At 66.5% G+C, this 56,092-nt stretch carries 56 protein-coding genes, 1 tRNA gene, 4 pseudogenes and 1 other annotated feature (2 of these 62 only partly in view); of the genes and pseudogenes, 32 read left to right on the plus strand and 29 right to left on the minus strand.

Going from position 1 to position 56,092, the window contains the following annotated elements; translation table 11 throughout:
* The 7 genes from MWU52_RS04020 to MWU52_RS04050 form a co-directional block, all read right to left on the minus strand.
* A protein-coding gene (locus MWU52_RS04020; protein WP_246949702.1) for a glycoside hydrolase family 38 C-terminal domain-containing protein crosses the window boundary here: on the minus strand, positions 1-467 show its 5' end (the start). It extends 2,587 nt beyond the left edge of the window; the window shows 467 of its 3,054 coding nt (coding positions 1-467); it begins with the start codon at positions 465-467; the stop codon falls past the left edge of the window.
* Entirely contained in the window at positions 467-2,191 is a 1,725-nt protein-coding gene (locus MWU52_RS04025; protein WP_246949704.1) for an ABC transporter ATP-binding protein, read from the minus strand. The genes MWU52_RS04020 and MWU52_RS04025 overlap by 1 nt, the downstream gene beginning before the upstream one ends.
* Positions 2,192-2,203: 12 nt before the next feature.
* The gene (locus tag MWU52_RS04030; RefSeq protein WP_246949706.1) at positions 2,204-3,139 is read right to left on the minus strand and encodes an ABC transporter permease; all 936 of its coding nucleotides are present in this window, start codon (positions 3,137-3,139) and stop codon (positions 2,204-2,206) included.
* 3 nt (positions 3,140-3,142) lie between these two features.
* A complete protein-coding gene (locus tag MWU52_RS04035; RefSeq protein WP_246949708.1) occupies positions 3,143-4,123 on the minus strand; it encodes an ABC transporter permease in 981 nt (326 codons plus the stop codon).
* Positions 4,124-4,283: 160 nt separating this feature from the next.
* Positions 4,284-6,020, minus strand: a complete 1,737-nt coding sequence (locus MWU52_RS04040; RefSeq protein WP_246949710.1) for an ABC transporter substrate-binding protein — start codon at positions 6,018-6,020, stop codon at positions 4,284-4,286.
* A gap of 40 nt (positions 6,021-6,060) precedes the next feature.
* Positions 6,061-6,741, minus strand: a complete 681-nt coding sequence (locus MWU52_RS04045; RefSeq protein WP_281493902.1) for an MBL fold metallo-hydrolase — start codon at positions 6,739-6,741, stop codon at positions 6,061-6,063.
* A 10-nt stretch (positions 6,742-6,751) separates the two neighbouring features.
* Positions 6,752-7,582 carry a phytanoyl-CoA dioxygenase family protein gene (locus tag MWU52_RS04050; protein ID WP_246949713.1) on the minus strand — a complete coding sequence of 277 codons (831 nt, stop codon included), beginning with the start codon at positions 7,580-7,582 and terminating at the stop codon, positions 6,752-6,754.
* Positions 7,583-7,716: 134 nt separating this feature from the next.
* On the opposite strand from MWU52_RS04050, the gene MWU52_RS04055 reads away from it, so the two are divergent.
* Positions 7,717-8,562, plus strand: coding sequence for an AraC family transcriptional regulator (locus MWU52_RS04055; RefSeq protein WP_246949716.1), 846 nt, complete (start codon positions 7,717-7,719; stop codon positions 8,560-8,562).
* 227 nt (positions 8,563-8,789) lie between these two features.
* Entirely contained in the window at positions 8,790-10,223 is a 1,434-nt protein-coding gene (locus MWU52_RS04060; protein WP_246949719.1) for a phospholipase D-like domain-containing protein, read from the plus strand.
* A gap of 250 nt (positions 10,224-10,473) precedes the next feature.
* Here MWU52_RS04060 and MWU52_RS04065 read toward each other — a convergent pair whose 3' ends face one another.
* A complete protein-coding gene (locus tag MWU52_RS04065) occupies positions 10,474-10,617 on the minus strand; it encodes a hypothetical protein (protein WP_246949720.1) in 144 nt (47 codons plus the stop codon).
* A gap of 331 nt (positions 10,618-10,948) precedes the next feature.
* On the opposite strand from MWU52_RS04065, the gene MWU52_RS04070 reads away from it, so the two are divergent.
* Genes MWU52_RS04070 through MWU52_RS04115 form a run of 10 tightly spaced genes read left to right on the plus strand, consistent with a single transcriptional unit; the run spans position 10,949 to position 21,081 of the window.
* Positions 10,949-11,923 (plus strand): tripartite tricarboxylate transporter substrate-binding protein, encoded by a 975-nt coding sequence (locus MWU52_RS04070; RefSeq protein WP_246949721.1) that lies wholly within the window; start codon positions 10,949-10,951, stop codon positions 11,921-11,923.
* Positions 11,920-12,357 (plus strand): tripartite tricarboxylate transporter TctB family protein, encoded by a 438-nt coding sequence (locus MWU52_RS04075; RefSeq protein ID WP_246949723.1) that lies wholly within the window; start codon positions 11,920-11,922, stop codon positions 12,355-12,357. Before MWU52_RS04070 ends, MWU52_RS04075 begins: the two co-directional genes overlap by 4 nt.
* Before the next feature lie 4 nt (positions 12,358-12,361).
* Positions 12,362-13,876 (plus strand): tripartite tricarboxylate transporter permease, encoded by a 1,515-nt coding sequence (locus MWU52_RS04080; RefSeq protein ID WP_246949725.1) that lies wholly within the window; start codon positions 12,362-12,364, stop codon positions 13,874-13,876.
* Entirely contained in the window at positions 13,873-14,754 is an 882-nt protein-coding gene (locus tag MWU52_RS04085; RefSeq protein ID WP_246949727.1) for an NAD(P)-dependent oxidoreductase, read from the plus strand. Before MWU52_RS04080 ends, MWU52_RS04085 begins: the two co-directional genes overlap by 4 nt.
* Positions 14,747-16,468: a dihydroxy-acid dehydratase gene (locus MWU52_RS04090; RefSeq protein WP_246949729.1), complete on the plus strand. Its 1,722-nt coding sequence runs from the start codon at positions 14,747-14,749 to the stop codon at positions 16,466-16,468. The genes MWU52_RS04085 and MWU52_RS04090 overlap by 8 nt, the downstream gene beginning before the upstream one ends.
* Positions 16,465-17,811, plus strand: coding sequence for a Gfo/Idh/MocA family oxidoreductase (locus tag MWU52_RS04095; protein WP_246949731.1), 1,347 nt, complete (start codon positions 16,465-16,467; stop codon positions 17,809-17,811). Before MWU52_RS04090 ends, MWU52_RS04095 begins: the two co-directional genes overlap by 4 nt.
* Entirely contained in the window at positions 17,808-18,785 is a 978-nt protein-coding gene (locus MWU52_RS04100) for an SMP-30/gluconolactonase/LRE family protein (RefSeq protein ID WP_246949733.1), read from the plus strand. The genes MWU52_RS04095 and MWU52_RS04100 overlap by 4 nt, the downstream gene beginning before the upstream one ends.
* 27 nt (positions 18,786-18,812) lie before the next feature.
* The gene (locus MWU52_RS04105; protein WP_246949735.1) at positions 18,813-19,802 is read left to right on the plus strand and encodes a LysR substrate-binding domain-containing protein; all 990 of its coding nucleotides are present in this window, start codon (positions 18,813-18,815) and stop codon (positions 19,800-19,802) included.
* Complete coding sequence (locus MWU52_RS04110; RefSeq protein WP_246949737.1) at positions 19,799-20,263, plus strand: rhodanese-like domain-containing protein; 465 nt, start codon at positions 19,799-19,801, stop codon at positions 20,261-20,263. Before MWU52_RS04105 ends, MWU52_RS04110 begins: the two co-directional genes overlap by 4 nt.
* Positions 20,260-21,081: a PHB depolymerase family esterase gene (locus MWU52_RS04115; RefSeq protein WP_246949739.1), complete on the plus strand. Its 822-nt coding sequence runs from the start codon at positions 20,260-20,262 to the stop codon at positions 21,079-21,081. The genes MWU52_RS04110 and MWU52_RS04115 overlap by 4 nt, the downstream gene beginning before the upstream one ends.
* A gap of 2 nt (positions 21,082-21,083) precedes the next feature.
* Here the strand turns inward: MWU52_RS04115 and mdoH are convergent, their stop codons facing one another.
* The 7 genes from mdoH to MWU52_RS04150 form a co-directional block, all read right to left on the minus strand.
* Complete coding sequence (mdoH, locus tag MWU52_RS04120) at positions 21,084-22,949, minus strand: glucans biosynthesis glucosyltransferase MdoH (RefSeq protein WP_281493903.1); 1,866 nt, start codon at positions 22,947-22,949, stop codon at positions 21,084-21,086.
* Entirely contained in the window at positions 22,934-24,487 is a 1,554-nt protein-coding gene (locus tag MWU52_RS04125; RefSeq protein ID WP_246949745.1) for a glucan biosynthesis protein G, read from the minus strand. Before MWU52_RS04125 ends, mdoH begins: the two co-directional genes overlap by 16 nt.
* Positions 24,484-25,779, minus strand: a complete 1,296-nt coding sequence (locus MWU52_RS04130; RefSeq protein ID WP_246949748.1) for an OpgC domain-containing protein — start codon at positions 25,777-25,779, stop codon at positions 24,484-24,486. The genes MWU52_RS04125 and MWU52_RS04130 overlap by 4 nt, the downstream gene beginning before the upstream one ends.
* Positions 25,780-25,812: 33 nt before the next feature.
* Positions 25,813-27,177 carry a tetratricopeptide repeat protein gene (locus MWU52_RS04135; RefSeq protein ID WP_246949751.1) on the minus strand — a complete coding sequence of 455 codons (1,365 nt, stop codon included), beginning with the start codon at positions 27,175-27,177 and terminating at the stop codon, positions 25,813-25,815.
* 161 nt (positions 27,178-27,338) lie between these two features.
* Complete coding sequence (locus MWU52_RS04140; protein WP_246949753.1) at positions 27,339-28,523, minus strand: CoA transferase; 1,185 nt, start codon at positions 28,521-28,523, stop codon at positions 27,339-27,341.
* Entirely contained in the window at positions 28,507-30,114 is a 1,608-nt protein-coding gene (locus MWU52_RS04145) for a thiamine pyrophosphate-binding protein (RefSeq protein WP_246949755.1), read from the minus strand. Before MWU52_RS04145 ends, MWU52_RS04140 begins: the two co-directional genes overlap by 17 nt.
* Positions 30,111-31,250: an acyl-CoA dehydrogenase family protein gene (locus MWU52_RS04150; RefSeq protein WP_246949759.1), complete on the minus strand. Its 1,140-nt coding sequence runs from the start codon at positions 31,248-31,250 to the stop codon at positions 30,111-30,113. Before MWU52_RS04150 ends, MWU52_RS04145 begins: the two co-directional genes overlap by 4 nt.
* Positions 31,251-31,335: 85 nt before the next feature.
* Here MWU52_RS04150 and MWU52_RS04155 point away from each other — a divergent pair, with 85 nt between their 5' ends.
* Positions 31,336-32,244, plus strand: coding sequence for a LysR family transcriptional regulator (locus MWU52_RS04155; RefSeq protein WP_246949762.1), 909 nt, complete (start codon positions 31,336-31,338; stop codon positions 32,242-32,244).
* Here MWU52_RS04155 and MWU52_RS04160 read toward each other — a convergent pair.
* Positions 32,157-32,633, minus strand: coding sequence for a DUF302 domain-containing protein (locus MWU52_RS04160; RefSeq protein ID WP_246949763.1), 477 nt, complete (start codon positions 32,631-32,633; stop codon positions 32,157-32,159). The two genes, MWU52_RS04155 and MWU52_RS04160, sit on opposite strands and share 88 nt — an antisense overlap.
* A gap of 153 nt (positions 32,634-32,786) precedes the next feature.
* Here MWU52_RS04160 and MWU52_RS04165 point away from each other — a divergent pair.
* From MWU52_RS04165 to MWU52_RS04185, 5 genes and pseudogenes are all read left to right on the plus strand, one after another.
* A tRNA-Ser gene (locus MWU52_RS04165) sits at positions 32,787-32,876 on the plus strand.
* A gap of 295 nt (positions 32,877-33,171) precedes the next feature.
* Positions 33,172-34,437: pseudogene (locus MWU52_RS04170) on the plus strand (IS3 family transposase).
* Positions 33,453-33,569 (plus strand) — a sequence feature (AL1L pseudoknot). It overlaps the preceding pseudogene by 117 nt.
* 44 nt (positions 34,438-34,481) lie before the next feature.
* Positions 34,482-34,649: pseudogene (locus MWU52_RS04175) on the plus strand (integrase core domain-containing protein); the annotation flags it as partial.
* Positions 34,650-34,678: 29 nt separating this feature from the next.
* A pseudogene (locus MWU52_RS04180) lies at positions 34,679-34,948 on the plus strand (peptidase M15); the annotation flags it as partial.
* Complete coding sequence (locus MWU52_RS04185) at positions 34,945-35,202, plus strand: hypothetical protein (protein WP_246949766.1); 258 nt, start codon at positions 34,945-34,947, stop codon at positions 35,200-35,202. The pseudogene MWU52_RS04180 and the gene MWU52_RS04185, both read left to right, overlap by 4 nt.
* Before the next feature lie 162 nt (positions 35,203-35,364).
* Here MWU52_RS04185 and MWU52_RS04195 read toward each other — a convergent pair whose 3' ends face one another.
* From MWU52_RS04195 to MWU52_RS04220, 6 genes are all read right to left on the minus strand, one after another.
* A complete protein-coding gene (locus tag MWU52_RS04195; RefSeq protein WP_348645488.1) occupies positions 35,365-35,883 on the minus strand; it encodes a GNAT family N-acetyltransferase in 519 nt (172 codons plus the stop codon).
* Between the two features lie 105 nt (positions 35,884-35,988).
* Positions 35,989-36,498: an ATP-binding protein gene (locus tag MWU52_RS04200; RefSeq protein WP_246949771.1), complete on the minus strand. Its 510-nt coding sequence runs from the start codon at positions 36,496-36,498 to the stop codon at positions 35,989-35,991.
* A gap of 93 nt (positions 36,499-36,591) precedes the next feature.
* On the minus strand, positions 36,592-37,278 hold the full coding sequence (locus MWU52_RS04205) for a hypothetical protein (RefSeq protein WP_246949773.1): 687 nt from the start codon (positions 37,276-37,278) through the stop codon (positions 36,592-36,594).
* Complete coding sequence (locus MWU52_RS04210) at positions 37,275-37,679, minus strand: DUF6326 family protein (RefSeq protein WP_246949775.1); 405 nt, start codon at positions 37,677-37,679, stop codon at positions 37,275-37,277. Before MWU52_RS04210 ends, MWU52_RS04205 begins: the two co-directional genes overlap by 4 nt.
* A gap of 45 nt (positions 37,680-37,724) precedes the next feature.
* A complete protein-coding gene (locus tag MWU52_RS04215; RefSeq protein WP_246949778.1) occupies positions 37,725-38,393 on the minus strand; it encodes a DUF2306 domain-containing protein in 669 nt (222 codons plus the stop codon).
* Between the two features lie 34 nt (positions 38,394-38,427).
* Entirely contained in the window at positions 38,428-39,048 is a 621-nt protein-coding gene (locus MWU52_RS04220) for a class I SAM-dependent methyltransferase (protein ID WP_246949780.1), read from the minus strand.
* Between the two features lie 149 nt (positions 39,049-39,197).
* On the opposite strand from MWU52_RS04220, the gene MWU52_RS04225 reads away from it, so the two are divergent.
* The 10 genes and pseudogenes from MWU52_RS04225 to MWU52_RS04270 all read left to right on the plus strand — a co-directional run bounded on the left by MWU52_RS04225 (position 39,198) and on the right by MWU52_RS04270 (position 46,526).
* On the plus strand, positions 39,198-40,112 hold the full coding sequence (locus MWU52_RS04225) for a LysR family transcriptional regulator (protein WP_246949783.1): 915 nt from the start codon (positions 39,198-39,200) through the stop codon (positions 40,110-40,112).
* Positions 40,113-40,295: 183 nt separating this feature from the next.
* Positions 40,296-41,096 (plus strand): MATE family efflux transporter, encoded by an 801-nt coding sequence (locus tag MWU52_RS04230; RefSeq protein WP_246949787.1) that lies wholly within the window; start codon positions 40,296-40,298, stop codon positions 41,094-41,096.
* Positions 41,097-41,684 carry an MATE family efflux transporter gene (locus tag MWU52_RS04235; RefSeq protein ID WP_246949790.1) on the plus strand — a complete coding sequence of 196 codons (588 nt, stop codon included), beginning with the start codon at positions 41,097-41,099 and terminating at the stop codon, positions 41,682-41,684.
* Positions 41,681-42,144, plus strand: a pseudogene (locus tag MWU52_RS04240) (glyoxalase superfamily protein). Before MWU52_RS04235 ends, MWU52_RS04240 begins: the two are co-directional and overlap by 4 nt.
* The gene (locus MWU52_RS04245) at positions 42,134-42,454 is read left to right on the plus strand and encodes an abscisic acid-deficient protein Aba4 family protein (protein WP_246949792.1); all 321 of its coding nucleotides are present in this window, start codon (positions 42,134-42,136) and stop codon (positions 42,452-42,454) included. Before MWU52_RS04240 ends, MWU52_RS04245 begins: the two are co-directional and overlap by 11 nt.
* Before the next feature lie 260 nt (positions 42,455-42,714).
* The gene (locus tag MWU52_RS04250; protein ID WP_246949795.1) at positions 42,715-43,755 is read left to right on the plus strand and encodes an AraC family transcriptional regulator; all 1,041 of its coding nucleotides are present in this window, start codon (positions 42,715-42,717) and stop codon (positions 43,753-43,755) included.
* Between the two features lie 108 nt (positions 43,756-43,863).
* The gene (locus MWU52_RS04255) at positions 43,864-44,151 is read left to right on the plus strand and encodes a DUF1330 domain-containing protein (RefSeq protein ID WP_246949796.1); all 288 of its coding nucleotides are present in this window, start codon (positions 43,864-43,866) and stop codon (positions 44,149-44,151) included.
* A 180-nt stretch (positions 44,152-44,331) separates the two neighbouring features.
* Positions 44,332-45,159: an NmrA family NAD(P)-binding protein gene (locus MWU52_RS04260; RefSeq protein ID WP_246949798.1), complete on the plus strand. Its 828-nt coding sequence runs from the start codon at positions 44,332-44,334 to the stop codon at positions 45,157-45,159.
* Between the two features lie 62 nt (positions 45,160-45,221).
* Entirely contained in the window at positions 45,222-45,731 is a 510-nt protein-coding gene (locus MWU52_RS04265; RefSeq protein WP_246949800.1) for an anthrone oxygenase family protein, read from the plus strand.
* 90 nt (positions 45,732-45,821) lie between these two features.
* A complete protein-coding gene (locus MWU52_RS04270) occupies positions 45,822-46,526 on the plus strand; it encodes a hypothetical protein (RefSeq protein ID WP_246949802.1) in 705 nt (234 codons plus the stop codon).
* Positions 46,527-46,630: 104 nt separating this feature from the next.
* Here the strand turns inward: MWU52_RS04270 and MWU52_RS04275 are convergent, their stop codons facing one another.
* Positions 46,631-47,527, minus strand: coding sequence for a LysR family transcriptional regulator (locus MWU52_RS04275; RefSeq protein ID WP_246949805.1), 897 nt, complete (start codon positions 47,525-47,527; stop codon positions 46,631-46,633).
* A 144-nt stretch (positions 47,528-47,671) separates the two neighbouring features.
* Between MWU52_RS04275 and MWU52_RS04280 the strand changes: the two genes are divergently transcribed.
* Positions 47,672-48,673: an NAD(P)-dependent alcohol dehydrogenase gene (locus MWU52_RS04280; protein WP_246949808.1), complete on the plus strand. Its 1,002-nt coding sequence runs from the start codon at positions 47,672-47,674 to the stop codon at positions 48,671-48,673.
* A gap of 285 nt (positions 48,674-48,958) precedes the next feature.
* Here MWU52_RS04280 and MWU52_RS04285 read toward each other — a convergent pair whose 3' ends face one another.
* Positions 48,959-49,489 (minus strand): hypothetical protein, encoded by a 531-nt coding sequence (locus MWU52_RS04285; protein WP_246949809.1) that lies wholly within the window; start codon positions 49,487-49,489, stop codon positions 48,959-48,961.
* Positions 49,490-49,627: 138 nt separating this feature from the next.
* Here MWU52_RS04285 and MWU52_RS04290 point away from each other — a divergent pair, with 138 nt between their 5' ends.
* Complete coding sequence (locus tag MWU52_RS04290; RefSeq protein ID WP_246949811.1) at positions 49,628-50,161, plus strand: Crp/Fnr family transcriptional regulator; 534 nt, start codon at positions 49,628-49,630, stop codon at positions 50,159-50,161.
* A gap of 266 nt (positions 50,162-50,427) precedes the next feature.
* On the opposite strand, the gene MWU52_RS04295 is transcribed toward MWU52_RS04290, so the two are convergent.
* From MWU52_RS04295 to MWU52_RS04315, 5 genes are all read right to left on the minus strand, one after another.
* Entirely contained in the window at positions 50,428-50,790 is a 363-nt protein-coding gene (locus MWU52_RS04295) for an alcohol dehydrogenase catalytic domain-containing protein (protein WP_348645517.1), read from the minus strand.
* A 36-nt stretch (positions 50,791-50,826) separates the two neighbouring features.
* Positions 50,827-52,104, minus strand: a complete 1,278-nt coding sequence (locus MWU52_RS04300) for a TRAP transporter large permease (protein WP_246949813.1) — start codon at positions 52,102-52,104, stop codon at positions 50,827-50,829.
* A 4-nt stretch (positions 52,105-52,108) separates the two neighbouring features.
* Complete coding sequence (locus MWU52_RS04305; protein WP_246949815.1) at positions 52,109-52,618, minus strand: TRAP transporter small permease; 510 nt, start codon at positions 52,616-52,618, stop codon at positions 52,109-52,111.
* A 77-nt stretch (positions 52,619-52,695) separates the two neighbouring features.
* Complete coding sequence (locus tag MWU52_RS04310; protein ID WP_246949817.1) at positions 52,696-53,670, minus strand: TRAP transporter substrate-binding protein; 975 nt, start codon at positions 53,668-53,670, stop codon at positions 52,696-52,698.
* Positions 53,667-54,413 carry a GntR family transcriptional regulator gene (locus tag MWU52_RS04315; protein WP_246949819.1) on the minus strand — a complete coding sequence of 249 codons (747 nt, stop codon included), beginning with the start codon at positions 54,411-54,413 and terminating at the stop codon, positions 53,667-53,669. Before MWU52_RS04315 ends, MWU52_RS04310 begins: the two co-directional genes overlap by 4 nt.
* An 89-nt stretch (positions 54,414-54,502) precedes the next feature.
* Here MWU52_RS04315 and uxuA point away from each other — a divergent pair, with 89 nt between their 5' ends.
* Positions 54,503-55,714, plus strand: coding sequence for a mannonate dehydratase (gene uxuA / locus MWU52_RS04320; RefSeq protein WP_246949823.1), 1,212 nt, complete (start codon positions 54,503-54,505; stop codon positions 55,712-55,714).
* Positions 55,711-56,092, plus strand: partial view of a mannitol dehydrogenase family protein gene (locus MWU52_RS04325; RefSeq protein WP_246949824.1) — the start only. It continues 1,079 nt past the right edge of the window; the window shows 382 of its 1,461 coding nt (coding positions 1-382); its start codon is at positions 55,711-55,713; the stop codon falls past the right edge of the window. The genes uxuA and MWU52_RS04325 overlap by 4 nt, the downstream gene beginning before the upstream one ends.

Genomic DNA, 56,092 nt, shown 5'->3' on the forward strand with positions numbered 1-56,092 from the left:
ATCAGGAGGCGGACCGGATCGGCCGGATCGGGGGGCCAGCCGGCAAGCCCGGTCCACCCGCAAAGACGCAACTCGCGCACCGCGCCGTCCGCCAACGACGGGTCGAGCGGCAGGCTGTGATGATACCGATCGGCCGAGCCGAGGATTTCCCCGTCGAGCCGGACGAGCGCCTCGGGATGGGTGAAGATGTCGCCGGCGACGCCCATGGGCAGGTGCAGGGCGGGATGGGCGAAATGCTCCGGCACGGTGGCCGATGTCCGCAGCACGAAATGCGTATCCTGACCGGCCCAGTAGCTGTTCCACGCGATCTCGCCCCGATCGTCGCCGCTGCCTACCGGCGCGTCGCAGGCTTCCAGCACTTCGAGGCGAAAGGGCGGTAGATCGGCCCGCGCCCGGTGGATCAGCGGACGGATGAGGGCCAGGCGCTTGCCGATCTTTTCGGCGGTGAACCTTTGGCCGTGGTTCATCACCCGGTCCGGAGCGAGAAGCCCGGCACCTCGCCGCGAAAGACGGTGCGATGCGCGGTCCCGTCCGCGTCAAGGGTCTTGAGGGCAAGCGTGCCATCCTCGACCCTGCCCCAGTCGCGGTCCAGATCGGGCCACGGGATCGAGTCGATCAGAAGCCGCGTGTAGGGATGCCGCGGATCCCCGATCACCGCCCCCGGCGGCCCGGCTTCCACCACCCGCCCGTGATACAGCACCATGACGTAGTCGCTGACGTGATAGGCGGTGGCCAGGTCATGGGTGATGTAGAGGATCGAGATGCCGTGCCGGTCCTTCAGGTCGTGGATGTTCTTGAGGATTGTCGCACGCAGGCTGGCGTCGACCATGGAGACCGGTTCGTCGGCGATCAGCAGCTTCGGCGACAGCATGAGCGCGCGGGCCACGATCAGCCGCTGGCGCTGACCGCCCGAAAGCTGGTGCGGATAGCGGCGCAGCACCAGCGCCGGGTCGAGGCCCACGGCCTCGCACGCCTCTTCCATCGCCGTGCGAACGTCGGCATCGGATCGTGCCAAACCGAACCGCTTGAACGGAAACGACAGCGCGTGATCGACGCGGTAGAACGGGTTGAAGCACGCATATGGGTCTTGGAACACCGCCTGGACGTCCTTGCGGAAATCCAGTCGCGCGCCCTTGTCCAACCGGTTGATGTCGCGGCCCCGGAACAGGATGCGTCCTTCCGTCGGCGGGGTGAAACCCAGCATCAGGCTGCCCATCGTGGACTTGCCCGAACCGGATTGTCCGACGACGGAGATGATCTTCGGCACCTCGCCGTCGAGCGCGAACGAGAGCGGATGCAAAGCCGTCACGGCACCGTAGCGTTTGGTGACGTTCTCGAACTCCAGAAGCGCGCCGGCTTGGCCGCGCAGGATGTCCGGCGTGGCTTCGATGAAGCTTTCGCCACCCACCAGGGGAACCGACGCGATAAGCTGCCTGGTGTAGTCGTGCTGCGGATCCTCGATGATCTGGCGAACGGGGCCGAATTCCACCAGCTCGCCCAGCTTCATGACCGCCAGATCGTCCACCGACTGCGCCATCAGTCCCATGTCGTGACCAATCAGGAGGAGGCCGGCGGCGATCTTGTCCTGAGCGGTGCGGAGGGTCTGCATGACTTGCCGCTGCGTGATCACGTCGAGCGCCGACGTGGGTTCGTCCGCAATGATGAGGTCGGGCGCCAGGCAGACCCCGATGGCGATGCAGACGCGCTGTTTCATGCCGCCCGACAGCTCGTGCGGGTAAAGCCGCCCGGTGTCGGCCGGCAAGCCCACGCTTTCCAGGACGAGGCCGGCGCGCCGCCGAAGTTCGGCCCTTCCGACATGGCCCTCATGCGCGACGATCGCGTCCCAGATCTGGTCTTCGACCCGCATCACGGGGTTGAGCGAGTTCATCGCCCCCTGCGGGATATACGCGATCTTCTTCAGCCTAACGCGCCGCATCTCTTCGTCCGAAAGACCGAGCAGGTTCGTGGCGTCCAGGGAGTTCAGGTGGATCTCGCCTTGCGAGACGTAGCCCGGTGCCGCCAGCATGCGCATTGCGGCAAGGGCCGTCGTGGTCTTGCCCGATCCGCTTTCCCCGATGAATCCGATCCTGCGGCCCTTCGGCACGGACAACGTCATGTCGCTGACCGCGTGGACGACGCCCTTCGAGGTCGGGAAGTCGATGGAAAGGTTCCTGATGTCGAGAATGGTCATCCGCCCCTCCCCTCACAGCTTCCGCAGGCGCGGGTTCGACACCTCGTCGAGCCCGAGATTGATGAGGAGGAGGCCGATGAACATCACCGCCAGAAGAAGCGTCGGGATGCCCCACCACCACCAGAGGTTCTGGATCAGGGCGCCGGAATTGATCGCCTCATAGATCGTGCGGCCGAGGGTCGGGATGCGTTGGGGACCGAGGCCCAGCACCTCCAGACCCACCGCCGTCACGATCGACGTGGTGACGTTGGCGATGAACGAGCCGAAGAGATAGGGAACGAGGTTCGGCATCATCTCGCGGAACATGATGTGCATGGTCCCCGCGCCGGACAGCCGCGCCATCTGGACGTAGCCGCTCTCGCGCATGGACAGGACCTGCGCCCGGATCAGCCGCGTCGGCGACTGCCACACGAAACACGCGATCAGGATCGCCATCATGGTCAGCGACACGTCGCCATAGGCGGCCTGGAACACGACCAGGATCAGCAGCGGCGGAATCGTGATCATCACGTCCGACAGCACCCGGATCACGTCGTCGACCCGCCCGCGCAGGAAGCCGGCCGAGAAGCCCAGGAAGATGCCGATGCTCATGCCGATCAGGGACGCGAGGATGCCGACGAGGAGCGAATTCGGCGCGCCCACGATCAGCAGCGACAGCATGTCCCGTCCCGATCCGTCCGTTCCCAGCGGATAGGCCCATTCGCCGGCCTGCCCCCGCAGGTTCTCGAACCCGACGGGCGGGAGCTTCAGGGGCGCGGAGGCCGTGAAGACGAGATCGAGGTTCCAGACGAGCCGCCCCAGAAGCCCCACCGCGATGATGCCCAGCAGCAGCCCTGCGCCCCAGGCCAGTTTCGGATTGCGCCACGGGTTGTCGAACCGCTTCATGCGCTTGATCTGGCGGGCGGTAAGGTCGGGGTGCTGTGCGCCGGCGGTGTCGGGCGTGGACATAGCTCAGCCCCCGTGCCGGATACGGGGATCGATGAACGGATAGACGAGATCGACAATGAAGACCGAAAGCGCGGTCATCAGGATGATGACGAAGCTGACGCCCTGGATGACGGGGAAATCCTGATTGAGGATCGCGTCGTAGAGCAGCTTGCCCATCCCGTTATATGCGAAGATGCGTTCCACCAGCACCTGCCCGGCGATCAGCAGCCCGATCTTCAGCGCGAAGGCCGTGATCTGCGGCAGGATCGCGTTGCGGATCATGTAGCGGTAGAGGATATAGCGCGGGCGCAGGCCCTTGGCCTTGGCTAGGGTCGTGTAATCCTCGCCCTGCACCGTGATCATCAGCCCGCGCATCCCCAGCGCCCAGAAGCCGAAAGTCACCACCACGATCGAGAGCGCCGGCAGGAAGCCGTGGTACAGCACCGATTGGACGAAGCTCCACGACCAATCGGGCGTGACGGTCAGGCCGTAAGCCCCGGTCAACGGGAACCACTGGAGCCGGGCCGCGAAGATCCACATCAGCAGCAGTCCCGACAGGATCGGCGGGATCGATGTGAAGACCATGGCCGCCGGGATCGCGACGCGGACGAGCTTCGGCGAATGCTCCCACACCATCAGCGCACCCAGCAGGTTGCCGACGAAGAAGGTGATCAGGAGCGAGACCAGCATGAGCCCGATCGTCCAGGGCAGCGCATTGGCGATCAGCGCCGAGACCGGCGTGGGGAAGTTGGCCGTCGACAGTCCGAAATCGAACCGCAGGACACCCCCGAGATATCTTGCGTATTGCACGATCAACGGCTGGTCGATCCCGAGCCGGGCGCGCAGCTGTTCCAGGATCGTGTCGGAGTTTGCCACCGATCCGGCCCCGGCCGCCATCCGACCCAGCGCGATCTCGGCGGGGTCGACGGGCGACAGGCGGGGGATGATCCAGATCAGCGTCGCGGCGATAAAGATCGTGAGGAACAGCGTCACGAACCGGTTCACCAAATAGTCTCGGGGGATGCCTCCCATGGTTCCGTTTCCTCCGTAGTGCGGTCCGGGACTCACTTGCGCGGACCCGAACCCCCGCCCTGCTCCTCACCTGCCCCGCACGGCCCGCCCGATGGTCCTGGGATCAGGGCCACCGGGGGCGTACCGGGCAACGTCAGCCACCCGCCTTTTCCAGGTTGTGGATGATTTGGTGCGTGTGCCCCCACCAGAACGCCGGGTGATTGTAGGCGTTCTCCGCCGTGGGCCAGCCCGTCCAGTAGGTCGTGTTGTAGGGAAGCAGCTTCGCGGCCTGCACCAGCGGGATGAAAGGCATTTCGGAATCGAGATCGGCGTAGGCCCCGGCAACCATTCCAGGCAGAGCCGGATCGTCGCCCGCCATGTCGGCCATGTCGTTAACGGTGGCGGTATAGGCCTCCGCCGCCGCGCTGTCCCAACGTGCGCTGTTGTTGAACCCGGGGCTGCGTTCCCCCACCGGCACGACGCTGTCGGTCGTGTAGCGGCTCATCGACGTCCAGGGCTCGTTGACGGACCCGCAGGACAGCCAGCTGTAGGACATCTCGTAGGCGCCGAAGGGCAGGACCTCGCCCCAGAACACGCCGTTCTCGACCGGAACGGCCTTGGCGGAAATGCCGGCGCGGTTGAGTTGCTCGACGATGACATCGATCGTGCGGGTGTATTCCGTGGAAGCGGAATTGACGTGGATATCGACGGTGAGGTCTTCGCCATCCTTCTCGTAGATGCCATCGTCGCCCTTGGCATATCCCGCCGCCTCGATGGCCATGGTGGCCGCATCGACATCCGCCGCGGGCGTCAGGCCGTGGCCGGCATCGACGATCGCGTCGATATAGGGCTGCATGGCGCCATACTGGACGAACATCGTCTGCGAGGGGACGGTCGTGCCCTCGTAGGCGACGTTCACGATCTGGTTGCGGTCGATGATGTCGGCCACGGCCTGGCGCATGGCCGGATCGTCCCATGGCGCCACCGTGGTATTGATTTCGAGCTGGCGCGGGCACGGGTCCGGCCACGCGAAGGGATAGCCCGCGTGCCACGCGATCACGTTGGGGTTCTGCGCCTGAAGGGCCTCGAACGTGCCGACGCTGACGTTCTGGCTGGCGTCGATCTGATTCGTCGCCATGAGCTGCGCGCGGCTTTCCTCGCCCCCCGTCTCCAGCCAGATCAGGCGCCGTGGTTCCGGCAGGTCCATGAAGCCGGTCCTCGCACCCCACCAATCGTCGTTGCGGTCCCAGATCATCCGGTTCGTCGCCCCGGAACTGTAGGTATAGGGCCCGGTCCCGATCGGCGGATAGAATTCGAAGGTCGCGGGATCCTCGGCCTCGCTCCAGACATGCTCGGGCATGATCAGGAAGGAGCTGAAGAGCCGCACGCCGAAATTCTCCGCCGCGAAGCGCGGGTTGGGTTCGGCCAGGGTGAACTTTACCGTCAGGTCGTCGACCTTCTCGACGCTCTCCACCTGGGAACGGAGTGTCGCGGCCTCGCGTTCCGACAACTCCTCGTTGTCGAGCGCCATCTGGACGGTGAACACGACGTCGTCGGCGTTGAATGCCTCGCCGTCGGACCACTCCACGCCTTCGCGCAGCGCCATCGTCCACTCGGTGAAATCCTCGCTCGGCTCGATGCCGGTGGCCAGCCAGGGGTCGAGCTTGCCGGTGGTGTAGTTGAGGATGAACAACGGCTCCCACATCGCCTGATGCGCACCATGCTCGCGTTTCGTGCCGGCGGTGAACCAGTTGAAGTTCTCCGGGTCCTGGATGGTCCGGTCGAGATCGAAGATCACCGTATCCTCCCGCCCGACTTCCTGCGCGAACGTCATCCCCCCGGAAGCCGCGATCGCAATGGCCGATGCGGTCAGCATTATCGTTCGTTTCATGTCGTCCTCCCTAGACGCCACGCCCGACAGCGGGTGCGGCTCAACGCACGTAGTCTATCACCAGGACGCGCGTCGCGTCCGGGATGTCGCCTTTGCGGATGTCCACCTCATGCGCGCAGGCGAAATCCACGTTCTCGTCCTCGAAATGGTTCAGGAAGCTCTCGATCCACAGCGTATTGCGGGGCCGGTAGGTCAGCGTTCGGAAATGCATCGGAATGACGAACTTCGGGCGGACGCGGCGGATCATGTCCATCAGATCGGGAAGCTCGATCGTGAGATAACCGCCGGCCAGCGCGAAAAGGACATCCACGCCTTCGAAGAACTGCTGCTGAGCCGTGGTGAGCGGGTTTCCGACATCGCCCATATGGGCAAAGCTGATCCCGTCCATCTCCCAGCGGTACATGCCGTTCTGGCCGGGCACTGCGTGTTCGGGGTGGTGATCCCATTCGGCCGCCTCGATGGCCTGCACGCGCAGGCCGGCCGCCTCGGCGGTTCCGCCGGCCCGCGCTACCTCCAGGGCGTTCAGCACCTCCGGTTCGCCCGAAATCAGGTCGGCGCGGCAATGGGCGTCATCGTCGTCCGATGAAATCAGGACCAGGTCGGCCGGATCACGGATCGGCGCATAGCCGACACCCTCCGGCGTATAGGGGTCGGTTATCACCGTCGGCCCGTCCTGCGGTCGCAGCCGAAATGCCGCGTGTCCATACCATTTTATCTGCATGGCCCACCCATCAGTTGTTGCCCACGACGCGCGGACTGGACGTCTTGGTGATGTCGTTGTTTTCGGGCCGCGAGTGATGCACCCAATGCCCCGACGGGTCGGCACCGCGGCAGATGATGGCCTCCACCCCCCTGGCCCAGTCCGCATCGACCATGCGGACATCGGTCGGACAGTAGCGCAGCGTCAGACCACAACGCCGGCGGTCGGACATATTAGCGCGGCTGCCATGGACCAGCATATCGGCATGAAGGCTGATCTGCCCCGCCTTCAAGGTGTTCGTGAAGGGATCGCCCATGTCCTTCGTAGGCACGATGCCCTTATGGAACACGGAATCGGGGCCCATCGCCGACTGTGCGATCTGGCCGCGGTCATGGGTGCGCGGCAGGAAGCGCATCGCCGAATTGCCGTCGTCGACGTCGTCGATGGCAAGCCAGACCGTCACGGTTCGCGCCGGCGAAAGCTTCCAGAAGCTCGCATCCTGGTGCCAGGGGACCTGTTTGGGGTCGCGCGGCGCCTTGCACAGTACGGCACTTGCCCAACATACGATGTCTGGTCCGATGATGTCCTCGACGCAATCGAGGATCCGGCCGTCGCGGGCGATCTCCCACAGCCCTGCCAATCGGGCCTGGTAGCAGTTGATGCCATAGGCGCCGTCCTCGCCCATGTCGGCGATCAGGCCATCGATATAGCGGCGAATGCGCGCCATCTCGCCGGCCGTGTAGATGTCGAAGGGCTGGATGAACCCCTCGCGGTTGTAATGCGCGATCTGGGCAGGCGTCAGGCGTTTCAGGTCGGTGTCAGTACTGGGCCTGAAGGACAGGTCGAGGATGTCCGTCTGCATGAGAACGTTCCCTGGCTTGGCCCCCGAAGTGTAGCAACCGCGCCGCCACGCCTCCATGACGCAGGTTGATCGGTTCTTGCGCCAGATTGACGTTTCGGCTGCCACGACGGAATTTCTTGTGCCAGAATGAGGTCATGCAGGTTCGATCCCTCCGTATCGATTCCTATCTCGCACCGGGCGAACATTTCCACGTTGCCCGCAAGGCGCTCGACGCGCGGCGTCCCAGGTTTCTCCACCGTCATGACTTCCACGAGATGTTCCTGGTCGAGAAGGGAACGGTCCGGCACCGCGTCGACGATCACCAGGAGACATTGGAGCAGGGCAGCATCGTTTTCATCCGACCCGAAGATGCCCATTCGCTCTGGGCGGCGAAGGGCAAGAGCTGCTGGATCACCAACGTGATGTTCCGCAGCCAGACGGCGGACCACCTGCGCGCCCGCTACGGCGAAGAGATCGGCGCCCGGTTCTTCTGGCGCGAGGACCGGAGCCCCGACAGGTATCTGCTCTCGGGGCCGCGGATCGAACGCGCCGCAAACGCGCTTCTGGAGCTTCGGGCCGCGCGGCGGACGCTGACGCGGATCGAACAGTTTCTGCTCTACGTGATGACGCGGATCGTGGACCACACGGTCATGGTTCCCTCGGACATGCCGTCCTGGCTGGCCTCCGCGTGCCAGGCGGCACGATCCCCGGAGGTCTTTCGCGGTGGCGCCCCCGCGCTGGTCGCCGCGACGGGAAGAAGTCACGAGCATGTCTGCCGCACGATCCGGCGACATCTGGGCCTGTCGCCGTCGGCCTATGTGAACCGCATCCGCATGGAATTCGCCGCGATGCATCTCGGCTCTTCCGAGACCTCGATCGCCGACATCGCCGCGGATTGCGGCACGGCGAATGTCAGCCACTTCTACAAGCTGTTCCAGGCGCACTACGGAAGCACGCCGAAACAATACAGGATGCGCCACCGCAAGAACCCGGTTCACTGACCGCGCCGACAGCGGCCGGAACGGCACGGGCATGTGGCGGCGATCCCCGGTTCAAGGCCCCTTCCGGGTCGGCCGTGGACCTGAACCGGGGTGTCGTGCGTTGGCAGGGCTCAAGGGACCGATACGGAATGAAGGGGGCGCCGTCGTCGGATCGCGCCGCCATCACCATTTCGGCAGGGCCGTCGCCACGCGGTCCGGTACCGCGACGCACACGACGGAAAGACCGCATGACCCAGACACCGATCATCGACAGCGAGGCGACCGTCTGGCGTCGGGTGAATGCCGATCGATTGGCGATCATCGTCGACGGGGCCGAGTATTTCCGCGCGGTCAAGAGCGCGATCCTCCAGGCCAAGGAACAGGTTCTGATGGTCGGCTGGGATTTCGACACGCGCATCCCGCTGGAGCCCGGCGGCCCGACCATGGAGGGCCCGAACGAACTGGGCGACTTCCTGAACTGGATCATCGACGAGCGGCCCGAAGTCGAGATGCGGATCCTGAAATGGAACCTCGGCATGGTCGAGTCGCTCAAACGCGGAGAGACCCCCCTGTTCATCCTGGAATGGATGACGCGGGACGGGATCGAGTTGAAGCTGGACGCCGCGCACCCACCCGGGGCCAGCCATCACCAGAAGATCATCGTCATCGACGACGCCGTGGCCTTTTGCGGCGGCATCGACGTGACCAAGGGCCGTTGGGACACCCGCGCGCATCGCGATGACGATCCCGAACGGACGGACACGCATGGCAAGCCGTTGAAGCCTTGGCATGACGCCACGACTTGCTCCGACGGCGAGATCGCCCATGCGCTTGGTCTGATCTGCCGCGAACGCTGGCGTCGTGCGACCGGCGAGGAGGTGGCGGAGCCGGAAGGGGGAAACGCCCCATGGCCCGACGGGATCGAGCCGGCCTTCCGCGACGTGGAGGTCGGAATTTCGCGCACGAACGGCGCCTTCGACGAGTACGAGCAGGTCTCGGAGATCGAGCGGATGACGCTCGCGATGATCGCCGAGGCGCGAGAGACGCTGTACATCGAAAGCCAGTACTTCGCGTCCCGCAAGATCGCCGAGGCCATCTGCAAGCGCCTCTCCGACGCCAAGTGTCCCGAAATCGTTCTGATCAACCCGCAGTCGCAGGATGGCTGGCTGGAGGAGAAGACGATGGGATCGGCCCGGTCCAAGCTCCTGCACATGGTCCGACAGGCCGACGCGCACGACCGCTTTCGCCTCTACTATCCCGTCACGGAAGGGGGGAACCCGATCTACGTCCATGCCAAGATCATGATTGCCGACGACAGGGCGCTGAAGATCGGGTCGGCCAACCTGAACAACCGTTCGATGGGGCTGGATACGGAATGCGACCTCTCGGTCTCGGCCGAACCCGACGACGCGGAACTGCGCCTCGCGATCCGCAACGTGCGCGACGATCTGCTCTGCGAACATCTGGGCGTCGACCGACAGACGCTGACGGCCAAGCTGCAGCCGACCGGATCGCTGATCGCGACAATCGAGGCTTTCGGCGACCGGGGCCGCGGCCTCCGCGAGCTGCCGGCGCGCGAGGTCGACGCGGTGGACGAGACCCTTCGCGAAGGGGAGCTGTTCGACCCGGAACGCCCCGGCAAGCTGATCGACCGCATGAAGGGTTGGGTGGGCGCGGACTGATCCGCGCCGCGCGCCGCCAGCAGGCTCGGTACCGTTTGGTCATAAGGTCATCACCATTCAGGAAGGGTTCTGCCCTGAACATTTCCGCCCCGGTACTCACATCCAGAATTGATGCCTGCTCGGCCAGGGCAAGATGATGCCAAACGACACTTTTCAACCAAAGCGGCAAAGCAGCCGTTCGACTGGCCCGAGGATACGCTGCGTCGGGTGCGCCCGGTCGATGCACCCTCCTCGCCGACGTCGCGGTGGTTCACCAAGGCGTCGTCACGCGGCAGTTGCCGACGAAGGCCCCCCGCCGCCCCGGGAACCGCACGAAGAGGTTCGCATCCACCAGCTGACCCACGGCAATGGGGTTGACGCCGTATGCCGCCTCGATTTCGTTGCCGCCAGGCAAGGGTCCGCCGACTTTCGTTCCCCCCGATGATGGCACCGCATATCGGTGAAGACTGACTGTATGGCGGCATCCTTCCCTTTCGGCTCAGTGCCGGACCCCGGGCCGCAACCCTGTTTGTCGCGGGATCTTCCAACTTCGATCCCTGGAAAGTCATAGCCTCCAACCGATCAGGGGCACGTTGCCCTGTCTTTCTACCGCTCCGGTTCTGCCGACGCGATCGGGAAGCCTGGCATCGCCAATGATGATGCCAGGCTTCCCGATCCGGCATGCAGCATATCGGCACCCCGCGTCTACAACCGCAGGGGGAACAGTCCATTCAGGGAGGAATAGGATGGAACTCAAGGGAATCGTATCGGGCAAGCTCGTCCTCGCGACCGTCGCCGTCATGTCGGTAAATGCCGCGCCGGCCTCGGCGGCGGAATGCATCGCGCCGTCGAACCCGGGGGGCGGATGGGACTTTACCTGCCGAACCATCGGGCGGATCCTGACGGAACTGGATCTGGTCGACGGCAACGTGCAGGTCACGAACATGCCCGGCGGCGTGGGCGCCGTCACCTACGCCATGGTCGCGTCCGACCGTCCGGATGACGCCGACCTGATCGTCGCCACCTCGACCGTGGGGATCACCCAGATCGCACAGGGGCGCTATCCCGCCCCGCTCGACACGATGCGGTATCTGGGCATGCTGGGCGCCGATGTCGGCGTGATCGCCGTCGACGACGACAGCGAGATCCAGTCGCTGGAGCAACTCAACGAGATCATGGTGAACGATCCCGCCTCGATCGTCACCGCCGGTTCCTCGGCGGCGGGCGGATGGGATCACCTTCGCCTTCTGATGGTCGCCAAGGAAGCCGGGCTGGAGGATCTGGGACAGCTTCGCTGGGTCCAGTTCGACGGCGGCACCGATGCGGTCACGCAGATGATGGGCGGCCAGATCGACGTCGTGTCGACCGATATCGGCGAGATCGGCGGGTTCGTCGAATCCGGTGACATCCGCATCCTCGCGGCACTCTCGGACGAGCCGATCCCGGCCTTTCCCGACGTGCCCACGGCCAAGTCGCTAGGCATCGACGTGACCGGCTACAACTGGCGCGGCCTCTATACCGGTGGCGAAGTCTCGGACGAGGACTATGCCGCCTGGGTCGAGAAGCTCGAGACCCTCTACAACTCCGACGAATGGCAGACCGCCGCGGTGGAGTTCGGCCTGGTTCCGATCTGGCGCGGGGGCGACGATTTCGAAGCCTATGTGCGCGAGCAGGAGAAGGTGATGGGCGACATCTCCCGCGAAATCGGCGTCATCGAATGAGCGTAAGGCTCGCAGGCGCCGCGATCCTGGTGGTCGCGGCGTTCTACACCTATTTCGGACGCGGCTATTCCGCCGCGTTCGGGGACGTGCTGGGGCCCTCGGTCTTTCCCGTCTTGGTGGGCACGGTCGCGATGATCCTGGCCGGCTCGCTCGTGATCTTTCCGTCGGGCACGGTTGCCTGGCCAAGCGCGGGTCGGATGGGCCGGCAGCTCGGCGCACTGGTCGTCCTGTTCGGCTATGCCTGGGTGCTGGTGCCGTTGGGCTTTCCGCTGGCGACGTTCGGCCTGATCGCGGGGCTGGCCATCGTATTGGGCGGCCCCGTCTGGAAATCTATCCTTCTCGGTGCCGTCATGTCCCTGGGCCTCTGGGCGCTGTTCGACCAGGTGCTCGGCCTGCCGCTCGCCTTTCTGGGCGATGCTCTGACGGGGGGGTGATCCGATGGACGTCTTCGCACAACTCGCCACCGGGTTCACCGTCGCGCTCACGCCGCTGAACCTGACGCTTCTGCTCCTGGGCTGCTTCTCGGGCACGCTGATCGGCGCGATGCCGGGGCTTGGGCCCGTCAATGGCGTGGCCATCCTGATCCCGCTGACCTTCAGCTTCGGCTTCGACGCCACCTCGTCCCTGATCCTGCTGTCGGCGGTCTATTTCGGCTGCATGTACGGCGGACGCATCAGCTCGATCCTGCTAAACATTCCGGGGGACGAGCCTGCGGTGATGACCACGCTCGACGGCTATCCGATGGCCCAGCAGGGGCGGGCCGCCGACGCTTTGGGCATCTCCGGCGTCGCCTCCTTCGTGGGCGCGACCTTCGCCGTGATCGGCCTGTCGCTTTTCGCGCCGCTTCTGGCGCGCGCGGCGATCCATTTCGGGCCGGCGGACTATTTCGCGCTCTATATCCTGGCCTTCGCGACGATCGGCGGCGTGGCCGGTGTCGACCCTCGCAAGACGCTGCTTTCGGCCCTGATCGGGTTGATGATCGCGACCATAGGTCTGGACCCGATCTCGGGCGTGCCGCGGTTCACCGGCGGCGATTTCCACCTCTACGACGGGATCGAGGCCATGGTGGCCCTTGTCGGGCTCTTCGCCATCTCCGAGGTGCTGATGCTGCTCGAGGCGCATCTCAAGGATCGCAAGAACGCGATCCCCGTCACGTCATGGCTTCCCGATTTCCGCGCGATCGCAGCAACCAAATGGGCGATGGCGCGCGGCTCGGTGATCGGCTTCGTCGCCGGCGTGCTGCCGGGCGCCGGCGCTTCGCTGGGCTCGGTCATGTCCTATTCGATGGAAAAGCAGGCCAGCGACAAGGACGGAACCTTCGGCAAGGGCGACCCGCGCGGCGTCGCGGCCCCCGAGGCCGGCAACAACGCGGCCTCGGGCGGCGCGCTCATTCCGATGCTCTCGCTGGGCGTTCCGGGCTCGGGCACGACGGCGGTGATGCTGGCGATGCTGATCTCGCTCAACGTACAACCCGGCCCCCTGCTGTTCGAGCGGCAGCCGGAGCTGGTCTGGGGCCTGGTCGCGTCGCTATACATGGCGAACCTCACGCTGCTGGTGCTCAACCTGCCGCTGATCGGGATCTTCACGCGGCTGATGGCGGTGCCGACCTGGGCGCTGATGCCGGTCGTGGCGGCGGTCAGTTTCGTGGGCGTGTTCTCGATCTCCAACTCGGTGTTCCACCTGGAGATGATGATCGCCTTCGGCGTGCTGGGCTACATCCTGCGCAAACTCGACGTCAGCCTCGTGCCCCTGGTACTGGGTCTGCTTCTGGGCGGCGACATGGAGCGGAACCTGCGCCGGGCCATGTCGATCTCGAACGGAGACTGGGGCGTGCTGCTGGAGAGCCCGATCTCGATCACGCTCTACATCATGACGGCGGGGTTCCTGGCGCTGTCGATCTGGCTTACGCGGCGTGACCACAAACGGACGCAGGCGCGGGTCCTCGAGGGATGATCTGGGGCTTCGTCGGACTTGGTCAGATGGGCCTGCCCATGGCGCGCAACCTCGCGCGGCGAGCGACGGTCGTGGCCCTCGACCGGCGGGGCCGCGACTTCGATGGCCTGACCACGGTCCGTGACACCGGGGCCCTTGCAGGTTGCGATGTCGTGCTGACGTGCCTGCCCGACGCCGGGGCCGTCGAACAGGTGCTGCTGGGCAAGCGGGGCCTGGCCCATCGGCTGGCACAAGGCGCGACGGTGATCGACAGCTCGACAACCTCCCACGGGACGGCCCGTCGGATCGGCGCGGCGCTGGCGGAACGCGGCCTTGGCTTCCTCGATGCGCCGATCTCCGGCATGGCCGCACGCGCGGAAGACGGCACCCTGACTATGATGGTCGGCGGCGATGCCGACCTGCTGGCAAGCCATCGCGACGCATTGTCGACCATGGCATCGACGGTACTGCATGTGGGGCCGGTCGGCGCGGGACAGCTGGCAAAGCTCATCAACCAGCTTCTGTTCGACATCAACATGGCCGCACTGGCCGAAATCCTGCCGATCAGCGCCAAGCTGGGCCTCGACCCCGAACAGGTGACCGAGATCGTCAATTCCGGCACCGGCCGCAGCCATGCCAGCGCGTTCTTCCTGCCCAATATCCTGCAGGGCGTTTTCGACAAGGGATACCCGATGGGGGCCGCCTACAAGGACCTGATCGCCGGCGCCGAGGTGACGGCGCAGAACGGATTTCCAGCACCGGTCCTGGCGGCGGCCACGGCGACCTACCAGCAGGCGCTGGCGGACGGGTTCGGCGCCGAGGACAAGGGCGCCATGATCAAGGTGTTCGAGCGTCTGACAGGCGCGGAGTTTCGTTCGGAGAGAGGGAAGGATGTCTGACGATCACGGGTTGCGGCGCGGCCTGACGAATTACGGCGACCGGGATTTCGCGGTCTATCTGCGGCGCAGTTTCGCGCGGTCCATGGGATTGTCGGGCGAGATGCTGGAGAAGCCGATCATCGGCATCGCGATGACGCCCTCGGGGTTCAACAATTGCCACCGGACGATGCCCGAACTGGTCGAGGCCGTCTCTCGCGGGATCCTGGCCGCCGGCGCCCTGCCCCGGGTCTTTCCGACGGTCAGCCTGGGCGAGGTGTTCCTGAACCCGACCTCGATGGTCTACCGGAACCTCATGTCCATGGACACCGAGGAGATGGTCCGCGCGCAGCCGATGGACGCCGTCGTTCTGATCGGCGGCTGCGACAAGACGGTGCCCGCGCAGCTGATGGGTGCCGCCAGCGCCGACATTCCCGCGATCCAATTGGTCACCGGGCCGATGAGCACGGGCCGCCACCGGGGCGAACGGCTGGGCGCCTGCACCGATTGCCGCCGCTTCTGGAGCCGCTTCCGCGCCGGAGAGATCGAGCGCGACGAGATCGACGTGGTCGAGGGCCGGCTTGCCGCGACGGCGGGCACCTGCGCCGTCATGGGCACCGCCAGCACGATGGCCATCATCGCCGAAGTCCTGGGCATGTCGCTGCCCGGCACCGCCGCCATCCCCGCCGTCGCCGCCGACCGTCTGGTCGCGGCCGAGGAGACGGGGAAGGCCGCGGTCGGGTTGCTGACGCATCCACGCAAGCCGTCCGAGATCATCACCGAACGGTCGGTGGAGAACGCCATGCGCGCGCTGATGGCGGTCTCGGGCTCGACCAATGCGGTGGTCCATCTGGCCGCCATCGCGGGGCGGCGCGGCATCCGCATCAGCGATGCGCGCCTCAACGAGATCAGCGACGAGACGCCGGTGCTGGTGGACCTCAAGCCCGTCGGCAAGGGGTATCTGGAGGATTTCCACCATGCCGGGGGCGTCGGCGCGCTGCTGCGCGAGCTGAAACCCCTGCTGCATCTCGATTGCGTGGACGTGACGGGCCAGCGTCTGGGCGATCGGCTGGAGGAACCGCTGGACTGGGTGGACCGCGACGTGATCCGCTGCGTCGACGACCCCGTCAGCCCGCAGGGGGGTCTGATCGCACTGGGCGGCAACCTCGCGCCGCAGGGGGCCATCTTCAAGCGCGCCGCCGCGACCGAGGCACTGTTCGAGACGGAGGGACGGGCCGTGGTCTTCGACAGCCTCGAAGACCTTGCGAAACGCATCGACGACCCCGATCTCGACATCACGGCCGACGATATCATGGTTTTGCAGAACGCGGGCCCCGTGGCGGCGGGCATGCCCGAAGCGGGCTATCTGCCGATCCCGAAAAAGCTGGCGCGGCAGGGCGTCAAGGACATCGTCCGCATCTCGGACGCGCGCATGTCGGGCACTGCCTTCGGCACCATCGTGCTGCATATCGCGCCCGAGACCGCGCGGGGCGGGCCGTTGGCTGCCGTGCGAACGGGCGACCGGATCCGCCTGTCGGTGGCCGAGAAACGGATCGACCTGCTGGTGGACGAAGCCGAGATCGCGCGGCGGCTGGCCGGATACGTGCCGTCCGCGCATCCCGAACGCGGCTATCGCGGCCTCTATGCCAGAACCGTGACTCAGGCGCCCGAGGGCGCTGATTTCAACTTCCTGCAACACGAGAGCACCGCCCGCTGGGGCGAGGAGGGGAACGGATGAACCTTGCGACCATGCTGGCGAAACGCGCCGAGGAAGGCCGCCCCATCCGCGTCGGCATGATCGGTGCGGGCAAGTTCGGGACGATGTTCCTGGCCCAGGCCGAACGGCAGCGCGGCATCCATGTCGTCGGCATCTGCGACCTGAACCCGGCGAACGCGAAGTCGAACCTGGACCTCGTGGGCTGGGATGCGGCGCGCTATGGCGCCGACAGCCTGGATGCGGCGGCGCGGGACGGCACCACCCATGTCGGCGACGACTGGCGCGCGCTGGTCGCCCATCCGGCGGTCGAGATCGTCATCGAATGCACCGGCGCGCCGCTGGCCGCCGTGACCCACATCTTGACCGCGTTCCGCCAGGGCAAGCACGTCATCAACGTCACCGTCGAGGCGGACGCCTTCGTCGGCCCGGGCTTCGGCGTGAAGGCGGCCGAGGCGGGCGTGATCTATTCGATGGCTTACGGTGACCAGCCGGCGCTGGCCGCAGACCTGGTGGACTGGGCGCGCGCCTGCGGGTTCAGCGTCGTGGCCGCCGGGCGCGGGCACAAATGGCTGCCGCATTACCGTCAGTCGACGCCCGACACCGTCTGGGACCACTGGGGCCTGACCGCCGAGCAGGCCGAACGCGGGCGCCTGAATCCCAAGATGTTCAACGCCTTCCTCGACGGGTCCAAGCCCGCCATCGAGAGCGCGGCCATCGCGAATGTCTGCGGCCTGGATGCGCCGTCCGAGGGGCTGGTCTTTCCACCCGGTTCGATCGACGACATCCCCACCCTCGCCCGCCCCCGGTCCGAGGGCGGCGTGCTGGAGCGGAAGGGCATGGTCGAGGTCATCTCCTGCCTGCGCGAGGACGGCACGCAGATCGACCATGACATCCGCAAGGGCGTCTGGGTCTGTTTCGAGGCGGATACCGAATACCTCCGCAACTGCTTCGAGGAATACAAGGTCGTGACCGATCCGTCGGGCCGCTACATGTGCGAAAGCCGCCGCTGGCACCTGATCGGGCTGGAGCTGGCCTATTCCGTCGCCTCCATCGGCCTGCGCGGCGAGCCGACGGGCGTGGCGCGCGAGTTCCGCGGCGACGTGGCCGCCGTCGCCAAGCGCGTGCTGAAGGCGGGCGAGGTGCTGGACGGCGAAGGCGGCTACACCGTCTCGGGCGGATTGCGCCCGGCGGCCATGTCGGTCGCCGGCGGCTACGTCCCCCTGGGACTGGCCCATGACGTCAAGCTGGTCCGCGATGTGGCCGAAGGCGCACCCGTCACCTGGGACCATGTCGAGATCGACACGACGACCGACGCCTATCGCCTTCGCCGCGAGGTCGTGGCCGGCCTGGATGCCGGCGCGTGATTGCGGGGATCTCGTATATCGGGCACGGATTGCGGCGGCCGGAATCCGTTCTGACCACGTCCGCGGGCGACGTGTTCTGTTCGCACGGCGCGCGCGGGGTGGCGCGCATTCGCCCCGGCGGAAGCCAGCTGGCCCTCGCCCCCGAAACGCAGATCGGCGGCCTGCCGGTGCTGGCCAACGGGATCGCGCTGCGATGGGACGGTGGGTTCCTTGTCGCCAACATCTCGGATGCCGGCGGCCTGCTGGAGCTGGATGCCGACGGGATGCGGCTGTTCCACCCCTGCACCGACGGCGACACCGCCCAGCCGGTGAATTTCGTGATGCTGGACCCGCTGGGCAAGATCTGGGTCACCGTGTCGTCGACTTTCTCGCCCCGGTCACGTGCCTACAACCGGCAGACCGCCAACGGATATGTCGCCACGATCGAAGACGGACGCTTTCGCGTCTGCGCCGGGGGACTGGCCTACACCAACGAGGTGCGGACCGATTACGAGGGCGGCTGGCTCTATATCGCCGAGACGATGGGCCAGCGGATCAGCCGCGTGCGCCTGGACGAAAGGGGCGTGCACGGCGGGCCCGAGGTCTTCGCCCGGATGCCGCGCGGCGCTTTCGTCGACGGGCTCGAAATCGACGCGGAGGGCGGCGTGCTGGCGGCTTGCATCATCTCGAACGAGTTGATCCGCATTGACCCCGATGGCGGCCAGACCGTGATCGCGGGTGAACGCGACGAGGCCTGGGTGGATGAGGTCGAGGCCGATTTCGACGCCGGCGATCTTGGTCGTCGCCATCTGGACACCGCCCCGACGAATACGCTGCGCAACATCTCCAGCGTGGCCTTCGCCGGCCCCGACCTGGACCGCCTCGTCTGCGGGAACTTGCTGGACGACCGCCTGCCCACCCTGCCCGCACCCGTTCCCGGGCGCGCCCCGCCCCACTGGGACGTCGACGTGCCGATCTGGGGTGATGCGTTCTAGGTCGGCACCCGCTAGGGTTCCCGGATCATGCGCCACGATCTCTATTCGCTGCAGCTTTTCATGACGGTGGCCGCCTGCGGCAGCATCGCCGCCGCAGCCAGCCGCCACAACACCGTCGCGTCGGCCATCAGCAAACGGATTTCCGACCTGGAGGCGGGGATCGGCACGCCGGTCCTGTCGCGCAAGCGCCACGGCGTGGAACTGACGCCCGCCGGTCAGGACCTGCTGCGCCACGCGCAGGCCGTGCAGGACGCCGTTCGGCGGATGGAGGCCGACCTGTCACGCCATGCGGCCGGTCTCCGGGGTGCGATCCGCATCGCGGCCAACACCTCCGCCATCACCCAGTTCCTACCCGAGGATCTGGCCGCCTTCGTGGCCGATCATTCCGACCTTGCTATCGAACTCGTCGAGCTGACCAGCGATGCGGCGCTGGCTGCCGTGCGTTCCGGGCAGGCCGATCTGGGCATCTATTCCGGCCTGAGCGATGCGGGCGACCTGCGCATCTGCCCCTATCGCAGCGATACGCTGGTCGTGGCCGCCCACCGGGGTCACCGGCTGGCCCTTCGGCGCAGGGTCCGGTTTGCCGATGTGCTGGACGAGGATTTCGTCGCGCTTCAGCAAGGCAGCTCCATCCAGGCGCATCTGGAGCGTCAGGCCGCACGACATGGCGACAAGCTTCGCACGCGGGTCCAGGTCATGAGCTTCGACGGCGTCCGCCGCATGGTTCAGGCCCGGCTAGGCATCGCGATTTTGCCCTTCGGCGCGGTGGAGCCGTATCTGGAGGGCTCGAACCTGGCGATGATCCCGATCGACGAGCCTTGGGCGCGCCGCGAATTGCGGATTGCCATTCGCGACCCGGAATTACTGACCATTCAGGCGCGGACGCTCTTGCAGGTGCTGACCGGGACCGAGGATGCCCGGCCTTCGGTGCGGCAGCCGGCCCCGCGTCAAGGAAACGTGACTTTGGCGGCCCCTCGGTCCGCGTTATCCCCCGAAGGGAAGGAGCCTTGCCGATGACAGATGCCCGACCCTTCGTGCCGTCCCGCCGCAACCTGCTGCTGGGCGGTGTCGCGCTCCTGGGTCTCGGCGCAGTCTCGGCCACGGCCGTCGCCCGCCGGGATCGCTTCGCCGGCGAAGAGATGACGCCGCCGCAGGCCCTGGCCGCGGCCCGGGCGGACGATCTGCTGTTGGTCGACATTCGACGGCCCGAAGAATGGGCGCGGACGGGCATACCCGAAGGGGCTACCCCGATCGACATGCGGCGCGACGACTTCATCGAGGTTCTGTCCGGCCTGACAGGTGCGGACAAGGACCGACCCGTCGCCCTGATCTGCGCGCGCGGCGTCCGGTCCGACCGCCTGGGCGCGCGGCTCGCATCCGCCGGGTTTGCGCGGATCGTCGACGTGCCCGAAGGCATGTTGGGTTCGGACGCCGGGCCCGGCTGGCTGGATCGCGGCCTGCCGGTCCGACATCCATGAAGGCGCTGCTGACCTGGCTCGCGCTGACGTTGCCGGCGATGGCGCAGGCCGATTGCGGGCGCGACGCCCCGCCCTGCCGGACAGCGAACGGCAGCTATCACATCGCCCTGCCCGAGGACCCGCGGGGCGCCCCGGCGGTCATGTTCCTGCACGGCTTCGGCGGCAGTGGCAGCGGCATGTTGGGCCTGCAGGGAACCGTTCGCGCCCTGACGTCGCGGGGATACGCCGTCATCGCGCCCGACGGTCAGACGCGCGATGGCCGCAGCGGTCGGTTCTGGGCGTTCCGAGATGATATCGGCGGCGAAGCCCGCGACGAGGCCGCGTTCCTGGCCGAGGTCGTGGCGGAGGCCGGGGCCGAACACGGCATCGACGTCGATCGGATGATCCTCGCGGGGTTCTCGAACGGGGCGTTCCTGGTGAACTACCTCGCGTGCGGGACGCCGGGGGCCTTCGCCGCATACGCACCGGTGGCGGGCGGCTTCTGGCAACCCCAGCCGGAGGCATGCGCGGGTCCGGTCCGTCTGCTGCACACGCATGGCTGGCGGGACTCGACGGTGCCGTTGGAGGGCCGCCCGCTGCGAGACGGACAATGGCTGCAAGGCGACATCTTCGCGGGCCTGACGATCTGGCGGGCGGCCAATGGCTGTACCCGCCCCGATCCTTCGGGATATCGGGCGACGGGCGATTATCAGCACCGTTTCTGGACCTGCGCGTCCGGATCGGCGCTGGAACTGGCGTTGCATCCGGGGGGCCACGGCGTGCCCGAAGGCTGGTCCGAGATGATGCTGGACTGGTTCGAGGGGCTGCCCGAGAGCTAGGACTATTCCGCCGGGGTCACCGTGACCTGGGCGCGCAGCTCCTCGCGCCATCGGGCGGCGCGCTTGGCCACCAGTGGCGAGCGCACCTCCTGCGGGGTGGCCATCGTGCCGGTCATCGGCACCGCGGACAACCGCGACAGGGGCGCGGCCAACAGAAGGCTGCCCATGATCGGCACCAACCAGAGCGAGACGTATCCCGTCGCCATCCCGGTCAGAAGGACGGCACCCAGGACGGTCTCGAAACAGTGGAAGCGGATCAGTGTCCGCCAGCCCTGTGCACCGCCTGCCCGCGATTGCGGTGTCCAGTCCGGGCGTCGGCCGGTCAGGGCGGACAGCACGGCCAAGGTCTGCTGCACCATCAGGATCGGCGCGTAGGCGATCGAAACCGCGATCTCCAGCAGCAGCGACCCCGCGAACCGCCGGCCCCCGCCCAGATGCGACAGCTTGGTTCCCGACGCGATCAGGACCGATGCACCCACCAGCTTGGGCGCCAGAAGCAATGCGTACATCGTCACCATCAGCCAGACATGGCTGACGGGCGACATCTCGGGCCAGTTGGGCATCGTCGGGTTCGAGGGCGAGAAGTAGTTGATGACCGAGCGTTCCTCGGACACGCCGATCACCGCCCACAGCGTCAGCAGGAGGAACCATAGCGGCGAAAGCAGGTATCCGACGGCGCCGTGGAACAGGTGGAAACGCGACAGGGCGTGGAACCCGCGCGTGCCCAGCAGGCCCAGATGCTGCAGGTTGCCCCGGCACCAGCGGCGGTCGCGCAGGACATGGTCGATCAGCGTGGGCGGCGTTTCTTCATAGCTGCCGCGCAGGCGGGGCAGAAAGCGCACCGACCAGCCGGCGCGACGCAGGAGGCCCGCCTCGACGAAATCATGGCTCAGGATCAGGCTATCGCGCCCGCCGCGAAACGAACGGACATGCGGCAGACCCGCCGAGGCGGCGAAGGCCTGCGTGCGGATGATGGCGTTGTGGCCCCAATAGTTGCCCTCGCGTCCGGTCCAACGGGCCAACCCTTCGGCCAGGGCCACGCCATAGATCGCGTTGGCGAACTGTTGACTGCGGGCGAACAGCGTCCGCGCGCCGATGAGCTGGGGGAAGGACTGGATCAGGCCTGCCGCCGGATCGCGGCCCAGCGCGTCCGACAGGGCGCGGATCGCCTGCGCCGACATCAGGCTGTCGGCATCCAGAACCAGCATGGCGTCGTGCCCGCCGCCCCATTCGGCGACCCATTGTGCCAGGTTACCGACCTTGCGATCGGTGTTCTCGACCCGTCGACGGTACCACAGGGCGGCCTGCGGCATCCGCGCCCGCAGCGCGGCATAGGCGGCCTCCTCCTGCAGGGCGCGGTCCGCATTGCGCGTGTCCGACAGGATATAGAGCGCGTAGCGATGCGCGCCCGGTGCCGCCGCCAGCCGCTCCAGCATCGCGGCGGCATTGCCCATCACGTCCCAAGGGGCCTCCTCGTGCACCGGAACCAGCAGGGCCACATCCAGCGTGCGCACCGGGCCCGCTTCGGGCGCGGTGTGCCGGAGCATCGCGGCGGCCCCAGCCAGGACGGTCGCGAAGGTGAGCGCGATCCAGAAGAAGCCCACCCCGATCAACACCGTCAGCAGACCTTCGGCCCAGGTCGTCCCGCCACTGGCGAACCAGGACAGGAAGCCCCAAAGCAGCAGGGCCGTGCCCACCGCCGCGGGCAGGAACGTGCCCAGCCGCCAGAACGCCGCCCCGGTGTCGATGGCCGACCCGGGTGCCGCGGCGTCGCGAAAGCTGCGCGACAGATCCTGCCGCGGATGCGGCATCGGACGCGGCGGCGGCATCGCGCCGTGGGGGCACTGACTGGTCACGCCCGCGTCCATCGATAAAGCCAGACTTCGGACGCGGCGGCCCCGTCGCGGAAAAGCTGCGCGCGCAGTTCCACGGCGTCCGCGTCGCCGGGGTCGAAGCCGAAGGCCAGCCGGACGCCGCCCGTCTCGGGGTTGCGCTGGACGATCCCGTCGGTCGTCTCGCCCCGGTTCGCGGCGACGTAGACAACCAGCCCTTCGACCGCGCCGAACCGTTCGGGCAGGTCCAACGCGGGATGATCGGCGAAGTCGATGGCCGCGATCCATCCATCCTGATCGAAATTCAGGCCCATATGCGTGTCGAGGACGCGCGCGACATCGTCCCGTCGGGGCGGGGCGGCGGCGCCCGCGGCCTCCTGCCCCCAGGTCATGCGATAGGCGAAGCGGTGCTCGCTGCCGGCGGCGAGAACCTCGCGCGGGCGCCAATAGGCAACGATGTTGTCGTAGATCTCCTTGTCGGAGGGGATCTCGACCAGGCGCACGACGCCGGGGCCCCAGCCTTCCTCCGGCTCGATCCAGAGGCTGGGCCGTTCGTGGTAATGCGCCTCCAGATCGGCGAAGTCGGACAGCCGGCGCGCCCGCTGCATCAGGCCGAAGCCCCGCGGCCCGTCATCGACGAAGCTGGATACCTGCAGCGTCGTCGGGTTCGCCAACGGACGCCAGAGCATCTCGCCCGCGCCGTTCCAGACCAGCAACCCGTCGCTGTCGTGGATCGCCGGGCGGAAATCTTCGAAGCGCGGGCGGTTCGTCTGATCGTAGAGGAACATCGAAGTCAGCGGCGCGATGCCGACATGGTCCAGGTCTACGCGCGGGAACAACACGGACTCCACCCGCATCTCGCAGGCCGGGCCGGGCGTGACCTCGAAACGATAGGCTCCGGTGACCGACGGGCCGTCCAGGAGCGCGTGCATCGTGATCGTGGCATCGCCCGGTTGCGGCTCCTCGACCCAGAACCGCACGAAATCGGGAAACTCCTCGCCATCCGGGTCACCGGTGCGCAGGGCCAGGCCGCGCGCGGACAGCCCGTACTGCTGCGCCGCGCCGATCGCCCGGAAGTAGCTGGCCCCCTGAAAGACCGCGAACTCGCGATAGTTCCATTCGTCGGGGAACAGGTGCCGCAGACGCAGGCCGGAATATCCCATCGACTCGTCCACCGGCAGGTCGGGGGCGTCGTCCGTGCGGTCAAACAGGGCCAAATCGAAGGCCAGACGGTTCGCCTCGCCCGCGCGGACGACGTCGATATCCACCGCGCGCGGGAAGTAGAGGCCGGGATGGAACAGATCCATCTCGAAGGGCAGCGCGTCCTCGGCCCAGATCGCGTTGCGCGTGTCGAACCAGATGCGCCGGTATTCGTCATAGGTCAGGTCGCGCCATTCGGCGGGCACCTCGGGGCGGGGCATGTGCGCGTCCGCGGCCATCCGGCGCGCCAGGTCGATCACCGTGTCAGGCCCGAACGGCGTGGTCGCCAGAAAGCGCGGCATCGCCGCATGTGCGGGCAGTGCCATCGCGACGGCCACCCCCGAGACGGATGCCAGGAACGCGCGGCGCTTCATCGGCGCACCCGCCACGGCTGCGACTTGAACCAGCCCGCGCCGTAGGCACAGGCCACCAGCAGGCCGAACCCGGTCAGGTTGATCAGCGCCCAGGTGCCTGCCGAGCGACCGATCACATCCAGCAGGTAGCCGTTGATGCGCGCCAGCACCATCGAGAAGACGAAGACCGCCAGACTCTGCTGGCCGACCTTCATCACAACGGCCACGAACTCGTCCCAGAGGCGGGCCAAGGCGCCCTGCCCCGTCGCCACCAACCTGTGCCCGCCCGCGCCTGCCAGCGCCCAGGCCAGATAGGCCAGCGCCAGGAAATGGGCATAGTGGAGGATCCCGTGGTCGGACTTGTCGAACCAGCCGCCATGCGCCTGGCGCCAGTCGAAGACCGGATTGCAGGCGCCGAACCCTGTCTCGGCACAGCCCGTTAGGGCCGTATAGACGCCCTTGACGGCGTCGGTCTGGAACAGGCGAAACCCCATGCTGGACAGGAAGAAGCTGACGATCACGAATGCGATCGCAAGGCCGATCAGCCAAGGGCGGACCGGCGGCGCCGGGATCCAGCCGCGCATGAAGGCGAAGCCGGTGAAGAACAGCAGTTGCCAACCGAACGGGTTGAAGAACCACTGCCGGTCGGACCACGGCTCGGCCGGCAGGGACAGGTGCAAGTGGCCGAGGTTCAGCCATTCCAGCAGCGCGCCTTGCGCGAACAGCCACACGGTGACCGATGCCAATGCCAGCAGCGGCAGGGACACCCGGGCCAATGCGACGACCAGCGGCATCATCACCAGCACCACCATATACATCGGCAGAATATCGAAATAATTCGGCACGTAGGTCAGCGTCATCAGCCCGATCAGCTGTGGCGCCGGGTCGGCGAAGAACTTCCACAGGTTCAGCGAGCCGATGTATTCCTTGTCCGGGTGCCATCCGGTCGCGTCGATCGCGGCCAGGATCGTGGCGAGCGCCAGGAACATGCAGATATGCGCCCAGTAGATCTGCCAGACGCGGTAAGCCACGCGCGCCGCGCCCATCGTCCAGCCCGCGCGGTCAAAGGTGCGGCCGAACGCGATGGCCGACGCCATGCCCGAACAGAAGACGAAGATCTCCGTCGCGTCCGAAAAGCCCCAGCGGGCCGGGATCCAGAGCGTCCAGGCGTTGCCGGGCGTGTGCGCCAGCAGAATGATGAACATTGCCAGCCCGCGGAAGAAATCCAGCCGGGGATCGCGGATCGCTGCGCCCGCCGTCGCCATCGTGACGGGACGTCCGGCATACGCGGCATCCGGGGTGGTCGTTGTCATCTGGGCTCCGGCCTCTGTGTCCATCGCGGCAACCTAGGCGGTCGCCCCGGCCCTGCAAGAGGATGTCGCTGCATCCGCGAGTATCCGCCGCCGCACCGCGGCATACCCGTCCTCATGCCCCCCGCGCCGGGCCGTTCGGTCGGCCAGGATCGCCTCGGTCTCAGCCAAGCGTCCGGCGCGCAGGCCGGCGTCGATCGTCAACCGCTCGAACACGTCGCGCTGTGCGTGGCTGCCGCCGGCGGCCTGCATATGCGGGCGGGCCCGGGCAAGCGCGGCAAAGGCGCGTCCGTAGTCACCGTTGCCGAAAGCCTCGAGCCCGTGGGCGGCGTCGAGCCCCGGAGCAGCCATGCAACGTTCGACATCGTTGCCCCGGCGGTCGGCGTCGGCGGCCATGCGCGCGATCAGGCGGGTTGTCGCCTCCGGGCGTCCATCATTCGTCAGCGCCAGCAGATAGTGCAGATCGGCGAAGATCAGGCAGCCGTCCTCCGTCCGTGCTTCCGACAGGTCAGCCAGTTCCTCCCACCGGGTGCCGACATCGACGCCTTCCAGTTCCAAGCGCGAAAGGAGCGATGTGGCGTTCGAGATATCGCGGTAGTCGTCGGTGCGGTCCGCGCGGACATGACTGTCATAGAGGGCCAGCGCCTCATCCAGTCGACCGAGATCCAGCAACATCAGCGCCTTGTGCCACCAGACGTGGAAGCGGAAATTGTTGCAATGCGTCCAGGCCGCCTCGTGCCCCGTCAACCATGCCAGCCCGCCCGCCGCGTCCGCGGTCATGTCGTGGACATGGGCCACGGCGTGCAAGCCCCAGGCGTCGTCCGGTGCCAGCGTCAGCGCGGCGCGCCCCCGCAGGGCGGCGGCGGCGTATTCGCCCGTCTCCTCGAGCGCGAAGGCGTGGCAGCCAAGCAGATAGCCGCGCCCCGCGTGGTGGATGTCGTAGCGCGGCAGCACCGCCTCGACCGACGCGCGCATGCCGGTGCCGTCGCCGATCACGAAGCGCAGGGCGTGGCTCATCTTCATGGCCAGCGTGTCGGTCGGGGCATCCCGCAGGATGGCCTCGAACGCGGCGATGCCGTCGCGGAACCGGCCATCGAGCACATGACCCAGCGCATCGACGAAGTGCCGCTCCCGCGCATTGGCGCCGTCCAGGCGGGTGCGCGCCGTGGCAAGGGCGCCGCGCGCCTCCGCCATCAACTCGCGGCGACCAAGCAGCACGTAGAACAGGCCGCGCAGCGCATGGCTGGCAGCATGGTCCGGTGCCAGATCCAGCAGGCGGCCCAGGTGAACCGGGGTGGCCGCACCATGCGCCAGAAACGCGCGCACCGTGGCGTCCCACTCGGCGATCGCCGCCGGATCCGTCAGGCTAACGGGCTGCTCGAGATGGTCATGGCGGGTCATGGCGGCTCCGGAACGGTCAGGGCATCTGATCCGACACCTATCGGGCCGACCCCGCCCCTCCTATAGCGCAGCGGGGCGCATGACGGACATGTGAGGGGGCGTCATCGCCGCATGGGCGGAAAGCCGAGGCAATCCCGACGCTTCGGGCGCCTTCCCGCCGATCACTCCTCGGCGAAAGGGTCGTCGCGCGACAGCCGGTCGGTATCTGCGCCGAAACGCGGCGGCGGGTGGCGATAGGTGACCGGCGTGGCGGACAGCTTGAGGGGGTTGCCGATCAACGGCAGGGTCAGGCCGTTCGCCTCCATGTCCAGCACCATGCCGCGCACCTTTGCCTGCTCGGAGGCGAAGACCTGCGGCAGCGTCTGCACCGGCCCGACCGGAACGCGCGCACCCTCCAGCCCATCGATCACCGCTTGCGTCGTGCGGGCCCGGATCGCCGGAACCAGATGTTCGGCCAACGCATCGCGATTGGCCAGACGGGCCGGGTTGGTGGCGAACCGCGCGTCCCCGGCCAGATCGGGCAATTCCAATACCTGGCAGAACCGCGCGAACTGACGATCGTTGCCGACGGCAACGATCACATGGCCATCGGCGGTTTCATAGACGCCGTAGGGCACGATATTGGGATGCCCGTTCCCGCGCCGGAGGGGTGCCTCGCCCGACAGGCGCGTGTTGACGCCCTCGTTGATCATCCAGGCGATCTGGCTGTCGACCAGGGCCACGTCCACCTGCTGACCCTCGCCCGTCGCCTCGGCATGGCGCAGGGCGGCCAGAATGCCCACGCAGGCATACATGCCGCACATGACGTCGGCGATGCCAACGCCCACCTTCATCGGTTGGCCATCCGGCTCGCCGGTCAGGGACATGATCCCGCCGTACCCCTGCGCCATCAGGTCGTAGCCCGGCTTGGATGCGTTCGGCCCCGTCTGGCCGTAGCCCGAGATGGATCCGTAGACGAGCTTGCCGTTCACCTCGCGAAGGCTGTCGTAGTCGAGGCCGTACTTCGCCAGACCGCCGGGCTTGAAATTTTCGAGTAGGATATCGGCCACGCCCGCCAGACGCCGAATCTGCGCCTGCCCGTCGGCGGATGCGATATCGATGGCAACCGATAGCTTGTTGCGGTTCGCGCACATGAAATAGGCCGAAAGATCCGTATCTTCCGCGCCGTCCTTCATGTAAGGCGGGCCCCATTGCCTGGTATCGTCGCCGCCGGTCGCCGGGTTCTCGATTTTCAGGACGGTCGCGCCCAGATCGCCCAGCAGCTGCGAACAGGTCGGGCCCGCCAGGATCCGGCTCAGGTCGAGGACGCGAACGCCCGCCAGCGGCCCCCTAGATGCGTCCGTCATAGGCCATCCTGTCGATCTCGGCTGCGATCAGCGTGAAGGTGTCGCCGGCCAGCGCTGCAGTCATGGCCGCCCGCAGACCGTCGCGGTGGCGCACGGTGACGCCGTGGCCGCCGAAGGCACGGGCCACGGCGGCGTGGTCGGTCGATCCGAAGTCGACCCCGGCATTGGGCATCTGCCGCTGGCGCTGCTTCAGCTCGATCAGGGCGAGCGATCGGTCAACGAAGACGACGAACACGACCGGCAGCCCCAACGCCTTGGCCGAGGCCAGCTCCCCCGCGACCATCAGGAACCCGGCATCGCCCATGAAGCCCACCACCGCGCGATCGGGCGCCGCGCGCTTGGCACCGATGGCCAGCGGCAGGGCGCAGCCCATCGTGCAGAGACCGGTCGATTGCAAAAGTGTCCGCGGCGCGTCGCAGGCCCACATCTGGCTGAGCAGGATGCGATGCGCGCCCGAGTCCACCGTGGCGATGGTGCCGGGCGGACAGACCTCGCGGCAGACTTCGATCACGGCGCCGGGCCCCCACGGCTCGGCGGCGAACGCGCCATGCAACGCCGTCCGCCTGTCCGAGACGTCCCAGACCCGCCCGCCTTCCACCCCGTCCGAGATCGCGGCCAGCGTTTCGCCCACCGGTGCGATCACTTCCAGGGTTGCACCGTGCATGCCGTGCAGGTTGGCGTCGTGGGCGATGTCGATGACGTTCTGGCTCTCCGGGTTCCAGACCTCGCGCCACCCGGTACGCATCTCGATCGGGTCGTAGCCCGCCAGGATCACCAGATCCGACTCCCGAAACAGTGGCAGCAGGTGCCCGTCCGCCTTGGGCGACAATCCGGCCCCGCCGAGCGACAGCGGATGATCCTCGGCCAGCAGGCCCTTGCCCTTGTAGGTCGTGACCAGCGGGACGGAATGCGCCTCGCAGAACGCCCGGATTGCCGGCCCGGCATCGTCGCGAACAGCGTCTAGGCCGGCCAACATGATCGGCCGCCGCGCCTCGGCCAGCCAGCCGCGCGCGCTTGCCAGCGCCCCTGCCCCGATCGCGCCGGTCGCCGTCGCCGGCCTTTCGACGCCCCCCTCGGGCGCAGGGGCGTCGGCCACCGATATGGGCACGTCGATCAGGACCGGACCGGCCCGCCCGCCGGCCGCGCCGGTCGCGATGCGGACGGCCTTGTCGACCTGCACCGCCGCAACCTCGGGCACCAGGGTGAAGGTCGCCTTGGTGATGGGCGCGAAGACGGCGCGATGGTCCAAAACCTGATGCGTGTAGTTCTCTGCCTCGGCGGCATCGACGCAGCCTGTCAGCACGATCATGGGCACGCGATCCTGCTCGGCATTCGCGACGACGTTGACCCCGTTCATGGCCCCCGGTCCGACCGTGGCGACCAGGATCGCGGGCGCCCCGTCGACGTGATGCGCGCCTTCGGCCATGAAGCCGGCCGCATTTTCGTGATGGCACAGCACGAACTCGATCCCCGCGCGGCCGAGGGCGTCCAACAGCGTCAGCACCTCGCCCCCCGGCATCCCGAAGGCACGCCGGCAACCGGCGGCATGCAATCTGCGGGCAAGGGCGTCGGCGGCGCGAAGCGATGTCATTGCGCCGCGATACCATCCCGGACGTTGGCTTCAAAGCCCTCCGCGCGCTGCGGCAGCTTGCGCGCGAGAACGTGAGCGGCGATCTGGTTGCGCAGCACCTGCGCCGTGCCGCCGCCGATGGTGAACATGCGCACGTCACGGTACATCCGCTCCAACGGGGTGCCGTCGCCGTAACCGGCCGCGCCGAACATCTGCAGCGCCCGGTCGACCACCCGCACCGCCGTCTCCGACGCCATCAGTTTGGCGCGGGCCGCTTTGGTCCGGTCCGGCAAGGGCATATCCCCCGCCGCATCCATCAGCATGAGGCGAACGGCGGCGAGTTCCGTGTCCATGTCGGCCAGCATCCATTGCAGGCCCTGGAAATCGGCCAGCGGCTGCCCGAACTGCCGACGCTCGAGCAGATGGTCGCGCGCCAGGTTCATCGCTTCGGCGGCGACGCCCAGGGCGATGGTGCCGGCGCCAATCCGCTGCACGTTGTAGGCCGCCATCAGATCGCCGAACCCGGCATTCAGCACGTTGGCGTCGGGCACGAAATGGTCGTTCAGATGCAACTCCGCCTCGGGCATGCCGCACAGGCCCATGGTCCGCTCCAACCGGGCGACGGTCAGACCCGGCCCCGGTCGGGTGAGAAAGCCGCGGATCCCGTCATCGGTCTGCGCGAACACGAGGTGAAGCTGCGTCACGCCCCCGCCCGTGATCCAGTGTTTGCATCCGGTCAGACGCCACCCGCCGGCCACGGGAACGGCGCGGGTGGTCATGGCCCGCGCGTCGGACCCGGCCCCTGGTTCGGTGATGCAGATCGCGGGCTTGTCGCCGGCCAAGACCGTCCGTGCCCAATCCGCCTGCTGCGCGGGTGTGCCGTAGGCCATGACCGCCGTCAGCGCGCCCATGTTCCCCTCGACGACGATCCGCGCGGTCAGGGTGCAGGCCCCGGCAATAACCTCCACGACCGGCAGGATTTCCGCCAACGGGAGGTCCGGCCCGCCCAGTCTCCCTGGAACGCTCATCCCCATCAGGCCGGCCCCGACGAGATCGGCGACGTTCCGATGCGGATACCGGCGCTCCCGGTCCCACAGGCCGGCGCGGGATGCGAAGACCGGTGCAAGTGCCTTTGCGCGTTCCAGATGTTCGGACATGACGCCTCCTTCGACAGCAGCATCGCCGCTCGACAAGATCAAGTCCATGAACTTAGGTTGGCAAGAAAATACAGGAAAGTTGAACTTGCAGAACCGCGACCTGACCACGCTGCGCATGATCGCCCGCACCGGCAGCTTTCGCGAGGCCGCCGAGCGTCTGAACATGACGCAATCGGCGGTGTCGATGCAGATGAAGGCCCTGCAACGGAGCCTTGCCGCATCGCTCTTCGATCGGAACACACGTCCGCCGACCCTGACGCCGCTGGGGCGCGCTGTCGCCGCGGCCGCCGGCGACGTGCTGGCGGCCGAGGCCCGGCTGCGCGATCTGACGGGCCCGGACGCGCCGCTGGCCGGGACGTTCCGGATCGGCCTGGTCGCCAGCGCGGGGCCCCGCCTGTTGCCGGGGTTCCTTCCCCTGTCGGCGCGCGCCCTGCCCCATGCCCGGTTCACATTCCGCACCGGCCTGAGCGAGACGCTGGAGCAGGACGTGGCCCGCGGCATGCTGGATGCCGCCGTCGTCACCGCCACCGGCGTTCCTCCGGGCGGTCTCCGCCACCGCGGCCTGATGCGCGACCGCCTGTTGCTGGCCGCGCGGGCCGACCTGCCCGAGGACGCGCCGTTCCTGCAGTTCGCCCCCTCGACGGGGATCGGTCGGCTGATCGCGGCGGCCCTTCCCGAACATCGCGCGATGGCCGAACGGCCGCGCGTCGTGCTGGACCATGTCGAAGCGATCCGGGCCTGCGTCGCCGAGGGCGTCGGCGCGACGATCCTGCCCGAGAGCGACCTGGCCGGGATCCGCGGGATCGAATGCACCGCGCTTGCCCGGTCACGCGACCTTGTCCTGGTGACCCGGATCGGCACGAAGCTGGATGCGCAGGCGGCGATGTTCGCCGAACTTCTGACGGGTCAGCGCAGCGCGGCATCCGCGACGGCGGCGAAGGCCGCATCCAGTTCGCGCGCGACCTCCTCCAGCGCCGGAGCCTCGGACGCATAGGGCGCCAGCACCACCGACGGCAGCTTGTAGGAGAGCGTCGCGCTGTCATCGGCATTCTCGGTCACGTAGACCCGGATCGGCGCCTCGATCATCGCGGGCGTCGAAAGCCGCAGGATCCGAACGGCGAAATCGTTGTTGAACAGGCCGATCACACGGTTGCCCGGAATGTCGACCCCGCGCCGCGCGGCGGCATCGGTCGGCCCGGCCATGGTCACGACGGCCAAGCCCCCGGCGGCGGCGGCCCTGCGCGTGGCATCCACGAGGTCGTCGAACCCCTTGGCCGAACGCGTCACGACCCAACCGTCGCGCGTCGTGATATCGGCCACGCCCTGGGCAAAACACGGCAACGCCAGGACGAGGCAGAGCGGAAGGGCACGCAGGAAAGGCATCTCGACCTCCGGTTCGTTCGCGTCGATACGGCCATGTTGGCGCGTCGCCGGCAAGACCCGGGGCGATCACGTTCGCGGCAGCCGCGCCACACCCGGCGGGCCGGCCGAAACCGGTCTTGCGAACCCTGCCCGCCTTGTCATAGACCCGCCCGCGGAGCGGTGGCCGAGTGGTCGAAGGCGCACGCCTGGAAAGTGTGTAGGCGGGAGACCGTCTCGAGGGTTCGAATCCCTTCCGCTCCGCCACGATCGCACTGGCTAGACTTCATTAAGCTGTTGGAGTGTAAAAATTTTCCGGGTGATTGTGGTCTGAGGGCCTGCGATTTCGGGCATTTTGCTACACATTTTGCTACACATGTCGTTTTGTCGGTGCCGCCGCGCATTGCAGCCAAAGCGTAGAAACACCACCGGTTGACTAAATGCTCCCTCGCGTTTGTTTGAAGGTATGTGTGGAAGGCGTGAGCCCCGTTGTGGCGTCTAAGCTGATCTGAACCGCCCCGGGTTTGCCGGTGGCTCCAACTCTTGAGTAGATGGAGTCATCATGAGCAAGACGACGAACAGGTTTTCCCCTGAAATGCGTGAGCGCGCCGTTCGCATGGTCCTCGACAATCCGGGTCAGCATGGATCGCGCTGGCAGGCGATCGCCTCGGTGGCCGCGAAGATCGGATGCTCCGCGAACACATTGAACGGCTGGGTCAGGACGGCCGAGGTGGACAGCGGGCGGCGCGTTGGCATCCCAAGCGACTTGGCTGAGAAGATGAAGGCGCTCGAGCGGGAGAATCGGGAGCTGCGCCAGGCGAACGAGATCCTCAGGAAGGCGTCGGCGTATTTTGCCATGGCGGAGCTCGACCGCCGGTCGAAATGATGGTGAATTTCATTGACGCGCATAGGAGCGCACACGGGGTCGAGCCGATCTGCAAGGTGCTGCCGATCGCCCCGTCCACTTACTGCGACCACCTGTCGAAGCGGGCTAACCCAGCTCGCCTGTCTGACCGTGCCCGCCGCGATGAGGCCCTGCGACCCGAGATTCGTCGTGTCTTCGAAGGGAACTGGCGGGTCTACGCCGTTCGCAAGGTCTGGCGACAACTCGTCCGGGAAGGGTCCGATGTCGCATGTTGCACCGTGGCCCGGCTCATGAAGGACATGGGCATTCAAGGCATCATCCGCGGTAAGCCGCACCGGACGACGATCCCAGACAAGAAGGCGCCATGTCCACTCGACAAGGTGAACCGGCAGTTCCGCGTGCCTGCCCCGAACATGCTGTGGGGTCGTTCATCGTGGCGCCATCGGTTCAAGCCCGATGGACGACGATTTCACCTACGTGGCCACCTGGAAGGGCTTCATCCATGTTGCCTTCGTCATCGACGCTTATGCCAGGCGGATCGTGGGCTGGCGGGTCAGCACCTCGGCCCATGCAGGGTTCGTTCTCGATGCCTTGGAACAGGCTGTTCACGAACGTCGGCCAGCAAAGGGGATGGGGCTGGTCCACCACTCCGATCGCGGCTCCCGATACCTGTCCATCAAGTATACGGAGCGGCTCGGCGAGGCTGGCATCGAGCCATCCGTCGGCAGTGTGGGCGACAGCTACGACAACGCACTGGCCGAGACAATCAACGGCCTGTTCAAAGCCGAGGTCATACACCGACGCGGCCCGTGGCGCAGCTTTGAGGCCGTGGAATACGCAACCCTCGAATGGGTGGACTGGTTCAACAAACGCCGTCTGCTCGAGCCCATCGGGAACATCCCACCCGCAGAAGCCGAAGCCAACTTCTACGCAGCTCTGGATACCGAAGCCGAGGCTGCGTAGCTAACGAAACTCAGCCTCCGGCAAACCCGGGGCGGTTCAAATATCTCAACGAGCACCTGTTCCCAACTCTGCGCCAAGCCCGCCAATTAATTGCGGCATGGCGCGATGACTACAACCATCACCGCCCGCACTCGAGCCTCGACGGGCTCACCCCGCGGGAGTATCACCAAAGGTCGAGAGATGACCAAACCCTGAACAGAGCTAACATATAGACGCGGACTCCAGGGGGAGCAGGTCACTGGCGACGGCCTTCGCGTCGGAGACGCAGCCCGCACGCGAAGTGCTGGTCGACAGCCGCACCATGAAGGGCGGTGGCGCGGCGGGTGTTGCGACGCTGGGTACCGCAGGTGTCGAGGTGGCGCAGAGCGTCCTAGCGGAGACCCAATCCGCGATCCTGCCGCTGGTCCCGTATCTCGACACCCTGCGCTGGGTGTTCATCGCCGTCGCGCTCGGGGGCATCGCGGTCACGATCTATGCCCGGCTTGACGACTGGAAGCGGGGGCGTCGGTGATCGGCGGACTCGTCGCCACGCTCGCCGGATCGGCATGGGCGCGCGCGGCGCTCCGCTACGGCGTAATCGCACTCACGATCCTTCTGTTCCTGCTTTCCCTGCGCCGCTCCGGCGAGCGGGCTGGTCGGCTGGCCGAACGGCTCGAGACCATGGAGAAAACCCATGACGCCCAAAGACGGATGTTCGAGGCGGCGGCGCGTCGCCCTCGCTCTCGCGATGATCTGGCTCAGCGGCTGCGCGACGGTCAGATCTGACGTCGACGAACGCGGGGCCTGTCCTCCTGTCGTCGAGTACAGCCCGGAGTTCCAGGCGCGAGCCGCCGAGGAACTGGCTCTGGTGCCAGAGGGCTCGGCGATAGCGGGGATGCTGGCGGACTACGCGGTGATGCGGGAGCAAGCGCGAACGTTTTGGTTGGACTAAGTCCCCGAGTGAACGCATTGCGCTGACGTGCGCAAGTCGGCGCTCTCAGTCTCGAGCCGGAACTTGAGGAACTTGGCCCCGTCATACTCGATCTCGCCGAGCGACTGAGCACCGATTTTTCGGAGCGCACCGAGGTTCTTTCGGGAGGGTGGCAGAAGAAACGTTACGAAAGGGATTCGAGCATCCGCAACTGCAAAGTCGATGGCTTTGCCAGAGATCCGCCTCCCGAGCCCGAAAGCGTCCGGCCGCAGCACCAGTCCGAAATCCCACTCGTCTCCTTCCCTCTGGAAACCGCCCCAGCCGACATATCGGCCATCTGCCAGAAACGCCCAATGGCCGAGCCCGTCTCGCGCCCAGCAGGCTTCCTTCATGGCGACGAACTTGGCTGCCGCGGCTTCGTCCCAAGCCGCGGTCAGCAGCGGCATGTGCTCTGCCACGCGCGGATCGGACATGTGGTCCGCGATTTCCGCCGGCGCGATCTCCGACAACCGAACGAACGCAATTTCACTTCTCAAGATGACGTCCTCTGGTGTCGACGCGTGGAGTCGCTTGTCCTGTAAAGCAGGCTTTCGCGCATGCGCAGGTTACGGGTTCCAGGGATGGGTTGAGCGTTCGGTCGGTCATGGGGCCGGCGCCTCGGGTATTTCTGCTTCATTGCCATGGCAAAGGATCGTGAACCCTTCATCCACCGCCGGTTCCGTGAAGTAGCCGGTCATTTCGTGGAACAGGGCGTCTGTCACAACGAACGGATGATCGCCCGAGTTATTGCGCGCGCGCAGCCTCGCGAGGCAGACCTTGTCCGGAACGTCGAGTAGGTGCAGCACGTGTGCGACACCGGTGGCCTCGATGATTACCTTGAACCAGCGGCGTTGGCCGTGCGTGTTCGCCGGGAAATCGAGGACGACCGACACGCCCGCCCGGAGGAGTGCCATGACGTGCGGTTTCATGGCGGCCTTGATCCTGCGCGAGCATGAGACGTAGTCCTCACGGGTCTGCAACTCTTCTCCGAACAGGGCGTCGAGCCATGCGTCCTCGGTGATGAGAACGGTGTCCGGCTTCGCGCTCAACCGGGCCGCCAGCGTCGACTTCCCCGAAGCGATCTTGCCGCAAAGGATGTGCAGTTCAGGCATTCCGCTGGGCATCAATGTCGTCTCCTCTAATCCTGTACCTTCGGCGCAAAGCGCCTTCGCAATCCCTGCGCGCACCCCGAGTTGCACTGGCGCTCAAACGAAGTGTCGTAACCATTGACTCAGTCGCTCCCCGAACCCCGTGACTTCGGCCAGCAAGACGAGGGCCGGCACCGGCGCCACGGCGAAAGCCACGCAGGCGAGAAACGCCGGGTAGGTGAAAGTCCGACTGTACCCGACCGCCATCGCGATGCCACCGCCGCCGCCGATCACGGTATTGCCCGGCATGTTGATCAACAGGGCGAGGGCAAGCCACCGAAAACGCATCAATCCGTGGATCCACGGGCGATTCCGCAGTCCTTCCAAGAGCGAAGTGACCGCATCCGAGGCCAGCGGCACGTTCCCAAAGGACGCGGGGCTTCGAGATCGGGATGCAAGCCGCCCGACCGCAAAGGCGATCGACAGCGCCAGCACCGTTGCGGCATAGACTGGCCATGCCATGGCAGCGCCGAACACGAGCAAAAGCGCAAGACCGATCTCCGCACCCGGCACGAAGGGCATGACGAGCAGAACGGTGTAGAGCAACAGGAGCGCCCAAACCGTGACCCGCGACGCCGATGCCTCGTCCCGCAATGCCGAGAGCATCGGCGAGACGTCCAGCTTGATCGCTACGCTCACGGCTGCGGCAAGCGTGAGGACGATGAGAGCCGTGCGCCCGCACCTGCGAAGACTGATGCCGGCCGGTACCGCGCGGATCTCGTTCGTGGGAACGTTGTGGTTCATGGGTGCGCCGGTTCGGACTGGTCTTCCCGCCAGCGCCACGCGATCCAGGATATGGAAGCGAGGGCGCAGAACGCGACGCCGAAATGGAGCACATCGTCCATGTCGATGGGCGGCGCCATCAGGGCCGGGCCTGCGGTGAAGATCACCCCGAACGCGCTCACCGGCCGCAGCCAGCGCCGCTCGAGTACCAGCGAGAACAGGACCATCGAGATGGGCACGAGCGCGAAGAAGCCGCCCATCAGCATCAGTTCGTCCGTGATCAGAATCCCGTTGTAGTAGCCCGTCAGCAGCATCTCGAGGTGAGACTTCAGCACGAACTGGTGGATGTCGCGGAAGATGATGTTCAGCAGGATGAACAGCCAGAGCGCGGACAGGAGTGTGTGAGGGTCGAGTTTTCGCATTTCGGTTTCTTCTTTGTTCGGAGTTTTCTGGCATTTGGCTTGGGGTCACGGCCCGCTGGAGATCGCCGCAGGCTGCTTACGCGTTGCGAAGATACGCCCGATGAGGAACTCCGCGACCGCAAGGTTGATGACCCACGCGCCAACCATCAGGAGGTCGCGATCAAGGCCGAGCGGCTCGGTCTTCATGAAGATCATGGCAAACAGGAAAAGCGCCGTCTGTGTCGAGGCTCCCTGGCCGATCGCATAGGCGCGCAGCATCGCGGCGCGATGCGGAGCGGTCTCTCTCGCGCGGATCGCGACGACGGCCCACACGATGAAGGCGACCATCGCGAGGCTGAGCGTGACCCGGGCCCAGTAGAGCAGCGGTCCCTGCAGGGCGTCCGGAAACGCGTAGGCCATGGTCATCCAGAGCCCGGTGAGAGCGCTGACGCATCCCGCTAGCGCCACGATCCGCCCGAGGATCCGATGCAGAACCGGGCGGTGGCGCCGCAGGCTCGGCAGGAACTGCAACGCTCCGACCAGGCAGAAGATCGAAGTGCCGAGGATGTGCAGGGTGATCGGTGTGGGATCGATCACCGCGCGCGGGTTCGGCGGGATGACCATAGGACCGCCGAGAAGCTCGGGAATCCGGAGCAGACCGAACGCCGCCGGGATGAAGGAGTAGAGGACGATCAGGACGAGGAATGCCCATTCGCGACGGCTGATGAAATGCATGCTTAGGTCTTTCAGAAGAGCGGCTCGGACTGCGTCAAGCGGGCTTGCACGCGACGAAGATCGGGCTCATGCGCCTCGAGCCGAGGTGCGACGTGCGCTCGATCGTGAAACCTGCGTCCTCAAGATATCGGACGAGGTCCGCCTCGCTCAGGGGCGTCACGCGCGGTGCGATACGGAGCGCGGTCAGCGCGGGTATCATCGCGCGGATCGGCCAAGCGGCGGCCTTCGTGCACACCGTCTTGGACAGGAACAGACCGTCCGGTTTCAACTGTGCGACGACGGCTGCCAGAACCCCGGGCACGTCCTCCACGAGGTGCAGCAGGCTGAACGCGAAAATCGCGTTGAAGGGCGCCCCGGCGACAGACTCGGCCGCGTCTGCGTGGAAGAACGCGACGTTCGCCGGAGCGTCGGCGCCGAGCTTCGCATTGGCGATGCCGATCATGGCGCTGGAGCCGTCGGTGGCGGTGTAATGGGCGGCGTTGGGCGCGAGGCGCAGGGCGGTGGTCCCTGTGCCGCAGCCGATCTCGAGCACGCGATCACCGGGCTTCAGGAGCGACGCGGCGAGCGCAAGCTTTTCCTCGTAGGCATTGGGATCGTCCACGGGCTTGCGGGCGTATTTGGGCGCGATGCGGTCCCAGAAGAGTTGAGTAGCCATAGGTCGATCCGTCGGAGAGCTTGTTTTCAGATGGACGGGGCGGCGCGCCGAAGCTGTTGACGGGTCGCTTCCCGGTGTCGCGAGCGGTATCGCCATGCACGCGCGATTGGTCGATTGCCGAAATTCATCCATCTGCTATACGCGGATATATGAACTGGCAGGCTATCTCCTTCGACTGGAACCAGGTGCGCGCCTTTCTCGCGACGGCCGAGGAAGGCTCCTTCAGCGGCGCGGCGCGCGTTCTGAAGACGACCCAGCCGACCGTCGGGCGTCAGATCGGCGGTCTCGAACAGGCGCTCGGCGTGACCCTCGTTGAACGCAGCGTCCGGGGGCTCACTCTCACCGAAGCGGGACGTGACTTGCTCGACCATGTCCGCGCGATGGGCGAGGCGGCCACGCTGATCTCTATGGTCGCCGACGGCGTGTCCCAGGACGTCTCCGGCGAGGTCACGGTCACGGGGACCGACCTGCTGTCCGCTGTAGTGCTTCCAAGTGTCTTGAAACCGTTGCGGGAGGCTGCGCCGGGCGTCCGGGTCCGCATCCTCGCGTCGAGCGAGATGGAGAACCTGACGCAGCGCGACGCCGACATCGCGATCCGCCATGTCCGGCCCGACCAACCGGATCTGATCGCGCGGCATCTCGGGGACTTCCGCGCCAACCTCTATGCCGCATCGGACTACCTTGACAGGGCGGGCCGCCCGCGCACGGCGCGCGACATTGCCGACCATGACTTCGTCGGCAACGCCGATCCGGAACGCCTGATGGCCCCGTTGCACAACATGGGCGCACCTGTCCGCACCGACAGTTTCGTCATGTCGAGCGCGAACGGCATTGTCGCGTGGGAACTGCTGAAGTCAGGCTACGGCGTCACCATGGTGCCCGAAGTGCTCGCTGACGCCGAGCCCGGACTCGAGAGAGTCTTGCCCGCCTTTCCGTCGCTCGAGTTCCCGATCTGGCTCGTCACGCACCGGGAGTTGCAGACCAGCCGCCGCATCAGGGTGGTCTTCGACCTGCTGGCGCGTGGGCTTGCCGAGCGCGTGGGGCGTAAAAGCCGTTCCGCTTGACAAGAGTGCGTCGGCCCCTCTAGCAGGCGCGCAGATAACAGACGTCTGCCGCCCGCCGACATTCGTCACGGTGAAGTTCTGTAAGCTGACACGATCTTCGTCATCCTCGGCACCTGTCGCGCGGATGGTAATGCGGGCCCCGTCCAGTCCTTGCGCGACCTGAGCCGGAAGGAAAACGGGGTCATGTCGTCCCAGACAAGTTCTTTTCTTACAGGGCCGCTCGGCCCGATCTACGCGCGCACGGCGCTTCCCATCATCTTCGTCATGGGCATGAACGGCGCGCTCGCCGTGGTCGATGCCCTGTTCCTGGGGCATTTCGCGGGACCGGAGGCGCTGGCCGCCGTCACGCTGATGTCTCCGCCTTACATGCTGATCGTGGCGCTGGCGACGCTGGTGTCCTCGGGCATGTCGAGCATCCTCGCCCGCCAACTCGGCGCTTGGCGGGTGAACGAGGCGCGCGCCACGTTTTCCGCAGCGCACGGGCTTGCGACTTTCATGGGGCTGTTCCTCATCGTGCTTTTCCTGGCCTTCGGGAAACCCGTCGCGCTTCTCGCGGCCGGCGGATCGGAGACGTTCGCCGCGATGCGACTGATCTATCTTCGCATCACCGTCTTCGCCGCGCCCTTGATCTTCGTCCTCTCGGTCAATTCCGACGCCCTGCGCAACGAGGGGCTGGTGATATTCATGGCCACGATGAGCCTGCTGGTCTCACTCAGCAACATGGCGTTCAACTACGTGTTGATCGGTCTTCTGGACATGGGCGTGGCGGGGTCTGCCTATGGCACGGCGCTGGCACAGGCCCTGGCGCTCGCCATCATCCTGAGCTTCCGCATCTTCGGCGATACAGGGCTCACGCCGTCCGCGCTCTGGCACCATTCGCCGCTGTCGGGTTGGCGGGGAATCCTCGCGCTCGGCGCGCCGCAGAGCCTCAACTTCTTCGGGCTGGCGCTCGGGTCGGCGGCGATCATAGCGGCCCTCCAATAGGTGGAGGCGCCGGACTACGACGCGACCGTCTCGGCCTATGGCATCGTCACGCGGCTGATCACCTTCGCCTTCCTGCCGCTTCTTGGTCTCGCCCATGCGATGCAGACGATCACGGGCAACAACTACGGCGCGGGCGCCTTCCAGCGCAGCGACGCGAGCCTACGGACAGCGGTTATCGCGGCCTTCGGCTATTGCCTGGCGCTGCAGATCGTCATGACGGTCTTCGCGGAACCGATCGGTGCGGCCTTCGTCTCGGACCCGGTCGTTATCGGAGAGGTCGCGCGCATTTTGCCGGTGATCTCGGCGGGGTTCTTCGCCGCCGGGCCGCTGATGATGATCGCCATGCATTTCCAGGCCATCGGTGACGCGGGCTGCGCGGCGATCCTCGGACTGTCCAAGCCCTATCTCTTCGCGATGCCGCTGACGTTCGCGCTGGCCGCGGCGGTCGGTGAGAAGGGCAACTGGCTGGCCGCGCCGGTCGCGGAGGTTCTGCTTCTCGGGCTGACCGGCCTCGTCCAAGCGCAAGTGGCCCGGGCGCAAGCCCTGCGCTGGGGTCTCTTCACTAGAACTGAGGGGGTGCGGGCATGACACGCGACCTGCCGACGATCTCGGAGGCGAAGCAGGAAGCTAAACACCTGCGTGCCACCCTCGCCGAACGGGGCGAGGCGATCGGCCACGCGCAGGCGCTGGAGCGGACAGCGCAAGCCCACGGCTACCGCGACTGGAACGCGTTTCACGCCGCGTTGCGCGACCAGCCGCCGCAAGGCTGGGAGATCGGCGGGCGGGTGACCGGGCGCTACCTCGCGCACCCCTTCGCCGCGACGGTGCTGGCCGCCGACCAGTTTCGGCCCGGGTGGTTCCGGCTGGTGCTCGACCTGGACGCAGCCGTGGACGTGGTCCGCTTCAAAAGTTCTCGAACCTGCGCAAGCGGATCCGGGTCGAGGTCGGGCCGGAAGGTAACTCGAAGGAGCGAACATCGGACGGCACGCCGCATGTCCTGCTGGATCTCACGCAACCGGGTTCTGTGAGGACATCCCATGAACCATGAGTTGATCTTCTCGCTCGCCGGGCTGATGGCGATGGCCGGTTGGGCCGCGCTCCTGCTGTCGCCACTCATTCCGGTCTGGTCGGACCGGATCGCGGGATTTGCCGTTCCCGGCATTCTCTCTGCAGGCTACGTCGTGATCCTGTTCGCCTTTCCTGCCCCTAGTGGCGGGTTTGGCAGCTTCGCCGACGTGAGGGAGCTCTTCTCACACGCCGATGCGCTCATCGCGGGGTGGATCCATTTCCTCGCCTTCGACCTCCTGATCGGCGCGTGGATCTGCCGGCGCGGGCGGCAGGAGGGTCTGCCCTTCTGACCGGTCGCGCCGTGCCTGCCCGTGACCTTTCTGTTCGGACCGGCGGGGTTCCTGCTGCTCCAACTGGTCCGGGCCGGTCATGGCTTGGCGGTCACCCGTCATCCATGACGCCCGTCGCAAAGCCTGACCGTCACCACCTCAACATCGCAGTGCATTTCTGAATGCTGCCAGCAACAACGCTTGGTGGAACAGGGGTTCGCCTCCAAGCTTCCCCGGCTGTTGGAAAGGCCTTGCCGCCATCTTGGCAGCGATCGGCTTGCTTGGAACTCGCGCCCATTCCGCGTAGAGTTTCGATCGTGGGCTACGTCACCTCTCTCTTCGCGCGCAAGGTCGTCGCCGCGGCGAGCTATGCCGTCGACGGCGCCGCGCTCCTGCGAGGGGCGGGTGTCGATCCGGAAGGGCCATGGGACCCGAAGGCGATGCTGCCCGATACCGCCTATTATGACCTGCTCGAACGGATCGCGGCGCTGACCGATGTGGCCGACTTGCCGCTGCGGACGGGGGAGTCCATGCGGCTCGACGAGTACGGTGCCCTCGGCCTCGCGTTCAAGGCGGCAACGACGCTGGGCGGGTCCTACGCCCGGGTCGAGCGCTATGCGCGGCTCTGGACCAGTGTTGTCGAATACGAGCTTCGGCCCGATCCCGATGGCACGCTCTTCATCCTGCACAGGGCCGGCGAACGACGGCTGGGCCTGCGTCTGTCCAACGAGGCGACGCTTGCAAGCGCGATCTCTCTCGCCCGGCAAGTCAGCCCGGTTCCGGTGACGCCGCTGCAGGTTTTCCTGCGCCACGGCGGGCCCGGATCCGTTGCCGCGCACGAGGACTGGTTCGGCTGCCCGGTCCGGTTCAACGCCGGGGCCGATGCGATCCTGTTTTCGCCCGAGACGCTGGCGCAGCCCAACATCCTCGGTGACGAGGGGATTTCTAGGTATCTCGCGTCGCACCTCGATGCCGAGCTTGCCGAGATCGCCGAGGAGGTCACGCTGGTCGGCCGCGCGAAGGACGCCATCGCGCAAGCGCTGAACGAAGGGCCTCCGCGGATGGCGGATATCGCGCGCACACTCGCCCTGAGCGCGCGGTCCTTTCACCGAAAGCTGTCGGAGCATGGGGTAAGCTTCCAGACCCTGACCGAGGAAACCCGCCGCGACTTGGCGATCGGGCTTCTGCGCGACGACCGGCATTCCCTGGCCGAGATCGCCTTCCTGACCGGCTTCGCCGAGCAGAGCTCCTTCACCCGGGCGTTCAAGCGATGGGTCGGCGATACCCCGGCCAGCTACCGGAGAGGAAGGGCCGGACTGTGAGCTTCGCTTTGGCGGCGGGGAGCAAAAGCATGGCAGATGCAGTCAAGCGGGGACCCCGCGAAACGTGCGAAATCTGAGGACGCAACACGTCACTCATGGAGGTTTCCTATGACCGCATTTCTCGTCGCAAACGTCACCGTTCGGAATGCCGAACAGATGGAAGCCTATGCCGTCGCTGCTGGCCCCACGCTCGAAGCGTATGGTGGAGAACTGATCCTCGACGGCCAGCTTTCTGAGACGCTTTCAGGCTCCTGGGACGCGCCGGGCGTGGCGCTCGTCCGCTTTCCCAGCGTCGAGGCCGCGCAGATCTGGTACAACTCGCCGGAGTATCAGGCGCTGGCTCCGCTCAGGACCTCGGCGGCCGACATGGACATCGCGCTGTTCGCGACCGCCTGAGCCTTTCCGATCCATCACAGGAAGTAGCGGCGCCGGTGATTCCGGCGTCGCTTTCGTTTGACTTGGTGCTCCGACCAAACGCTTGGCAATGTAGGTCAAGTCTCTGGCATCTCCGGTCAAGAACGCGGGCGGTCAGTCCCCTTACTCTTTGGGCATCAACTCGAACCTAGGGAGAGACCCATGCAAGACCAACCCATCCTCGTCATCGGCGCCACCGGCAAGACCGGAGCCCGCGTCGCCGCCAAGCTGGAGGCCAAGGGCCTTCCTGTCCGCCGCGGCTCGCGCAGCTCCTCCACGCCCTTTGATTGGGAGGCGCCGGAGACCTGGGCGCCCGCGCTGACGGGCGCGCGCGCCGCCTACGTCACCTACTTCCCCGATCTCGCCTTCCCCGGCGCGGTCGAGAAGCTTGAGTCGTTCGTCGAAACGGCGAGGGACGTCGGCGTCCCGCATCTCGTCCTGCTCTCGGGCCGGGGGGAGCATCACGCACGGCTGGGTGAAGAGGTCGTTCGCGCCTCCGGCATCGACTTCACCCTCGTTCGCGCCGCTTGGTTCGCGCAGAACTTCTCGGAAGGCTACCTGCGCGACCCGATCCTCGCGGGCGTCCTGCCTATGCCGGGGGGCGATATCCGCGAGCCGATCATCGACATCGAGGACATCGCCGACGTCGCCGTCGCCGCGCTGACCCAGGACGGCCACCGGGGTAAGCTCTACGAGGTTACGGGGCCGCGGCTGATGACCTTCGCCGAGATGGCGGACGTGCTGGGCCACGCCACGGGCCGACCGATCCGGTACATCCCCATCGGCTTCGACGACTTCTACGCGAATGTTGCCGCCTCGGGCGGCAGCTTCGTCGCGGATGTCTTTACCGCCATCGCGCGGGAAACGCTCGACGGGCGGAATGCCCACACCACCGATGGCGTGATGCAGGCCTTGGGCCGTCCCCCGCGCGACTTCGCCGAGTTCGCCGCTGACGCCGCCCGGGCGGGCGTCTGGTCCAGCGCCGCCTGATCTCCGGGAGCGTGGGGGCGGTCCGTTCCCGCGTCTTCCTTCAACCCCTGAAAGGAAACGCCATGTCCACCACCTTCTTCGTCCTCCTGCAGCTCTCGATCCTCGCCTATGCGCTGGTCGCAGGTGTCTTTCTCGCCTTCTCGGACTTCATCATGCGCTCGCTCGCGCTGACTGGCGGCATGGGCGGCGTCGAGGCCATGCAGGTCATCAACCGCGAGGTCTTTCGCTGGGTCTTCATGGCCCTGTTCCTCGGCATGGCCGCGGTGTCGGTCCTGATCGCAGGCTATGCCTGGGTCGCGCTATCCGGCCCGGCGGGAACGCTGATCGGCCTTGCGGCGCTGGTTTATCTCATCGGCTGCTTTGGCGTCACGGTCGCTTTCAACGTTCCAATGAACGAGGCGCTGGCCGGGATGGAACTGAGAAAAGAGACCACGCGCGACTACTGGCTGCAGACCTACGTGCCGCGCTGGACCTTCTGGAACTCGGTCCGCACGGGGGCCGCCGCGCTCTCGGCCGCGCTCCTGCTGTTCGGGCTGCTGTGGATGACCCAGATCCAGTCGCAGCCTGCCTGACGACCCCGCGGCGGAGCGGAACGACCCCGGGTTCCGCCCCGCCGCCAAGGCCCCCTACATTCCCACACATCCGCCCAGCGAGGCCATCGGATGAACGCGCTCGAAAAGGTCAATATTGCCATCCTGCTGGCGACGATCACCTACATCATCGCCATCAACAGCCTCCTGAGCGGGACGGACCAGATCGGCCCGGGGATGCGCTGGTTCATCACCTTCCTGACGAGCGTCGGCCTCTTTCGGCTGCTCATCATTCTGGTCTACTGGATCATCCGTGCCTCGGACACGCTTCTGGCCATCTACCACCAGGGGCGCTTCCTCAAGGGGCTCTGGACCTACCGCTACGAGGTCGACGGGGTGCCGCACACGGGGATCTGGCGGATCTCGCAGGACCTCGCGTCGATCTCGATCACCGGCTACGGCATCGACGCGAAAGGCCGGATCGACAGCCATTTCCGCAGCGTCAGTCCACTTTTCGAGCATCAGGGCGTCGAAGAGATCATGTTCGCCCGCACCGACACGACGACCGGCGACGAGCATTTCGCCAAGACGACGCTCTACGTCGATCGCCTCGGCCGCCCGAACTGGCGCTCCGGCCCGACGTTCATGCGGGCCCAATCGGTGCTCTACGGCCACGACGAGGACGGCGCCCGTCACGCAGACATCATCCTGCGGGGGGCAAACCTAGGCCAGAGCGAAGCCCGGATAGTCGAGGAGATGTGCGGCGCGGCGCGGGCCGGGCTCCTCGCACTGGACGCGAGCCGACCGCCCGCAGACCGACCGGCGCTCGTGTCCTGAACCGAGCTGCGCGCCGCGATCGCCGCCTCTCGCTTGTTCGCGGCCATGTTGATCCAGACCCAGCCATACGTCTCCACACCGCTCGCTCCGGCGTGGAATGTGCCTTACGCCAGTGGTGCGGCAGACTTTGGTGGACGGCTGAGCGCCTCGGCCAGCATGTCGAACACCACCCGCACGCGGCGGGATGTGCGTAGCTCGCGATGGGTGAGCAGCCACATCGGCACCGGCACGCTGAAGCCCGGCGCCGCGCGCGCGATATCAGGGTCGGCCAGCGCGATCTCGTCCATCATCAGCCCCACGCCCATGCCGCGCCGGACATAGGCCCATTGCACAAGATGCGCCTCGCACAGGATGCGGAACTGGCGTGCCTCGATGGGATAGCCCCGCTCGGTCAGGGCGCGTGCCATGTTGGCGCTGCCCTCGAAACCGATGAAATCGGCGCGCGAGAGGTCACCGCCGAGCCGCTCGAGGTAGTCGCGCCGGGCAAACAAACCCGCAGAGCGGTCGGGCGTGCGGCGCGCGATCAGGTCGCCTTGAGTGGGCTCGGCGTTGCGGATCGCGATATCGGCCTCGCGCAGTTGCAAATCGCTCTGCTGGCCGGTGGCGACGATGGTGATCTCGATATCGGGATGGGCGGCGCGCAGGCTCTCCAGCACGGGGGGCAGGATGAACGCGCTGACCGCCTCTCCGGCGGTGATGCGGATTGGGCCATCGAGGCTCTGGCTCCGCCCCGAGGCCGTCAGCACCACCCTCTGCGCGGCCTCGCCCATGGCGCGCACATGCTCGAGCAGGTCCAGCCCGGCGGGGGTGACGATGAGGCGCTTGCCGATCCGCTCGAATAGCGTCACGTCCAGCTCGCGCTCCAGCGCCTCGACCTGCCTGCCCACAGTGGGCTGAGCCAGTTTCAGCACCCGCGCCGCAGCCGAGAGACTGCCGGTCTCGGCTGTGGCGAGAAAGGCCCGAGCGCGGGCCCAGTCGAAGCGCAAGATGTCCCAATTCATGCATATATGCATAAACGTAAAGCCATTTTGGTCAATTCATCATGCGTATATGAAGGTGTATTCCGGGGTCGGTCGCAACGCCATCCCCACGGAGCCCCCATGCACTTCCAGTCCCAAACCCCGACCCAATCCCTTCCCGCCACTATGACCGCCGCCACCACCCGTCGCTATGGCGGGCCGGAGGCGATCGCGCTTGAAACAATGCCCGTCCCGCGCCCCGCTCCGGGCGAGGTGCTGGTGCGCATTCATGCCTCCGCCGTCACCACGGGCGACTGGCGCTTGCGCGGCGCGGCCTACCCGAAGGGTCTGCGTTTTGTCGGGCGGCTGGCAACGGGCCTCTTCCGCCCCCGCCATGTCGTGCCAGGCGTGACCTTCTCGGGAATCGTGGTCGCCACCGGCGAGGGCACGGCACGGTTCGCGGTTGGCGAGCCGGTCTTCGGCGCGCTTAACCGGGGCGGGCACGCGGAATACATCGCCGTGCCCGAGACCGCCGCCATCGCCGCCAAACCGCTGAGTCTGACCCATGCGCAGGCCGCCGCGCTGCCCTTCGGCGCCGCCACCGCCGATCACTTCCTGCGCCATCTGGGCCAAGTCCAGCCTGGCGAGCGGGTGCTGATCACCGGCGCCTCGGGCGCGGTCGGCCATGCCGGCATTCAGATCGCGAGGGCGCTGGGCGCGCATGTAACGGCGCTGACCTCGCCCGGGAACGTCGATTTCGTGCGCGACCTCGGCGCGGACGAGGTGATCGACTACACCCGCCAGGACGTCGCGCAAGCGGGTGCCAGGTTCGACGCAGTGTTCGACACGATCGGCCACCTGGATTTCGGTCGGGCGCGCGGGCTCCTGCGGCGCGGTGGGCGCTATCTCACGAACGAGGGCGGCTGGCGCGAGGGGCGGCAGATGCTGGTCCCGTGGCGGCGCCATGGCCATGCGGTGCGCTTCGGTATCTCCGAGCCGGATTCAGTACAGCTGACGCGCCTCGCGGAGCTGGCCGAGGCGGGCAAGCTGGCCCCTGTGATCGAGCGAAGCTTTCCGCTGGAACAGATCGCCCGCGCGCATGAAGCGGTCGAGACCCGCCGCCGCCGTGGCGTGATCGCTTTGGACATGCGCCCGTCCGAGGCGCAGCCGGTACCCGCGGCTGCCTGACCTTGCGTGGCTTCTCTAAGCAAATACTTCGGTCACAACCTCGAGCGCGGCAACGTCGTCCAGAACATGGGCCTGCGGGCAGGGCAACATCACCAAGCTGCGCGTTGGGTGGCTGGTCTGACATGTCTGCTTCCCTGCCATGCTCTGGCATCAGGCGCATAATCGAGTTGACCGTTGGTACAAAGACCCCTCGTTTTCCGTCAGTTTTGGCGGTTTGGGATGGAGGCTCGGAGCGCGCCGGGCGAAACCGGAGCGCATCGAGTCCCTCATTCCGCGAGGCACGGGTCAAGCGCGCTGCCTCGACATGCGCCTGAGCAGGACCGATGCCACAGCGGCAACGACGGCAAGTATAGCAGCCGACGTCAGAGCGGACTTCAGCATCGTCGCTGTGCTTGAGGCCTGTACCAGCGTAGGGTCCGCCCCAACGAGCAGCATCAGGCCTATCCCGAGGTTTTCCAGATAGTCGAAGGTCGCGGCCAGGATAGCCAATGGTACGCCCATCCTGGTCATCAACGTCGGCCCGAACTTGGCGGCACGCCATCGCAGCGTTGATATCAGGGTCAGCGCCAGCAATGCCGGGTAGAGCGTATCCAGAGGGAGCTGGCGCATGAGATAGTATTGGCGCCCGGCCTCACCAAGCGCCTCCAGCAGCACCGCGGCATCGACCTGTGAATACCCTGTGGGTCGCAGATCGAACGGCAGCACCACTGCGAGATCGGTCAGATATCGGAGCGGTCCCAGCACCATGACGAGGTAGATCATAATGGCACCCAGCCCAAATAGGATTGCCAGCTTGCCGCTATGCCCAATTTTCATTTGAAGAACTCCTGTCGCGCTTGGGATATGAGTGTTTGGTAGGGGCACCTTGCTGGCGAGGCATTGTCTTTTGTTAACGGGGCGGCAGACATGCAGATTGCAAGCAACCATGCACAGGACCCACGGGTTTTCGGCCGCTTGGCCACCGCCGATGCGCACACCTTGGCCGGAGCGTTCGAGGCCAAGGCCGTTGCGAAAGCCCATCACCTCGCGCGACAGGGTGATCCCGATGACAAGGAATACATCCTGTTGTCGGGGAAGATGGTCAGTCTGATCGGTGACGCCGAAGGGCACGAAGTGTGCGTTGGCTTTTTCATCGGGCCGTGTGTGATCACGCCCAATCTGGCGCGCACTGCCGCCGGCAAGTCGCTTGTCAGCCTGAGAGCAGAGACAGAGGGACAAGCCGCATCAGTGAAAGCCGCGGTCCTGCTGGACCTGATGCGTGGGTCGCCCGCGATCGAGGATTGGGCCGATGCCGTCTTGCGTGCCGAACTGGAGCGCAAGACAAGCCGGGAATGGAGCCTCGCCGCACTCAAAGCCAAGGAGAGGCTCGAGTGGTTTCGCAGGTTCTATCCTGATCACGAAACCCTGTTCACTCACAGTCAGATCGCGTCGTTCCTCGGAATGACGCCCGTGACGTTGAGCCGACTACGAAATCCGAGCGGATCATAGTAATCTTTATATATTCCAGTATCTTAAGGAACAGAGAAAGTTGGACGTCAGGCCCATCCCCTCCGCCACTATTTCCCGACAGAATGCGCCCGTCTCCTCCGGGAGCAGGAGATTGAAGCAGCTTGGGCCTGCGGCGCGCAGATCGTGCCGCGCCAGCGACTGCCACGCGTTCGTCCACGTATAGTGGCGCAGTCGAGCGGGCTCGAGGTGAGGCGCATTGGCACGCATGAGCGTGGAAATCTGCCACGCAGGCTCCCTCGCAGCGGTCAGAGCGGGTCCTTCAGCCGGCCCAACCAATTCCAGCCGATCGATTGTCGGAACTGATCCGGCAGACATTCGACCGTTTGCCCGCAGTCGGCGGAAGGATGACTGGGCTTCGCGGCCACCGGATCGCGTTCGGAGAGATCGCCGACGCCCTCTCCCAAGGCGACGACATGGCCCGCCGCCTTGCGGCCCCGGATGATCGGCTCCCGCACGCGGATCGTGCCGATGTCGCCTTTCTGCCGGTGATGCAGGTCCGATCCGCAGATTCCGCCCGCGCCGATTGCGACGGTGACCCCGCCCTGTCCCGTCGGTGTCGGGCCCTGCCTTTCGATCCTCAGGTCGCCCTTGGCGTGGAGACGGCAGATGCGGACATGTCGGTCACGGAAGTTCCGATGCGGGGATCAATTGGCCACGAGGCGGGGCAGCCAGGTCGAAAGGGCCGGGATGTAGCTGACCGCCAGCAGAACCAGGATGTTGGTGGCGAGAAACGGCAAGATGGCGCGGATCACCGGTGCCAGGGGAAGCCGTGCGATGCCCGCACAGACGAAGAGGCAGACACCCACCGGGGGCGTGGTCAAGCCGATCATCAGGTTCAGAACGGCGAAGGTTGCGAAATGGATCGGATCGATGCCCACGGCCGACGCGAGCTGGAACAGCGGCACGAAGAGAATGATGAGCGCGGCGATGGTCTCCATGAACATGCCGACGAAGAGCAGAAGCAGGTTGATGACGAGGATCACGAAGAACGGATTGTCCGAGATCGACAGGACCCCGTCCGCGATCATCTGCGGAATGTGCTCCGACACGAGGATCCAGCCGAAGACGTTGGCGAAACCGACCAGCGCCAGGATACCGGCCGAGGCGACGGCGCTGTCGATGACGATCCCCGGCACGGCGCGCCAGGGAAGCTCGCGGTAGATGATACCGCCGACGAGAAGCGCATAGACCGACGCGACGATCGCGGTCTCGGTCGGCGTGGCGAGACCCGAAAGCAGCCCGTAGATGATCAGCCCGGTCATCGCCAATGCCCAGGAAGCCGATCCGAAGGAGCGAACGACCTCGCCCCAACCCCGCCATTCCTGGCGCGGGAAGTTCTTGCGCTTGGCGATGATGTAGGCCGTGACCATCATGGCCAGCCCCATGAGGATGCCCGGGATCGCGCCGGCCACGAACATCTGCCCGACCGAGATACCCGCAAGCGAGCCCACGATGATCATCGGCACCGAGGGCGGAATGATCGGCCCCACGGTCGACGACGCCGCCGTGACGGCCGCCGAGAAATCCGCCGGGTATCCCGCCTTCTTCATGCCGGGGATCATCACGCCCCCGATCGAAGCCGCATCGGCCACAGCCGTGCCGGTGATGCCGCCGAACAGCATGGACGCCGCAATGTTCGTCAGACCCAGGCCGCCCCGGACCCAGCCGACAAGCGCCGAGGCGAAACGGATGATGCGATTGGTGATGCCGCCCCGGTTCATGAGGTTCCCGGCGAGGATGAAGCCCGGGATGGACAGCAGAACGAAGATATCCATCCCCGCATACATCTTCTGCGGTATCGCCACGGGGTTCAGGCCCGCGGCGAGGATATAGGCCAGCGAGGACAGCCCCAGCGTGATGGCCACGGGCACCCCGATGACCAGGCCCCCGACGAACACCAGAAACAGGATTGTCACGTCCAAGGTGTCAGTCCTCCCGCGGAACGAGGGTGTTGGGGCGGCCGTCGTTCGCGCCTGCGATCATGCCGACGATGCGCAACACGGCAAAGAAAGCCAGAAGCGCAAGCATGACAAGCATCGTGACATGCACGTAACTCATGCGCAGGCCAAGCGCGGGGGACGTCTGGAAGTTGCCGATCCTGGTGTATTGCCAAGCCATCGGCAGCAGGTAGATCCCCAGTGCGGCGACCAGCGTTGCCGAGACGAGGCGCAGCCACCACGAGGCACGTTCGGGCAGCGCCTCGCATATGATGTCCACGTTCACGAGGTCTCCGGTCCGCAGCGCGAGGCCCGCGCCGATCGCAGCAAGATAGAGCAGCGCGAAACGGGTCAGTTCCTCGGTCCAGACGGGCGAGGCCCCGCTGAAGCGGCCGACGACCTGTATCAGCACCGCGACGATGAGAACCACGAACGCCAGACCGACCAGCAGCCGGAATAAGACGACGACCGCGTTTTCGAGCATCTGAACGAACCGCATGATACGCGCCTCCGACAATCGGGATTGAAACGGGGCCGCCGACAATGGCGGTTTCGGCGGCCCCGGTTGCGCTCGGCCTATTGCGACTGGGTCTCGAAGAGCTCCTCGACGGTCGGCCGGATTTCGTCGCTGACATTCGACAGGACCGCATCGCGGGCGGCGTCGGCGAAGGCGGCGCCATCGACCTCGACGAAGGTCATGCCTTGCTCCTCGAGATACGCACGGTCGGCTTCGAGGCTCTCGTTGAAGAGCTCGCGCTCATACTCCTGGGCAATCTCTGCCGCCTCCCGGAGCGCCTGCTTGTCCTCGTCGGAAAGCTGGTTCCAGGTCTGCTCCGCAATGGCAAGATATATCCAGGACCGCACATGGTCGGTCAGGTTCACGTGGCTTTGGACCTCGTCGAAGCTGGCGGACCGGATCAGGGCCAGCGGGTTTTCCTGCGCGTCGATGGTGCCGTTCTGAAGCGACGTGAAGACCTCGGAGAACGCCATCGGCGTGGGCTGGGCACCCAGCGCGGACCAGACATCCACGAACAGAGGCACATTGGGAACGCGCATCTTGAGGCCCTGAAGATCGTCCGGGCTCTCGATCGGGCGATTGGATGTCAACTCCCGCGGGCCACGGGCGAAATAGGCCAGAGGGCGGATCTGCGCGTTGTCGATGATCTGCTGCTCGATCGCGTCGCCGATCTCGCCGCTCGCGATCTCATCCATCTGCTCGAGCGAGCCATAGGCGTATGGCACGGCGAGGAGGGCAGCCATCGGGGCCCAGTTCTGAAGCGACTCGCCGGTGATCGTCATGTCCACGGTGCCGAGTTGCATGCCGTTGATGAGGTCGATCTCCTTGCCGAGGGACTCGTTGGGAAAGACCTCGACGGCGATGCGCCCCTCGGTAAGCCGGTCGACCTCCTCGGCGAAGCGCAACGATGCCTGATGCCAGGAATTGTCCTCGTTGGCCAGGTGGCCGAGTTGCAGCGTGCGTTCCTGCGCCGCAAGTGGGCCCGACAGGGCGACAAGGGCCGCGATCGCGCAAAGCGTTCTGGTAAAGTTCATTCTGGGTCTCCTCCTTTGAGTCTTACCACCCGCTCCTCGCTGCCTTCCGGAAGGGCGTCGAAGACGTCGGGGTTTTCCTTTGCGATGAAGGGCAAGTCCTTCAGGACCTCGCGCAGATGCAGTCGAAGGGCGCGCTGGGCCGCGGCGACATGGCCCGCGGCGATGCCGTCGACGATGGCCTCGTGCTGGTCGATGAGCTTTCGGACGTGGAATCGTTCGAGCGACAGGAAACGCACGCGGTCCATCTGCGCCTTCAACCCCTGCACCCGCTGCCAGATACCCGCCTTGCCCGCGGCTTCGGCCAACGTCCGGTGGAACGCCTCGTCGGACGCGATGAAGTCCCGCGGATCAGCACCGGCGATACGCCGCTGGTCGGCCAGAATGGCGCGCAGGTCGGCCACGGGGACCAGACCCGGTCGCTCGGCCAGCAAGGTGACGATATCGGCTTCGACCGCCTCGCGGATGAACCGTGCATCGTGCACTGCAGCCAGACCGATCCGCCGGATCCGGGTCCCGCGCTGCGGCAGGACGGTGACGAGGCCCTCGTCGACCAGCCTGATGAACGCCTCCCGCACGGGCTGTCGGCTCACGCCGTACTGCTCGGCAATCTCGGACTCGGAGATCTTCTGATCGGCGCTCAGTTCGTTACGAATGATCCGCTCGCGCAGCAGCCGACGCAGTTGCGGGGCAATCGGCCGCATCGGGTCGATTTCAATCGCCGCAAGGGCCGGCTCCTTGAGCATCGATCATTCCTCCCCCGGGCTTGCTACCATACTGCCATACAAGTTAACAACGGTAATGTCGGACGACTGCGGGATCACGGGAGGATGGCATGCGCGAAACCTGGAGATGGTTCGGACCGAAGGACCTCGTCAGTATCGACGACGTGCGTGAAGCCGGGGCGGCCGGCATCGTCACGGCGCTGCACCACGTTCCGACCGGCCAGGTCTGGTCACGCGAGGCGATCGCCACCCGCAAGGCCGAGATCGCGCAACGCCGCGATGGCCGCCCCTCGATGCTCGATTGGGCCGTCGTGGAAAGCCTCCCGGTCTCGGAAGACATCAAGACGCGCTCGGGCGCCTGGCGCACGCATGTGGACACCTATATCCAAAGCCTGCGCAATCTTGCCACCGAAGGCATCGAGACGGTCTGCTACAATTTCATGCCCGTGCTCGACTGGACCCGGACGGACCTGGCCTACGAGGTCGAAAGCGGTGCGACCTGCATGCGCTTCGATCTGGCCGACTTCGCCGCCTTCGATCTCTACATCTTGGAACGGGAAGACGCCGAACTGGATTTCGACGCCGAACTGCGGGCGGAGGCCAGGCGCCGGTTCGATGCGATGTCGGCCGATGATCGCGAGGCGATGGCGCGCAATGTCGTCTTCGGACTGCCCGGCGCTGCGGAGTCTTTTTCGCTGGCCGATGTGAGGGCCCTTCTTCGGGACTATGCGCAGATCGGTCCCGATGCCTTGCGCCAGAACCTTGCGGCGTTCCTTTCCGTAGTGGCGCCTGTCGCCGAGGATCTGGGCATGCGCCTGTGCTGTCATCCCGACGACCCGCCCTTCCCGCTTCTGGGTCTTCCGCGCATCATGTCGACAGAGGACGATTACGCCCGGATCATGGATGCGGTGCCGAGCCCCGCCTCGGGGATCACGCTTTGCACCGGATCGCTGGGCGCGCGGGGCGACAACGATCTGCCCGGCATGATCGACCGCCTTGGCGACCGCATCCACTTCCTGCACCTGCGCAACGTCTCGCGCGAGGGCCGGATCATACCCGGCTCCTTTCACGAGGCCGAGCATCTGGGCGGCGACACCGACATGGTGGCCGTCGTCGCGTCCGTTCTGCGGGAGGAGGAGCGGCGTCGGCAGGCCGGGCGCGCCGACGCGTCGATCCCGTTCCGCCCCGATCACGGGCAGGACATTCTCGACGACAAATCCCGCAAGGCCCAGCCGGGCTATCCCGCGATCGGTCGGCTCAAGGGCCTTGCCGAACTTCGGGGGGTGATCGCGGCGCTCAGCCGCGAAAGGACGCACGCGTGACCCGGCTCAGCCGGCGGGACGACATTGCCGACGACATCGCCGTCCCGGCCTACGACCGCGACGCACATGGCGTGGGCATCGTTCATCTGGGGCTCGGCGCGTTCCACAAGGCCCACCAGGCGGTCTATACCGACGATGCGCTCGCGGCCGAGGGCGGCGACTGGCGTATTGCGGCGGTCAGCCTGCGCTCGGCCCGCGCGGTGGAGGAACTCCGCGCGCAGAACGGGCTCTTCACGGTGATCTCGTCGGGGGTTTCGGGCAGTACGGCCCGCGTGGTCGGCTCCGTCGCGCGCGCCCTCGCCCACGCCCATGGGGACGCCGAGGCGGTGCGCGCGGCGCTGACCGAACCGGCAACGCGGATCGTGACGATCACCGTCA

Origin of the sequence: Jannaschia sp. S6380, from assembly GCF_023015695.1 — a bacterium.
Classification (GTDB): Bacteria; Pseudomonadota; Alphaproteobacteria; order Rhodobacterales; family Rhodobacteraceae; genus Jannaschia.

Bases quoted from the DNA above. Each gene is read 5' to 3' on its own strand.
- MWU52_RS04025 (WP_246949704.1), bottom strand. From the start codon at position 2,191: ATGACCATTCTCGACATCAGGAACCTTTCCATCGACTTCCCGACCTCG.
- MWU52_RS04030 (WP_246949706.1), bottom strand. From the start codon at position 3,139: ATGTCCACGCCCGACACCGCCGGCGCACAGCACCCCGACCTTACCGCC.
- MWU52_RS04040 (WP_246949710.1), bottom strand. From the start codon at position 6,020: ATGAAACGAACGATAATGCTGACCGCATCGGCCATTGCGATCGCGGCT.
- MWU52_RS04045 (WP_281493902.1), bottom strand. From the start codon at position 6,741: ATGCAGATAAAATGGTATGGACACGCGGCATTTCGGCTGCGACCGCAG.
- MWU52_RS04050 (WP_246949713.1), bottom strand. From the start codon at position 7,582: ATGCAGACGGACATCCTCGACCTGTCCTTCAGGCCCAGTACTGACACC.
- MWU52_RS04055 (WP_246949716.1), top strand. From the start codon at position 7,717: ATGCAGGTTCGATCCCTCCGTATCGATTCCTATCTCGCACCGGGCGAA.
- MWU52_RS04060 (WP_246949719.1), top strand. From the start codon at position 8,790: ATGACCCAGACACCGATCATCGACAGCGAGGCGACCGTCTGGCGTCGG.
- MWU52_RS04070 (WP_246949721.1), top strand. From the start codon at position 10,949: ATGGAACTCAAGGGAATCGTATCGGGCAAGCTCGTCCTCGCGACCGTC.
- MWU52_RS04075 (WP_246949723.1), top strand. From the start codon at position 11,920: ATGAGCGTAAGGCTCGCAGGCGCCGCGATCCTGGTGGTCGCGGCGTTC.
- MWU52_RS04080 (WP_246949725.1), top strand. From the start codon at position 12,362: ATGGACGTCTTCGCACAACTCGCCACCGGGTTCACCGTCGCGCTCACG.
- MWU52_RS04085 (WP_246949727.1), top strand. From the start codon at position 13,873: ATGATCTGGGGCTTCGTCGGACTTGGTCAGATGGGCCTGCCCATGGCG.
- MWU52_RS04090 (WP_246949729.1), top strand. From the start codon at position 14,747: ATGTCTGACGATCACGGGTTGCGGCGCGGCCTGACGAATTACGGCGAC.
- MWU52_RS04095 (WP_246949731.1), top strand. From the start codon at position 16,465: ATGAACCTTGCGACCATGCTGGCGAAACGCGCCGAGGAAGGCCGCCCC.
- MWU52_RS04105 (WP_246949735.1), top strand. From the start codon at position 18,813: ATGCGCCACGATCTCTATTCGCTGCAGCTTTTCATGACGGTGGCCGCC.
- MWU52_RS04110 (WP_246949737.1), top strand. From the start codon at position 19,799: ATGACAGATGCCCGACCCTTCGTGCCGTCCCGCCGCAACCTGCTGCTG.
- MWU52_RS04115 (WP_246949739.1), top strand. From the start codon at position 20,260: ATGAAGGCGCTGCTGACCTGGCTCGCGCTGACGTTGCCGGCGATGGCG.
- mdoH (WP_281493903.1), bottom strand. From the start codon at position 22,949: ATGGACGCGGGCGTGACCAGTCAGTGCCCCCACGGCGCGATGCCGCCG.
- MWU52_RS04125 (WP_246949745.1), bottom strand. From the start codon at position 24,487: ATGAAGCGCCGCGCGTTCCTGGCATCCGTCTCGGGGGTGGCCGTCGCG.
- MWU52_RS04130 (WP_246949748.1), bottom strand. From the start codon at position 25,779: ATGACAACGACCACCCCGGATGCCGCGTATGCCGGACGTCCCGTCACG.
- MWU52_RS04135 (WP_246949751.1), bottom strand. From the start codon at position 27,177: ATGACCCGCCATGACCATCTCGAGCAGCCCGTTAGCCTGACGGATCCG.
- MWU52_RS04140 (WP_246949753.1), bottom strand. From the start codon at position 28,523: ATGACGGACGCATCTAGGGGGCCGCTGGCGGGCGTTCGCGTCCTCGAC.
- MWU52_RS04145 (WP_246949755.1), bottom strand. From the start codon at position 30,114: ATGACATCGCTTCGCGCCGCCGACGCCCTTGCCCGCAGATTGCATGCC.
- MWU52_RS04150 (WP_246949759.1), bottom strand. From the start codon at position 31,250: ATGTCCGAACATCTGGAACGCGCAAAGGCACTTGCACCGGTCTTCGCA.
- MWU52_RS04160 (WP_246949763.1), bottom strand. From the start codon at position 32,633: ATGCCTTTCCTGCGTGCCCTTCCGCTCTGCCTCGTCCTGGCGTTGCCG.
- MWU52_RS04200 (WP_246949771.1), bottom strand. From the start codon at position 36,498: ATGCCTGAACTGCACATCCTTTGCGGCAAGATCGCTTCGGGGAAGTCG.
- MWU52_RS04205 (WP_246949773.1), bottom strand. From the start codon at position 37,278: ATGAACCACAACGTTCCCACGAACGAGATCCGCGCGGTACCGGCCGGC.
- MWU52_RS04210 (WP_246949775.1), bottom strand. From the start codon at position 37,679: ATGCGAAAACTCGACCCTCACACACTCCTGTCCGCGCTCTGGCTGTTC.
- MWU52_RS04215 (WP_246949778.1), bottom strand. From the start codon at position 38,393: ATGCATTTCATCAGCCGTCGCGAATGGGCATTCCTCGTCCTGATCGTC.
- MWU52_RS04220 (WP_246949780.1), bottom strand. From the start codon at position 39,048: ATGGCTACTCAACTCTTCTGGGACCGCATCGCGCCCAAATACGCCCGC.
- MWU52_RS04225 (WP_246949783.1), top strand. From the start codon at position 39,198: ATGAACTGGCAGGCTATCTCCTTCGACTGGAACCAGGTGCGCGCCTTT.
- MWU52_RS04230 (WP_246949787.1), top strand. From the start codon at position 40,296: ATGTCGTCCCAGACAAGTTCTTTTCTTACAGGGCCGCTCGGCCCGATC.
- MWU52_RS04245 (WP_246949792.1), top strand. From the start codon at position 42,134: ATGAACCATGAGTTGATCTTCTCGCTCGCCGGGCTGATGGCGATGGCC.
- MWU52_RS04255 (WP_246949796.1), top strand. From the start codon at position 43,864: ATGACCGCATTTCTCGTCGCAAACGTCACCGTTCGGAATGCCGAACAG.
- MWU52_RS04260 (WP_246949798.1), top strand. From the start codon at position 44,332: ATGCAAGACCAACCCATCCTCGTCATCGGCGCCACCGGCAAGACCGGA.
- MWU52_RS04265 (WP_246949800.1), top strand. From the start codon at position 45,222: ATGTCCACCACCTTCTTCGTCCTCCTGCAGCTCTCGATCCTCGCCTAT.
- MWU52_RS04270 (WP_246949802.1), top strand. From the start codon at position 45,822: ATGAACGCGCTCGAAAAGGTCAATATTGCCATCCTGCTGGCGACGATC.
- MWU52_RS04275 (WP_246949805.1), bottom strand. From the start codon at position 47,527: ATGAATTGGGACATCTTGCGCTTCGACTGGGCCCGCGCTCGGGCCTTT.
- MWU52_RS04280 (WP_246949808.1), top strand. From the start codon at position 47,672: ATGACCGCCGCCACCACCCGTCGCTATGGCGGGCCGGAGGCGATCGCG.
- MWU52_RS04285 (WP_246949809.1), bottom strand. From the start codon at position 49,489: ATGAAAATTGGGCATAGCGGCAAGCTGGCAATCCTATTTGGGCTGGGT.
- MWU52_RS04305 (WP_246949815.1), bottom strand. From the start codon at position 52,618: ATGCGGTTCGTTCAGATGCTCGAAAACGCGGTCGTCGTCTTATTCCGG.
- MWU52_RS04310 (WP_246949817.1), bottom strand. From the start codon at position 53,670: ATGAACTTTACCAGAACGCTTTGCGCGATCGCGGCCCTTGTCGCCCTG.
- MWU52_RS04315 (WP_246949819.1), bottom strand. From the start codon at position 54,413: ATGCTCAAGGAGCCGGCCCTTGCGGCGATTGAAATCGACCCGATGCGG.
- uxuA (WP_246949823.1), top strand. From the start codon at position 54,503: ATGCGCGAAACCTGGAGATGGTTCGGACCGAAGGACCTCGTCAGTATC.